This window comes from Paenibacillus ottowii (assembly GCF_006874425.1).
GTDB lineage: Bacteria > Bacillota > Bacilli > Paenibacillales > Paenibacillaceae > Paenibacillus > Paenibacillus ottowii.
This window is the reverse complement of record NZ_VIJZ01000011.1, coordinates 115,343-173,013: the sequence shown is the minus strand read 5'-3', so window position 1 is coordinate 173,013 and position 57,671 is coordinate 115,343. Positions and strand designations below refer to the sequence as shown.

Here is a 57,671-nt window from a genome sequence, read left to right as displayed (position 1 = left end):
GAGTATCCAAGAAGAAATTGCACAAAAAGTGCCTAATGCTTCGGTAACCTCATTGGATAAAATATCCGATCTGGTACTCCAGCTTCGGACCAAGCGTATCAATGCGGTTGTAATCGAAGATACCGTTGCTAAAGGATACACGCTAGACGGTACTGTAACACTTGCCAAGGCAGTACCTGAAGATGAAGGTGCAGAAACTGCTGTAGGTATCCGTAAGGGAAATACTGAATTGCTTGCCTCAGTAAATAAAACGTTGGCTCGCCTGAAAGCGGACGGGTCGATTGAGAAATTTTCTACAGAAGCGAGTGCACTGTCTGCCGACAGACAGGTTTCTTCGAATAGTATTGTAGATATATTTATGAAATATCGCAGTTTTTACGTTACGGGTATCGGCTACACTCTATTGCTGTCTGCGCTTGGAGTATTGTTTGGATTCATTATTGGTCTGATCATATCCTTGCTGAGGATGAGTGGAGTTCGTATTATCGAGTGGCTAGGAACCGCATATGTGGAGATCCTGCGCGGAACACCTATGCTGGTACAGCTCATGATCATTCATTATGGAGTTGCTTTGACGCTGGGTGTAAATTTTACGCCACTCCAGTCCGGTATAATTACATTGTCTCTGAATAGTTCGGCATATTTGGCTGAAATTTTCCGTGCGGGTATTCAGGCCGTAGACCGTGGACAGATGGAAGCTGCCCGCTCGCTCGGGATGGGCCGAGGCAAAGCAATGCGTCATGTCATTTTACCGCAAGCATTTAAATCTATATTACCTGCTATTGGTAATGAGTTCATTACCATCATTAAAGAATCATCTATTATTTCGACCATTGGGATGGTGGATATTATGTACCAAGCCCAAGTCATTAAGAATATCACCTATGAAGGATTAAGTCCGTTCGTAATCGCAGCCGCTATTTATTTTGTAATGACGTTCAGCTTATCCAAGCTGTTGGGTTTATGGGAAAGGAAGTTGAGAGCCAGTGATCACCGTTAAACAACTGCGTAAATCGTTTGGTAAAAATGAAATTTTAAAAGGTATTGATATAGATATCGCCAAAGGTGAAGTCGTCGTCATCATCGGCCCGAGTGGTTCAGGAAAAAGTACGTTTTTGCGTTGTTTGAATCTGTTGGAACAGCCAACAGAAGGGGAGATTTTGTTTGAGGGTGAGCCGATTACGGCCCGTGGTCATAACATTAATGCGACCCGGGAGAAAATGGGAATGGTTTTTCAGCATTTTAATCTGTTTCCGCACAAAACGATATTGCAGAATTTGACCCTTGCACCAACGCAGGTGAAAAAGCAGTCGGGGAAAGAAGCAGAGAAAATCGCGCTGGAACTCCTGCGAACCGTAGGTCTTGAGGATAAAAAGAACACCTACCCGAACCAGTTATCCGGCGGTCAAAAGCAACGTATTGCGATAGCACGTGCCTTGGCCATGCAGCCGCACGTAATGCTGTTTGATGAGCCTACTTCTGCTCTGGACCCTGAAATGGTTGGAGAGGTTCTAGATGTAATGAAGAAGCTCGCTGAAGGCGGCATGACGATGGTGATCGTCACACATGAAATGGGCTTTGCCCGTGAGGTAGGGGATCGGATCATCTTTATGGACAACGGGCAAATTATAGAGCAAGGCACGCCAGAGCAAGTTTTTGGTACACCAAGCCATGATCGTACTCGTTACTTTCTTGCTAAAGTACTGTAAGAAAATGCTTTTATAAAATATTGACATAGCCCTTCTCGTGACGATGGTTCACGGAGGGCTTTTCTTTTTTTGTCACCATATCTCCATATTTTCGTAACAAAAAACGGATTCTTAATGACAAAATTGTAATGAGTGTAGTATGATATTCAAGGTTCCCAACATTTTCATGCAGATAAGGTTACAAAATTGTGATATTATGCAGGAAGCCAAAACTTACCGAGGCAGCACTTATGATAATAAATACTCAGGTGCTGGACTCAAACTATGGGAAGTGCGGGGGATGTAACAACGGCCATTGTTCCAATACATCATAAAAAGTATGGAATATGACCTAGGGGTGAATTGCGCAAGCATAGGGCTTCTCCTGAGCCCGAATCCGACAGCTAACCTCGCAGGCACAACAGAGGAGGTACATATCTTTGAAACGCTTAAAACATATTGGAAAAGCTATGAAATTTGCGGTGCTTGCCGCAGCAATTGCAGGGCTGGCACAGACAGCTGGAGTAGCAGATGCTGCTTCGCTTCATATTGCTAAAGAAGGCGACACCTTCTTTTTGCTTGCTCAACGTTATGGAGTATCGGTAGATGAGTTGGCAAAGGCTAACCCGAATATTGCAGCCAACAACATATACGCAGGTCTGGAGATTAAAGTGCCAGACGAAAAAAGTGTAGAGGCGGCTTCGGATTCGAAGCCACAGCTTCTTACGGAAAAAGCAACCGCGAATGAGAAGCCAACAATTGAAGCATGGGGTAAGACATTCAATTATAGTAAAGTGGTTGATGTGAAAGCAACAGCATATTCTGCCGCCGCCGATGAAAACGGCAAATGGGGTGCAGTTGATTACTATGGTAATCCGCTTAAGCTAGGTACTATTGCGGTAGACCCGAAAGTCATTCCAATGGGAACCAAGGTGCTCGTTACAGGCTATTCCCATCCCGGCTTGCCGGATCATTCTTTTGTGGCCGTGGCCCGTGATCAGGGCAGCGCCATTACCGGGAAGCGGATTGATATCTTTATCCCTGGCAATAAATCATTCGTAAACGACTTCGGTTTTCAAGATGTGAAACTGTACGTCATTGATAAATAACATTCTGCCTAGATGTGTTTTGAATAACATAATAAATATTATGTAAACTTACTATTGTATCGTACAACATATAATTCGTAACTGGGACTATATTTTATCATGGCTGGTTGCTTATCGTAAAAAAAGGCTGTCTTACAAGCAGAAATATTCTGCTCGTCAAGACAGCCTTTTTACGTAGTTGGAGTTTATCGTCGAAGCTTAGCATACTTTTATTGTTGTTCCGATGTGTGAAGCAGCCGGGGGACTGTGACGAATTTGTAGCCCTTAGCTTTTAGAGAGTGGATTAGGCCCGGCAAGGCTTGGACAGTACCTTGCAAATTAGAACTTTGGCCTCCACCTGCATGCATTAAAATAATGGAACCAGGTCCGGTAGCCGGGATTACGTTACGTTGAATTTGTGTTTTGCTTAATCCCTTCCAGTCTAGAGAATCCACATTCCAATTGACAATCATGTATCCATGACGACGTGCCCACTGGATTTGAGGTTCCGTGATTTCACCGTAGGGCGGTCGTATCAACTTAGGTCGGAAGCCTGCGCTCGCTTCTAAAATGCGTTCTGTTTTTGTAATCTGGTAGCGGAATCGTTCGGGTGTGGCCTTCCTGAAATCCGGATGAGTATAGGAATGATTTCCTATAGCATGACCCTCACGGATGATACGGCGTATGATCCCCGGATGTTTTTCAGCACGATGACCGACGATAAAAAAAGTAGCTTTGATGCCGTTTGCGTGTAATACGTCCAAAACCTGCGGCGTATACCTTGAATCGGGCACATCATCAAAGGTTAAGGCAATTTGGCGGGTGTGCGGGCCGCACATTTTAAAAATGTCCGCATGCTTTTTTCGCAGCATCGCTAAGGTTGGAGCAGCTCGATCTTTTCTTGGATGTTCAGTAGTAGCGGCAGCAGCTTCCTTGGGATGGGGCGTTCCAATATAGGGAGGCGTGTCCGCGTATACGGGAAAACTTGAAAATGCTAGTAACAGCGCTAAACACGGCAAAGCTCTCCTGTACCGCATTTATATTCCCCCTTTCCGTGCAGTGATACCTAGTGGTGCTCTCAGCTATTATGTACCTGTCCTATCAAAATTATGCTGCTGATGGAGTGAAGCCCTACACAACTGAAGATTTCGTAAGTTTTAGTCATACAAAGGATTCGGTATACCGTGATAGCTGGTGTATAATGGGGAGGCTATCTATAATGATACAGACTGAGGGAAGGATGGATAAAAGTGACCGACTTGTTTACTCCTTATCAATTAAAGGGGCTTTCATTAAGAAATCGGATTGTCATGCCCCCCATGTGCCAATACAGCGTGGAGGCCAAGGACGGCAAACCGACGGAATGGCATTATGTCCATTATGTAAGTCGCGCGGTAGGAGGGACTGGGCTCATCATAGTGGAAATGACAGCAGTTCATCCGGATGGACGCATTACGGATCGTGATTTGGGCATTTGGAGTGACGAACATATTCCTGCATATCAAAAAATTATAGAGGAAGTCCACAAGCATGGTGCCAAAATCGCCATTCAATTAGGCCATGCTGGGCGCAAGGCCGAAGACGCCGAGTTACCTGTAGGTCCGTCCTCGATCCCCTTTAGTGAGCGCTTTAAAGAGCCGCACGCTTTGACGAGAGCAGAAGTCAAGGAACTGGTTCAGGCCTACAAAGAGGGGGCGCGCCGAGCGGTAGAAGCTGGATTTGACACGGTAGAGATTCATGGCGCTCACGGATATCTGATCCATCAATTTCATTCCCCTTTAACAAATACTAGAGAAGATGAGTATGGGCAGGATTTGTCACTGTTTGGTGTCGAGGTCATACATGCTGTTAAACAGGTGCTTCCTGCTGATATGCCTGTGCTAATGCGGATATCTGCCAAAGAATATGTACAAGACGGATATGATGTTGAATACATAGCAGCCATAGGGGAACGATATCGTGATGCGGGTGTGGACATTTTCCATATTTCTTCTGGTGGTGAGGGTCCGATTGGCTCTAGCGGAGGCCCGTCTGCGCGTGCTGGTTATCAGGTGGATTTGGCTCATACCATCCGTGAAAAGCTGAATGTGCCTGTCATTGCTGTCGGCTTATTGGATGATTATGAGGATGCCCGTCGAGTCGTTCAGCAGAATGAAGCTGATCTGGTAGCTATAGGGCGTGCTATGCTGCGTGATCCCTATTGGGCGCTGCATGCATCACGTGAGCTAAAAGTACAGGCGGATATTCCAGAGCCTTATTTACGCGGCTTTTAGATAATTTTGAAACCTCTTTGCAAAGCTTGCGTAAACATGTGTACAGAGCTTAAAATTTAAGCATTCAACTCTAGGAGGAACTTCACATGTCTATTTTCAAACGACTAAGAGATCTTACAATGTCCAACATTAACGCCATTATCGACAAGGCAGAAGATCCAGTAAAAATGACGGATCAATACATTCGTGATATGCAAGAGGATCTGGAAGACGCAGAGAAAGCGGTAGCTGCTCAAATTGCGATTGAAAAGAGATTCAAACAGCAATATGAAGAACAGGCAGCTTTGGTGAAAAAACGCGAAGAACAGGCTCACACGGCTGCAAAAGCACAAAATGTGGATCTTGCTCGCCGTGCATTGGAAGAAAAGAAATCTGCCGAGCAAAAAATGAACGAGTTCAAAGCTGGTTATGAGCAAAATAAAGCTGCAGCTGACAATCTGCGTGGTAAGCTGGATGAAATGCGTAGACAGCTTACAGAAATGAAAAACAAGCGTGAGACACTGGTTGCCCGTTATAACGCAGCTAAAGCACAGACTGAAATTAACAAAGCGATGAACGGTTTTAGCTCTGATACAGCAACAGCCGGATTGAAGCGTATGGAGGAAAAAATGCTGCAAGCAGAAGCACGTGCTGAAGCGAGCAACGAAATGGCTTCCAAGGAAAAATCGCTGGATGAAGAATTTAAAGAGCTGGATAAGAAAAGCGCGGTGGACGACGAACTTGCTGCTTTGCTGAAGCAATACGAAAACAAATAAGAACTTTTTTAAGTATTGCTGTTAGTGTAATCTCAGTAAGCGAAGGAGAAATGTTTTCTCCTTCGCTTTTCCCTGCCTAGGGGCGTAAATCAATATATGTAGTCAAGAAGATGTGGAGGATGGTAACAGATGCATTTTTTGGAAACGATGAAAGCGATGCTAGTATGGACGGGTGCGGGAGCTATTTTGCTGTTCGTATTAATGTATGTCGATTCTTTATTTACAAAGTATAAGGATTTTGCCGAAGTCAAAGCCGGAAATATGGCCGTAACGGTACGAATGATTATGAAGCTGATTGCACAAGGATATATTTTATCAGGTTCGATTGCTACAGCTAATAATTTACTTGAAGCGCTTGTGTATTCTGTGATTGCCTTTATTATCTTACTTGTTTTGGAAGTGATTGTGCGTCTGCTATTGCGGTATTGGGCTCAGTTTGATCTGGATAAAGGGACCCAGGAAGGTAAAATTGGTTTTGGCCTGTTTTCTGGAGCGTTGCATTTGGTTGGTGCCTTGATCATTACTGCATGCTTCTAGGCAAAGAAAGGAGAGCATAGGACCATGAGTGTATGGAAACGAATTTCGAATCTATTTGCCAAGCCTGAACCGCCGAAAGCGGAAGAAAGCATGCTTGACTTACATCCTGGGGATATTTGTGAGGTATCACTTGTCACCTATGAGGTGGTAGGTCGTGTACATAATCGTGCCCGGAATGCCGTTGTTTTGACGCTTCAGGATGGTAACCAAGTGAGTTATCTTCATATCGAGGAACGAGAAACACTGCAATTCGGACTATATCAGGCCATCGACGGCAGACTAGACAACCCGGAGGAAGTACCAACCATTTTAGAGCTGGATGATACAACTTATCATTTGGAAGAACAGTATTTTGGGAATGTTACCGTTATGGGTCGTGCTCCTTTCCGACAGGGTGGAGAGCAATATGTTTGGCAGTACCAGTCTGATGATTACCATCTATTGCGGGTAGAGTGGCAGGACGGTCGCTTTATGCTTTATGAAGGAGAAGAAGTGATTACCGGAGACGTCAAAGTTATTCGGGCAAGCTAGGAGAGGGTTACACATGAGCAAACGCACCTGGCATTATGCACTAAAGGTCATTGTGGCGCTGAGCTTGTTTATATCCGTGCTAAGCGGCTGCGGTGCGCCAAATGTAAAAGATACGTATCCGCTGGAATCCGTTAGTGGTAGTGGGAATTCGACCTCATACGTGTATCGGGCAGCAGGCAAAACAGTTCCCGAAGTAGCGGAGGAATTGAAAGAACAGCGTACACCGGAGCAAATATCACCTCAAAGCAATGAGCGGATGTTTCTGGTATATAGCGATGAGTGGTATCATTTGCAGCAAGATCCAGCTAAGAAGGAAGATACACTCATTGAAATTGATAGTAAAAAGTATGTCGAGCAAAATTACAGTTCCAGTTTTCTAAAAGGATACTTAACTGCAACCGTGCTGGATGCTCTGTTCGATTCATTGCGGGGGTCTGGCTCCTATCGAGGTTATTCGAGCAGAGATGTATACCGACCTTCACAAGGACAATATCATGCTCCAACAGCACAGGAGAAAAAAGCGATCCCGCCGATAACGGTGGAGCGAAAAGGTTCAGTTACCCGTAGAGGAAAAAATTCGGATTCAAGCGTCGGATCAAGTGGAAGCCTATTCGATAGAGGCTCCAGCAGTTCACCGAGCAGAGGCTCGATTTCACGTGACCGAGGCAGCAGTGGCGGTTCCAGTATATTTGATTCACCACGTAAATCGTATAGTAAGCCTAAAACACGCAGCGGATCAGGTAAAATTAGTCGGCGAAGTCGAAGGTAATGAGTTATGTTTGCGGAACTGTGGAACTGTGTTGCACAGTTCCTTTTTTTTTAACATTTACTAATGTAAATTGAATGGATGTTCCCTCACTTCGATTTTATAGTCGTCTACTTTGATCTGCGATCAGAGCTTATGTGCTCAATGCCATCCTCTTCAATGATGTTGCTTTTCTTGATATGGAGATGACTAGCTATCCTTTCTATAGCACCCATCCGTGGTTCAGAAAGTCCGCTCTCCCAAGCTGAAATTGCTTTATTGGTAACCCCAGCGATCTCAGCAAGCTCTTGTTGAGTTAATTGATATTTTATACGTAATTTTTTGAAATTGTCACTTAAAGCCACTTTAATCCCTCCACCCCAAATTAAGTAGATTATAACCTTGATATCGAAAAAAAACCAACATCATACATTGGCAAAAAACAATGTCACTCCTTTGAGGGGACTTTTTTTAGTACAAAAGGATGTAGAATTTGAAGAAAAAAGCTAAATGGAAAAAAATTTACCTCACACTGCACAATAATTACCAGTTTACTAGATTATTTCATTGCCACATCTATTAGTAAAATATACAATTACATCAGGCGAAATAGGAGGATGATGTAACTGTGTTATCTGCTCTTTTGTATATTTTACTTGGTTTTTTCGATGCTTTAGCGGCAGTTACTTTGGTCTTGAAGCTTTATATGCTTCCTGTGTGGGAAAATCGAAGAAAAATACTTATCTATGCAATTGGTATAGCTTTGTTTTCCTATCTCATGAGAGAGGTTATAGCCATGCCTAGATTAGATTTTCCGCTTCAGTATTTGTTAATGGTTCTCTTTTTAAGATTTGGTTTGGGGATCAAAACATATCTTGCAGCTTTTTCTGCTGGTTCTGGTCTAACAGCTTATATTAACCTACAGCTATTTGTATATATTTTTGCGAATTTTTTCGGAGTAGCACAACCTGATATTATTAATAATACTTCTGGCTCTTCCATTTACGTTATACAGCTAGCTTCTATTTTTACTGCGTACTTCATTTCTTTTGTCATGGGGAAATACAACTTTGGTTTCTCATTTATCATTCAGCCCCCACATGATTTTTTGAAAAGTGAAAATTACCTAACACCCCTTAATAAAATGTTCATTATAGGCTCCCTAATATCATTTGTCACTATTCTTGTTACTTTGTATATGCTCTATAAATCCAATACGATAGGACTACTTTCCATCTCATTGCTGACTTTTGGAATATCGTACTTCTTTTCAGAGAAAGGAGATTACGAGGATGCTAGAAACGCTATCGAGGCACATCGCATCAGAAATAAAGAAAGCTGATCCTGACGGACCTACAAGTGTAGAAGTGATGGAGTATGCGATTGGTATAAAAATTACCGAAATTTCGGCAGTACTAATGGTCGCAGTTATAGCCTGGATAACAGGGCATTTTTGGGGAGCATTACTTGCTCTGGCTACGATCATGTTTGTAAGAAGATTTTCAGGAGGGGTACACTTCAGCAACCTTACCCTTTGTGTCTGTTTTACAACGGCCGTATGTGTAACTATACCTTTTGTTTCCTTAAGTTTATCAACATTTTTGATAATTAATGCTTGTTCATTATTAGTGTTTGTAGTATATGCGCCCAATCATTTTATCTATATTAATAAGACCAAATATCACAAATATTATAAAACGATATGTATTTTGGTTTGCATATTAAATTTTTTTGTACAATCTCACATAATATGTTTATCTATAGTTATACAAGCATTCAGTATTCTTCCTTTATGGAAAGGAGGTGAGCGAAAATGGATAAGAAATTGGCGAGAGCTTTAAGTATAAGCCTTGGTAAATACGCTAACGAGTCTACTAAAAAAGAAAAAACAATATTTGGCGCTAAATCAGTACCAGCTGAGTTGAAGAAAACAGAAAAGAACTGAATTTAATGGAAGAGGGAAAGCGAATCCTAGCCACTCAATTGCTTGATGACAATTCACATGGAAATTGCTCTTTTTTTTGTGAGAATCACCTAGTTGCGATTGAATTGTGGAAGCCTAAAAGCAATTATCACATCCCGCTTTTTCATACTTCTCATGGAAGATTTACAGTTCCCACCACCCTCCATGAATGTTCCGTAGGCTTACCCACTTTTTGCAATTTGGACGGATCTAATTTGGTTAACATAACACAAGTGGACAAGATTGTTACGGGAGATTATGGAGGGGGGCAGGTTATTTTTAAAAATCAAGACATTAAAGAAAGTATAAATTCAGCAAATTTATCCCGGTGGAAACAAATATATGAGAATGCAATGAATGCCGATAGAGAAATTCGTTATATTTTCGGATCGGAAATTAAGGTAGTGGGTAAGGCAGCGGTGAGCGGTTTTTTTAAGGTAGGGAATATGCTTAGTGTGGATATGTGGGAGCCTAAAAAAAATTATTATGTACCGCGTTTCCACTCTGGAGATCGCTCTTATACAATCGGGCTAACGGCCCAGGCTTGTAGGGAAGCTTTTCCGTATCTATATCCAGCTTATAAAGACACCCTGATCAATTTAGAATTGGTTTGTGAGATTGAGTGTAACGCATTTGGAGGTTTGGTACGATTCGCAGGATCCGACTTCACTTGCTCTATGTCTCATAATAAACTTAAAGCACTTAAAAAATTGTGGAATTGACCCGTGAGAATTCAGGGGTCATTTTTGTTACCATATTTATATGAATAAGTCAATAATCAGTTAGACTAGGATAAGCCGGACAGTCTCGATTTAATTCGACATATTTCCCGTTTTTAATCATCTTCTATGTGATAAAATTTGATTATGAAAAAAATAACAATCTTTTAAATTAAGGTATAAACAATCTACATATAAGAAAGGGAGGGTGAAAACAGGATATATATTGTAAATGCCGGCATGTACAAAAGGCCCGAAGGAAATGCCTGTTTGTCAGGCAAGTTCCCACTCATATAAGTCCTCAGCCTTACACTCCAATATTCTAGAAATGAGGACTGCCGCCTCGAATGACATTTTGTCACGTCCCGCGATCCAGTTGGATATTTGTTGCCGCGAATATCCAGTTCGTCGGGCGAGCCAAGATTGAGTGCGTCCATGAGATTTGAGCTCCTCTTTCAAAAGGCATTTCCCCCGAGTAAGTTTTTGCACCTTACTTGCTCCTAACAGGGGAAAGTGTTTCGTTCAGAAGTATACAGGTAAATTAGTTTTTTATCAATTATATTGTGGAGTTGATTGGATGGTCGCAGATAAAAATGAAAATATCACTTGCACTAGCTCTTATACAATAAAGATGGCACGACTCGCTTCAGGATATGGTGAGTTAGTAGCCTGCAATATACTTGGTATGTCGATGAATGAATTAAAACATATAGAGGAAGATTCCTCTGATTTAACAATAGCTCGAGCGCAGCAAATGTCCTCGTTATATAATGTTCCAATAGATTCAATTTATTTCGGTAAAAATGATACAACCTAGAGAAATAACGTAATCTTTTGCAAAATCAAAAACTAAAATCTACCCAAAACAGCCGTGATATGTTATTCAGGCTGTTTTTTGGCGGATCGAGACTTGCCGTAATCCAAATAAACGCTGTCCGGATTTGCCAGATAACGGTTTTAGCGTTATAACAGAAAGAGGTATTTTTTTAAAGAACGGAGTGAGAACATGAATCAGACGCCATTAAACACAGAAAAATTCCAACGTAAAGCAGTTAAGGTGGAAGAGGCACAAAGCAGGATAGCTAGCTATGTTCACCAGGGAGAAAGGGAGGATGTAGGGCTGGAGCAAGCGCATGGTCGCTATCTGGCAATGGACTTGACTGCACCACATCCGTATCCCCGCTTTCGTCGCTCTGGTATGGACGGCTATGCCATTCTTGCCTCTGACACTGAAGTCTGTTCGACCGGTCAGGAAATCTGGCTACGCGTGATTGATGAAATTCCTTGTGGCACCGTATCGGATAAGCGGGTGGAGACGGGAATGGCAGCCCGAATCATGACAGGAGCACAACTACCTGAAGAGGCAGACACGGTGGTTATGCTGGAGGCCACACAGCTGCGTGAGGAAAATGGACAAGTATACGTTGGCTTGAAGAAACGTATGGAAGTTGGCAAAAATGTGACGCAAATTGGTCATGAGATTAAGGAAGGTCAGCTTTTGCTCAGTAAGGGAACTTACATCGGAGCAGGACACGTCTCGGTATTGGCTACTTTTGGTGTACATCGTGTGCCTGTTTATAGGAAGCCAAGGGTGGCCGTTTTCTCTACAGGCTCAGAATTGCTCGCAGTGGACGAGCCGTTACAACCAGGGAAAATTCGAAACAGTAATACATACATGCTGGCATCTCAAATTAAAGAGGCAGGAGGAGAGCCGTTCATTCTGCAAGCCATTCATGATGATTTGAACCTTGCCCGTGCTTCTGTCCGAGAAGCGATAGCAGCCTATGATATCGTGGTTACAAGTGGTGGAGTATCGGTGGGAGATTATGATATCATGGGTGATCTCGTACGACAGGAAGACGTAAATATGCTGTTCAACAAGGTTACGATGCGTCCAGGCAGTGTAACCACAGCCGCAGTAATAGACGGCAAGCTGTTATTTGCACTTTCAGGCAATCCCGGCGCATGTTTTGTGGGTTGTGAGCTGTTTGTAAGACCGACTATTCAAATGATGTTATCTTCGGCACATCCATATTTGCAAACCTGGACGGCAAAGCTGGGAGCAGATTATACGAAGGTAAATAACTACACTCGCTTTGTACGCAGTTCTCTAGAGATACGTGGCGGGCAAGTATATGCGATTCCTGCGCGAGCAGATGAATCCAGTGTCATGGTTACGATTAAGGACAGCGATTGTCTGATCGTAATTCCTCCCACAACAGAAGGCTTGCGCGAAGGTGAAGAGGTGAATGTACTTATGCTTCAAGGTGGACAGGTGACGTGAAAACAAAAAGTCCATTTGTATGTCAAATCGTCGGCTTCAAAAATACAGGAAAAACAACCTTCCTCGGAGGTTTAATTCGTTATATACAGCAGTCAGGACTACGTGTAGCAGTGATCAAGCATGATGGACATGAATTTGAGATGGATCATGAGGGAACAGATACGTACAAGCACCGACAGGCAGGCGCCGAAGGCGTAGCGATTGTCTCGGCAGGGAGAACAGCCATTTTAGAGGAACATAGTCGGCCTGTGATCGGACTCATCCGACATTTTCAGGCCTATGACTGTGTGTTGCTGGAAGGCTTCAAGCAGGAAAATTACCCGAAGCTGATCATGGTGAGGGAACAATCAGATGCCCGACTTGTTCAGGAGCTCGCAAATGTACAGGGAGTAGTCGTTTGGAAGAACCACATGGATTGGGCTCAGGGTTACTACTCAGATAAAAAAACGGTGCAAATATTTCCTGCCGATGCCAGCGATCCGGCAGGCCGCTGGCTACTCGAACAAATTCAGAGACACAGCGCAGGATTCCAGACAGAGCAGGGTTGAGAGAGCCATTAATCGGCTGAGTCAGTCCGAGTCTCTATGCGCCGTTCGATCGCCTGAGACATTGTTTTGTCAGTCAGGTGGGCATAGACTTCCGTTGTTTCTGTCGAAGCATGACCCAGCTGTTCTTTGGTTTTGTAAATATCATTTTGTAAATAATAGTCAGTAGCAAAGGAATGACGGAGCTTGTGAACGGTCAAATATGGCTTGCCAAACCGCTTGGCATACTTGATGATCATGGCTTGAATCGCTCTTTTAGTCATCCGTTTGCCCTCTGTACTGCCGTTGGGACGCGCGACAAAAAGAGCTTTTTCTTTTTTTGGAGCACGATAACGGGTATGTCTTAAGGATAAATAAAGTGTGAGATCATCTTTGGACTGCTCGCGGAAATAGACTGGCGTTTTAAAAGTTTCGTCGTTATTTCCTTTGCGGTACACATATAGTAATTTATTGTTGATATCGAGATCATCGATGTTCAAGTTGACGATTTCGGATACACGCAGTCCTGAATTCAGTATAAGACTTGCGATACAGGCATCCCGCTCCTTGTTTAATTCATAGGAGTACAGGGCTTGCTTGTTGTTAGCCAAATCTTGTCCGTAGCCTTCATAAATATAGCCGATAAATTCAAGCAGTTCATCCTCTTCCAGTATTTTTCCTTTGAGCTTAGCTGCTGTATCCTTGGGCTTATGTACACGTTTAATTTCGACTTTGGCCATAATATTGCGCTTGAGCAATGGATAAAAGTTTTCATCCTCAGCAATTTGACTCAAATAATGAAAGAGTGAACGCAAGGACGATAGCTTACGTGAAATGGTGATACGGGAATTGGAGCCTTCACTTTTAGTAGACAGGAACAAGCGAAAGCCTGTAATGCTATCCATATGAAGTGTCTCTAATTCTTCTAGCGTAACTTGGGCATTCGTGTCTCCAGCAGACAAGCCTTCCGAGCGAAGCCATGAAAAAAAAGCTTCGTAATCCCGCACATATTCCAGCAAAGTAGACGGGGAGAGGTCGGGAAGCTTGTAATCCATAAATTGCTGTACGTACCATGGCAGATCCGGCATCTTTTCATCCAGTTTGCGCCGGTCGATGATCTTTTGTATGTTCATAGGGTCCACCTCGTCCGGTCATAATATATGTATTTTAGCATATTTTGAACAGCACTGGATGGGAAGTCATGAAGTAAAGAATGAACTGAACCGCCAAGAGAGGTGAAAGCATGGGATTTAATATCAAATCAGAATTGAAGCTGTCCATAAAGAGTGTACCAGAGTCGCAGAAGGACATTATTGTGCAGCTCATGCAATTTTATTTATACGATTTCACAGACTATCTGCGAATTGATGTCACTGAGAAGGGAACATTTCCGGCTTATCCAGACCTGTATCAATACTGGACGAGTGGTGAACAAAAGCTGCCATTTCTGATTTGGAGACAGGATATTCCTGTGGGCTTTGCACTCGTTGACAGAATGTCTAGCAATCGAGAAGCTGACTATTACATGGCGGAGTTTTTCGTCCTTCGTCCTTATCGGCACAACGGTGTAGGCACCTGGGCGGCTCATGAGCTGTTTGGACGTTTTAACGGGCGGTGGAAGGTGACGCAGATGAGCACGAATAGACCAGCTCAATCCTTTTGGCGTAAGGTAATTGGAAGCTATACGAATGGTGATTATAGGGAGCAGACACATCCAGTACGAGGGAATGTAAGTCAGTTTTTCAATACATGAAAAATTCAAAATAGTAAACAGCGAAGAAAAAGAGCCGAGGAGAGTATTCTGTTGGCTTTTTTTGTTATCCATTCAATTCTTCTATCTATCCTAAATTGCTCCAATTAGAACCTAGATTGATTCTATAAAAACGTAGATATACAGTTGCTTGTATCGTTAGTTTAGGGTAAGGAGAAGTGGAACTGTATTCTACAGCCCATTCATGGTAAGATAAGGATGTAAGTATATAAATTCAATAGGAAAAGAGGGCAATATGTTAGAGAAATGGGTTCAAGAACTAAAAGATGGTGAACAAGAACTGATTGCGTGGAGAAGACATCTGCATCAGCATCCAGAGCTTTCTTTTGAGGAAACGAATACATCTGCATTTATTGCCGGTCAATTACGCTCTTTTGGTATTGAGGTCAGAACAAATGTCGGCGGTAACGGGGTGCTCGGTATTTTAGAGGGTGGCCAGCCAGGTAGAACGATTGCGTTTCGAGCTGATTTTGATGCACTTCCCATTCAGGATGAAAAGGAAGCGCCTTATAAATCGACCGTTCCTGGCGTTATGCATGCCTGTGGACATGATGGGCATACGGCTGCGCTGCTAGGTGTGGCACGAGTGTTAAGCCATCACCGTGAGACATTGAAGGGAAAACTTGTGTTTATTTTTCAACATGCCGAAGAAAAACCGCCTGGCGGAGCCAAATTCATGATTGAGGATGGCTGTCTGGATGGGGTTGAAGCAGTATATGGTATTCACCTTGCATCGGAGATCCCACTGGGCAAAATCGGATTAAAGAGCGGGCCGGCAATGGCCGCTGCTGATGCGTTTACAATTCAAATCAACGGCAAGGGCGGACATGGCGCCAGACCGCATCAGACAGTGGATTCCATCGTTATTGGAAGTCAAATTGTAAACGGATTGCAGCAGGTCGTGAGTCGCAGAGTGGACCCTATCGAATCAGCAGTACTAACGATTGGAGTATTTCAAGCAGGTACTGCCTTTAATGTAATTGCAGATAAGGCGAAAATTGCAGGGACTGTCCGTACGTTTAATAAGGAAGTGCGCAAGGAAGTCGAAAACGAAATTCGTAGTATTGTAAAAGGTCTGGCTGAGGCTTATCATGCAGGATACGAAATCGATTATTTGAATGGCTATCCTGCTCTGGTGAATGCAGAGGCTGAAACTGAACGTGTGCGTGAACTCGTTAGTAGAGTGTATGGAGCAGATGCTTTTTTGGATTTAAAACCGGCCATGGGAGCAGAGGATTTTGCCTATTATTTAGAGCAACGACCTGGAGCTTTTATTTATGTGGGCGCTCGCAATGAGGATGAACGAACGCATTTTGCTCATCACCATCCTCGCTTTGATTTTGATGAGCGGGCGTTGCTTATCTCAGGACATATTTTTTTGGCACTGGCGCTTGAATATTTGCAATAATAAGGATCTTTTAATGACTAACAATAGCATTCATGAAAGCTGGAACCGCGCATAGCGCGGTTTTTTGCTGTAAATTAAACTAGCTTGACACTTGTAAAGAATGCAAAATAAAGTGATTAATTCACTATATGAAAAATTCATAATAATAATTGTAAAAGGTATCAACTGTGAGTGAAAGATCTTTCTCATATTAGAAGTTATCAAGCAGGAGATCATATTACATTATCTAGATTTTTCACACAAGGAAATGAGAAAAAGATGACGAATCTAATGAGCAGACACATATGTAAGCGCTAACATCGGGGTGCTGTATATCTTTCAGATTACTGGAGGTGAGCTTAATAGAACCCATGTTCGATATGACTTACCCATTCAAATGATAACGGAGAAAAAGGAGGTTGAATTCATTGATTAAGGCGAAAAGCAGGTTAAGAATTGCATGTTTGGCGCTTGTAGTAGCGGGTGCTTCCTGGACAGGCATGACAGCACCCACCCATGCTGCTCCGAGTGACGATTATACTTGGAAAAGTGTCGTTACAGGCGGTGGAGGTGGTTTTGTACCTGGTATTATTTTTAACGAAACAGAAAAGGATCTGATCTATGCCCGTACAGATATTGGAGGAGCTTACCGCTGGAATCCTGCCAATGAAAGCTGGATTCCGCTGACGGATTCTGTGGGCTGGGAGGATTGGAACAAAAATGGTGTCGATGCACTCGCCACCGATCCTGTGGAGCCGAATCGTGTGTATATAGCTACAGGTACGTATACGAATTCCTGGGATAAACATGACGGGCAAATTATGCGCTCCACCGATAAAGGGAATACATGGCAGACTACAAAGCTTCCCTTTAAGGTAGGTGGCAATATGCCAGGACGCTCGATGGGTGAACGTCTGGCAATTGATCCGAATAAGAATAATATATTATTCTTCGGAGCTCGAAGTGGTAACGGACTATGGAGAAGCTCCGACTTTGGGGCCACCTGGAGCAAGGTGAGCAGTTTCCCGAATCCGGGGACGTATGTACAGGACCCCTCCAATGAATATACCAGTGACATTGTTGGTTTAGCCTGGATCACCTTTGACAAAAAAACAGGCTCCTCCAGTAAAGCAACTCAAACCATCTATGTGGGTGTTGCGGATAAAAAGCAAAGCGTCTACCGCAGTACAGATGGCGGGACAACCTGGTCCGCTATAGCGGGACAGCCTACAGGCTATTTGCCACATCACGGCGTGCTATCGTCAGATGACAATCTGTATATTTCATATAGTGATGGAGCTGGACCGTATGATGGAACCAAGGGTGAACTGTGGAAATTGAATACAGCTAGTGGACAATGGACAAACATTAGTCCCGTTGCCAGTAGCAGCGCGGACAATCATTTTGGGTATGGTGGACTGACGGTGGATGCCCAGAAGCCCGGTACTCTTTTGGTTGCAACCTTAAATGCCTGGTGGCCGGATGAAACGATTTACCGCAGTACGGATAGTGGGGCAACCTGGAGCCCTATTTGGGAATTTGATGGTTATCCGACTCGCAAGCTGAAGTACAATTTGGATATATCCGCTGCGCCTTGGCTGACTTTCAATACCAATCCTGCTCCGCCGGAAGTATCGCCCAAGCTGGGCTGGATGATTGGAGATCTGGAGATAGATCCATTTAATTCAGATCATATGCTGTATGGAACAGGAGCTACGATTTATGGCTCTAATAATCTAACTAATTGGGACAAGGGAGGGAAGCTGGATATTTCGGTAGCCGCTAAAGGAGTCGAGGAAACGGCGATTTTGGATCTGGTAAGCCCTCCTACTGGAGCTCCTCTGGTGAGTGCAGTAGGGGATGTCTCAGGATTCAGACATGATGATCTGTTCAAGGCTCCTGCTAAAATGCTGGATAATCCAACCTTTACAAGTAGTGAAAGCATTGATTATGCCGAGTTGAATCCTTCTTTTATGGCCCGGGTGGGTAAAGCGGACTATAAAAAAGATCCAAATGCCAAATCCATCGGATTATCCAATGATGGCGGAGCGAACTGGTACAAAGCGAATAGCGAGCCTTCAGGTACAGTAGGGGGAGGCAGTATCGCTGTAGCGGCAAATGGTAATGGATTGCTATGGAGTACATCGGACAAAGGTGTGTTTTATTCCAAAACCGGGGGCAACTCATGGACAGCAAGCACGGGGATTCCAGCCAATGCAAAAATCGCCTCTGACCGAGTAAATCCTAACAAATATTACGCGTTTTCTGCTGGAAGAATATATGTAAGTGTTGATGGAGGCGCATCCTTCACCGCATCCACAACTACTGGGTTACCAAGTGCAGGGAACGCAGATATTGGTGCTGTACGAGGAGTGGAAGGAGATGTATGGTTTGCCGGAGGCTCCGAGGACGGAGGGCCATATGGTTTATGGCATTCCAAGGATTCAGGTGTTACATTCACCAAGCTTGAAAATGTGCAGGAGGCGGATTTTGTAGGCTTTGGCAAAGCAGCACCCAATCGTACGAATGCAGCAGTGTTTATTGTCGGTAAAATGGACGGCACGCGTGGATTTTATCGTTCGGACGATGCTGGCGCAAACTGGGTGCGCATAAATGATGACAAGCATCAGTATGCTCGTGTGACTACAATTATTGGGGATCCTCGGGTTTACGGAAGGGCTTATCTGGGAACGAATGGGCGCGGCATTCTGGTGGCAGATCGTGTAGGGGGGGATCAGCCATCGACTGGGCAAGCAAGTATTACACCGACGGCTGCAACTTATGGAATGGATCACAGCAATAGCTATATTACTGTCAAACTTACACTTAACGGTAATACTCTAGATGCGATCAAGCAGGGGAGCATCACACTGAGCAAGGGTGAAGATTATACAGTCAATGAAGACACAGTCGTTCTCACCAACAAGTATTTATCTAAACTTCCTAAAGGAGAGACAACGCTCAACTTTCATTTTAGTACAGGCAATGATGCGTTGTTCACGATTACGGTGAAGGGGGATACGCCAAGTGAGCCGGGAACAGGTGAGGGCGTCCTGAAGGTGCAATCCTTTAATGGAAATGTATCTGCAACAAGTAATATGATCAGTTCCAAGTTTAAAATAACCAATACAGGAAGCTCGCCCGTTTCCCTAGCAGACGTAACATTGCGCTATTATTACACCATTAACGGGGAGAAATCACAGAACTTCTTTACGGATTGGTCAAGCATCGGTACAGAGAATGTGATTGCTAACTTCAGAACATTAACCAATGCGAAGCCAGGTGCAGATTCCTATGTAGAAATTGGTTTTAAGTCGGCAGCGAGTTCTTTAGAGCCTGGTCAAAGTGTCGAGCTACAAACGCGGATATCCAAAGCGGATTGGAGCAGTTATACACAAACTGATGATTATTCCTTTAATCCTACAGCAAGCAGCTTACAAGATTCTACTAAAATAACCGCTTACCTGTCTGGGATCAAGCAATGGGGAATTGAGCCCTAGATCCATCCTCATAAAAATAATCTTAAGTCAGCCGCTCTAATGAGCGAGTTGGCTTTATTTTTTGAGATCGAGTTCTCCTCAGTTTTTTCTGAAAATAAAGCAAGTTTTAGTTGAAAACAGAAAGAGTAGGGAGTTAAAGTTTTAAAAAAAAAGATTATTTCACTATATGAAAAATTCATAATAATGAAAAACTCCTTCTCGCATACCATCTCCAGAACACAAACACACCACCTTAAACAGAAAAAAGATATCAGTAGAACGTACGTTCTAGTTTTGTTTAAAAAGAAACGCTTATGTCCTTAAACACAAGCGCACAAATCTAATTCTTATATTGATCATAAACCTCAAGTAAGATGGCGGGATACTGAAATTAACAGTGTCATCGTAATGACATTCACAATCGTAGAAAGCAATACGGTCTGAGCCGCAAAATCGGTTTCATTTTTATACTCTTCTGCCAAAATACTTGTGTTAACGCCAGTAGGCATACCTGATGCAATGAGCAGTGCTTGAGCGGGAATTCCTTTCAGACCTAGGAAAAACACGAGCATAAAACCAACTATAGGACCCGCAATCAGGCGTAATACCATACTGATGTACACGGCTGTCCGGCGCAAATGGAAAGGGTACTGCACAATTTGCGCTCCCAAAGTAAGCAGAGCCACTGCGACCATCGAATGGCTAATATAATTTAAAGGCTCAGCGAGTAAATTAGGCAATGGACTGTGTAGTAGATTTAGAAGCAAGCCTAGCACAAGCGCATAGGGTACAGGCATTTTCAAAAAATTAATTAAAATTTTTCGTGTATTGGCCTTGCCATTTTGTACAACAAAGGTACCGTATGTGAATGTAACAAAGCTTTGAAAGGTCATAATCAGAGCCTGGACGGATATGGCTAGAGGATCGCCTTTAAACACCAACTGATTAATTGGCAGACCATAATTCCCTGAATTATCCAACATTACACTGTTTGTAAAAGCCCCACGCATGCCGGGGCTGTATTTCAGAGATCTGGCAACAATAGTGCTGATTACGTACAAAATAGCTATGTAAAGAGCATAAAAAAGTGAAACCTCACCCATGAGAATTAAAGAAATTTCAGAGTGATAAAGACCAGTAAACACAACTGCAGGGGTGATATAGTAAAAATTGATTTTAGCTAAGGTATACAAATCCAGCCGGAAAAAATATTGCATGATACAACCAAAACCAATTAGAACAAAAATAGGTAAAACAACGTCTAAAAGAATGGTGCCGAACATGTCTGTCTCCTCTTCTTTCTAGGATGCGAATGTAAAGATTAATCTATAAAATGCATGTGCATTTTCCATTATACTGTGGAAATAGATCCGAGCATAATAAAATTTATTGTAATGGATTAGCCAACAGCCTCTACTAATGCAACACTAGTTAAAAAGGACTTCATATTTAGCTTGTAGAAGCCGTTAATATATGTAGGTTACAAATCAACCTGGTCTTTAACTACAAGGAGGAATCGCATCATGAGAAACACATGGACAACTTTATTAGCTTGTATACTGGTCCTGGGACTGACAGCGGGAGTCGCTGAAGCCAAACAGGGGCATGGAAAGGATCATGAGAACAAACAGGAAGCAAAGATGTCTGACAAAGACCGGAATGAAAAGAGCAGTAAAAAAGAAAAACACGATGAAATCAAAAAGAATAGCCCTGTTGCAGTAACGGACGATACATACGTCGAGTCCAAAGATCATCATGATCGCAAGGGACACAACGGGTATAATGGTCTGCTTCATGCAGTAGAAAATACAAAAGATAAGCCGGCAGGAGCGGTTATTGCGAATCTGCTGCTTACCAAATATCCGGAACGTTTGACTCCGGAGCAGGTAACTGAACTTGAATTGATCCGCAATTCTGACAAAGCTTTAACCAAGGCTGCTGAGCTACTGGCTGAAAACGGAAATGTAACAGATGCCGTTTACATGCAGGAGGAGGCAGTATTGGCTGATGTGTCCAATCTGGAAAGCTATAAAAAGCTGGATGTATTCTCGAAGAAGGCTGGACGGTCATCAGGTATGAAGCTGTTTGTAAATGGTAAAAAGTACAATGCCGAACCGATTAACCGCAATGGTACCACACTTGTACCGTTCCGAACAGCTTCAGAGGCTTTGGATGCCAAGGTTTCCTGGGATCCGAAGGAAAAGGCAGTTACTGTCACTCGTAACGGTGTTTCCGTCAAATTATTCGTAAATAGTGCCAAAGCATATATTAACGGCCAGCCGTATTCTATCGAGCAGCCAGCATCCATAGAGGACGGAACCACAATGGTACCTGTAAGGGTAATCGGAGAGGCGCTAGGGGCGAATGTTAAATGGGAGCCTGAGAGTCAGTCCGTTGTTGTATATGAGCAGCCGACAACATCGGAAGCATTATAACGTACTGCCAACAAAAAAATGGTATATACAGAAAGGGCGCCTGACTGAATGTCAGGTCCTTTTTTTGTTTTGCTTTCCTATTTTGTGCCGAGCTATTCGCATTATATGCCGGTCATGTGTACAATTAAATTTTATATATCTAAGAAAAGGGAGTGTCATAGATGGATTTAGGATTAACGGGGAAAGCAGCCTTTGTTGCAGGTTCAAATAAAGGACTTGGCAAGGCAAGCGCACGTGAATTGGCACGTGAGGGTGCAAATGTTGTTATTTCACGACGAAATGAAGCAGAGCTTCAGCGGACGCAGGCTGAATTACAGGAAACAGCGAGTGGTCGCGTTGAATATGTAGTTTGTGATGTTACCAAGCCTGAACATATTTCCCAGGCTATCCGCCGTACAGTTGATTGGTTTGGCACCGTTGATATTTTGGTCAACAATGCGGGCGGTCCTCCCGCGGGCACCTTTGATGATTTTACAGATGAAGTATGGATGCAGGCCTTTGAGCAAAATTTACTTAGTCATATCCGGTTGATCCGTGAGGTGTTACCCTACATGAAAAAACAACAAAGCGGTAGAATTTTGAATATCGCCTCCTCATCCGTTAAGCAGCCGATTCCAGGCCTGATTATTTCCAACACACTACGCACCGGGGTCACTGGATTGGCGAAAACATTGTCAATGGAATTAGCCCCTTATAATATTCTGGTACATACTGTAGCACCAGGGAGAATTGCAACCGATCGCGTACGCAGCTTGGACGAGCATCGAGCTGAAAAATCTCATCAGACGACGGATCAAGTTCGCAAACAAGCAGAAGAGGACATTCCACTTGGAAGATACGGAGAGCCTGAAGAGTTTGGTAAAGTCATTGCTTTTCTGGCGTCGTCGGCTTCATCCTATTTGACTGGCAGCACCATTCTTGTGGACGGTGGCATGATTAAATCATTATAAAAAAGAAGCGTGCCGGCATCAGGTTTAAAATGGGTGGTGGCACGCTTCTTTTTTATAAGTTGTTTAGAGTGAAGTTGAATTCGCTGACTGATCAGCTCTCACGGCTTGGAAGCTCGCAACCCTCATCGGTACATACACCACCTGCATCCTGTTTGGACGAGCTGCCGCTGATCATAGTGAAAGGTGAACGTTCATCCCATGCTTTTTGAAGCGCATCGTGGAATACCTCCTCCGGCTGAGCACCAGAAACAGCGAATTTTCGATCAAATACAAAGAATGGCACACCCTGTACGCCTAACTTAGCACCTTCAGCTTCATCAGCTCTAACTTCATCTGTAAAGCGGTCACTGGCTAAAATAGCAGCGGCTTCGTTATGATCCAAACCAACCTCGGCTGCCAACGATGCCAGCACTTCACGGTCCCCAGTATGCTTGCCTTCCATAAAGACGGCCTGAAATAAACGCTCGCTTAGTTCCAGCATTTTGCCTTGTGTGTGGGCCCAATGCGTTAGACGGTGAGCATCAAGAGAGTTTGTCGGCACCATGGCATGAATATTGTACTCCAGGCCCGCAGAACGTGCGTTTTCGGTCATGCGATCATTCATGGCATGAGCCTCTTGCAGGCTGACACCATATTTTGTTGATAGTTCTTCATTAATCGTTTTACCACTATCTTTCACAGCGTTAGGGTTCAATTCAAAACTCTTGAATGTCAATTGAACTTCATCGCGGTGTGGGAACTGCTGTAGGACTTGCTCCAAGCGGCGTTTGCCAATATAGCAGAACGGACACATATAATCAGACCAAACTTCGATATTCATTAGGGAAATGCCTCCATGTATACATATTTTATTGAGCAACTGGGGTGAATCAACCTACTTTAGAGTAGTGAAAAGGTGAAACTTAATTAGTTACAAAAAGAATTATACGGCTAAAGTATTCGACTTGCAAATAATTAATACTTGTCAAAAAATAAATGCTGTGATATTTTATATCTGTAACCGGTTACACAAATGGAGTTGAGCCTACAATATGACAACAATTAAGCAGGTAGCTAGTTTTGCAGGTGTTTCTGTAGCGACCGTATCCAGAGTTATTAATGAAACTGGATATGTCCATGAGGATACACGGCGAAAGGTTGAAGCTGCGGTGAAGCAGCTAAATTACAAGCCTAATGAAGTTGCACGTTCTCTGTATAAAAAGAAATCCAGATTAATCGGTCTGCTGCTGCCGGATATTACAAACCCTTACTTTCCCTTGTTGGCTCGTGGGGTGGAGGATCGAATGCAGGAAAATGATTTTCGGATTATCTTCGGTAATAGTGATGAAGATCGCCAAAAAGAATTAGATTACATGGATACTTTTGTTCAGAATAATGTGGTTGGGGTTATTTCATCTACCAATGATCCTACTGCTGACTGTTACGCCAAACTGAAAATACCAGTCGTTTTTCTCGATCGGACTTCCAGTGATAGTCTCTCCGTTTATGCGGATGGAGCTCATGGCGGTCGCTTGGCTGCTCAGGCCATAGTTGCTCGTGGCAGCAGACGAATAACAGTCATACAGGGTCCTGCTCATATTCGTCCAGCACAAGATCGTTTCCGCGGGGCGGTGGAAGAGCTTCAGTATTCCGGTATTGCTTATCATGTCGTCGAGACAACGTCCTTTTCCTTCAAGGATGCTGAATCGTGGGCCAAAGAGCTGTTCAGCAAGTACCCGGATACCGACGGAGTTATTGCCAGTAACGACATTGTAGCTACCGCGGTGATGCATGAGGCACATCGATTAGGAAAAAAAATCCCTGATGATGTTCAAATTATCGGGTTTGATGATATACCATTAAGCAGCTTGCTATTTCCGCCATTATCAACGATCAGACAGCCTGCTTATGAAATGGGCTGGGAGGCGGCAGGTCTGCTCATTCAGTTGATTGAACAGGCGCAAGCGTCGAAATCAAGTGTACCTAATCTTCATACGAAAGTACTTACCTATTCAAGCATACAATTGCCCGTCAAATTTATCGAACGGGAAACGACGAGAAAGGTGGATTATAATGGCTAAAATTTCCGTTATCGGAAGCAGTTCGATGGACCTCGTAGTGACTTCGTCCAAGCGTCCCGGTGCTGGTGAAACCGTACTGGGAGAAAGCTTTAAAACAGTACCTGGAGGTAAAGGAGCCAATCAGGCAGTAGCCGCAGCACGACTCGGCGCGGATGTTACGATGATTGGACGTGTAGGGGATGACCATTTTGGACAACATATTTTACGCAATTTTGAAGAGAATCATGTTCATATTAGCCATGTGAAACCGGTTACACATATGGAAAGCGGTACAGCGCACATCACGCTGGCCGAGGGTGATAACAGTATTGTCGTGGTAAAAGCAGCAAATAACGAAGTTACGCCTACTTACGTGGAAGAAGCGCTTGAAGTCATTCGAAATTCGGATATTGTGTTAATCCAACAGGAAATACCGGCGGAGACCGTTGTCTATGTAAGCGAAATTTGTGCGAAGTATCAGGTCCCCTTGTTGCTGAATCCTGCTCCAGCTCGTGAGGTGGAAGAAAGCGTAATTGCCAATGCAACCTACATTACGCCAAACGAGCACGAAGCTGCCATCATGTTTAGGGATATGAGCCTTCAGGAAGCCTTGCGCAAATATCCGAATAAGTTGTTTGTAACGGAAGGCAGCAATGGTGTACGGTTTTTCGACGGAGAACAGGAAGTTGTAGTCCCCACTTACAAGGTAGAAGCCATTGACACAACAGGTGCAGGAGATACTTTCAACGCTGCTTTTGCGGTGGCGCTAGCTGAAGGAAAATCACTGGCAGACAGTGTGAAATTTGCTAATCGTGCTGCGTCCTTGTCCGTTACCAAATTTGGAGCACAAGGTGGAATGCCAACCCGTCGTGAAGTGGAGGAACAATTATAATGAAGAAACATGGAATCTTAAATAGTCATATCTCCAAAATACTAACGGATCTCGGCCACACCGACTTTATTGTCGTGGCTGATGCCGGCCTACCTGTTCCTGAAGGCGTTACCAAAATTGATTTGGCGCTGAAACTGGGAGTTCCGTCCTTTCAGGACGTTGTTGATGTTATTGCCGCAGACATGGTGATTGAAAAAGTAACCCTGGCCGAAGAAATCAAACAAGAAAATAAACCAGCATTCCAGTATATTATGAATACCTTTACAGAGGAGCAACTAGAGCATTCACAGATTCCTGAGCCGACTGCCGTCATTGAGTTTTGCTCGCATGAACAATTTAAGGAATTAACCCGGCAAGCCAAAGCTGTCATACGTACAGGAGAGGCTACGCCGTTTGCCAATTGTATTTTACAGGCAGGAGTTCATTTTGGGTAAATTAATGTGAATGAAAAAGGGGGGGACAGTATGCAGATTCAAATGAAAGGAATTCACAAAGCCTTTGGAGCCAATCAGGTACTGAGTGGTGTTGACTTTGATCTCCGTGAAGGAGAAGTACATGCTCTCATGGGTGAAAATGGTGCAGGTAAATCAACGCTAATGAATATTTTAATCGGACTGCATCGCCGAGATGAGGGAACGATCATTATTGACGGTCAGGAAACCTATTTTGCCAACCCTAAGGAAGCGGAGCAAAAAGGGATTGCTTTTATTCACCAGGAACTGAATGTATGGCCGGAGATGACGGTGTTGGAAAATCTGTTTATTGGCAAGGAGATGACTTCCAAGTGGGGATTGTTAGATAGCTCTAAAATGAAAGCGTTAGCAAACGAGCAATTTAGCAAGCTTTCAGTAAACCTTCCTTTAAATGGTGAAGCAGGCGAGTGCTCAGTGGGTCAACAGCAAATGATTGAAATAGCCAAGGCACTCATGACGGATGCTAAAGTGATCGTAATGGATGAACCAACAGCAGCCTTAACCGAACGGGAGATTCAAAAGCTGTTCGAGGTTATCAACTCCTTGAAAAAAGATGGTGTTTCAATTGTGTATATTTCCCATCGGATGGAGGAGATATTCACAATCTGTGATCGGATTACCATTATGCGTGATGGAAAAACCGTAGATACTCAAGCGATCCCTGACACGAGCTTTGATGAGGTCGTACGGAAAATGGTTGGTAGAGAGCTGACTGAACGCTACCCGGTAAGAACGCCTGCTTTGGGTGAAGTGGTGCTGGAGGTCAAAAATGCATCACACCAAGGTCTATTTGAAAATGTGAATTTTACTGTACGCTCTGGGGAAATTGTAGGTTTTTCAGGCTTAATGGGCTCGGGACGCACTGAGATCATGCGGTCGTTATTTGGACTAGATGCCTTGGACAGTGGTGAGATACACGTACGAGGGAAAAAGGTGTCTATTCGCAAGCCGGATGATGCGGTGAAACTAGGCATTGGCTTTATTACAGAAGACCGAAAAGATGAGGGCTTAGTGCGGGACTTTTCCATTCGGGAAAACATGGTGCTGACGAATCTGTTCAGTTTTACTTCAAAAGGATTTATTTCAGGCAAAAAAGAGCTGGATTTTGTTAACACATTAATTAAGCGCTTACAAATAAAAACGCAATCGGCTGAAGCAAGAGTTGGCAGTTTGTCAGGCGGCAACCAGCAAAAGGTGGTTATTGCCAAATGGGTGGGGATCGGTCCCAATGTGCTCATTCTGGACGAGCCGACAAGAGGCGTGGATGTGGGAGCTAAACGGGAAATCTACCAGTTGATGAACGAACTGACCGAACGTGGGGTCGCGATTATTATGGTATCCTCAGAACTTCCTGAGATACTCGGCATGAGTGATCGTATTGTCGTGGTGCACGAGGGAAAGATCAGCGGAGAGCTGAGCAGGGAAGAAGCCACACAAGAAAATATTATGACGCTAGCTACAGGAGGACAGTAATATGACAACTATGAATGAAGCAAAAGGTAGCAAAGGCATCCAAATATCACAAATCACACAGAAGCTTGGCCCGTTGTTGGGACTCATTATTTTGGTGATTATTGTATCGGCCTTAAATCCCAGCTTTTTGGAACCGCTTAATATTTTGAATCTGTTGCGCCAGGTTTCTATTAATGCATTGATTGCGTTTGGTATGACCTTCGTTATTCTTACAGGCGGAATAGACTTGTCCGTCGGCTCCATATTAGCACTATCCAGTGCGTTTGTCGCAAATATGATGCTGGCCGGCTTCGACCCCATTCTGGCAATTATCATTGGTTGTGCATTGGGTGGCGTAATGGGTATGGTCAACGGCTTGATGATTACCAAAGGTAAAATGGCTCCGTTTATTGCCACACTCGCAACTATGACTATTTTTAGAGGATTAACCCTGGTTTATACCAACGGTAACCCTATTACGGGACTTGGAGACAGTTTGGTGTTTCAATTGTTTGGTCGTGGCTACCAGTTTGGCATTCCGGTTCCGGCGATTACGATGCTCATTACCTTTGCTGTCCTGTGGATCATTTTGCATAAAACACCATTCGGACGCAAAACGTATGCCATCGGCGGTAATGAGAAAGCTTCGATTGTATCCGGTATTAAAGTACCACGTGTGAAAATTTGGATTTACTCTTTGGCTGGAATGCTGTCTGCATTGGCAGGTGCTATCTTGACCTCACGTTTGAACTCGGCACAGCCGACAGCGGGTACTTCTTATGAATTGGATGCCATTGCGGCTGTCGTACTAGGTGGAACTAGCCTTTCGGGAGGACGTGGACGAATTGTAGGTACATTAATTGGTGTGCTTATCATTGGTACCCTAAACAACGGCTTGAATTTGCTGGGGGTTAACTCTTTTTATCAAATGGTCGTAAAAGGGATCGTCATTGCTATTGCAGTATTGATTGACCGTAAAAAATCTGCATAATACACCTAATCTGCGTAGAAGGAGACACACAAATATGAAAAAGCTTACATTAATCATGACTGCCTTGCTGCTCCTGCTCATGACAGGGTGTTCCCTGGAGCCGCCCGAATGGGCGAAACCTAAAGCTGCTGCAAACCTGAAGGACATTAAAATCGGCTTGTCGATCTCAACGCTGAATAATCCATTTTTCGTTTCTCTCAAAGACGGAGTTGTGGCAGAGGCCAAAAAGCAAGGATTGCAGGTTATTGTGGTCGATGCACAAAATGATTCTGCAAAACAAAGTAATGACGTGGATGATCTGATCCAACAGGGAGTGAACGCGTTACTTATTAATCCGACAGATTCATCGGCGATCTCTACAGTGGTACAATCAGCAAATGCATTGCACATTCCGGTAATTACGCTGGACCGTTCTGCTGATAAAGGAGATGTCAAAGCACTCGTTGCTTCCGACAACGTCGAAGGAGGACGGATGGCAGCCAGATACGTAATTGATCAAGTCGGAAAAGGGGCCAAGGTCATTGAGCTGGAAGGCGTCCCAGGTGCATCGGCTACCCGCGAACGCGGGAAAGGCTTCCATGAAGTAGCTGATAAGGACCTGAAGGTCATTGCCAAGCAATCGGCTGATTTCGATCGGACCAAAGGTTTGAATGTAATGGAAAATCTACTGCAAGGTAACCCGGACGTTCAGGCTGTATTTGCCCACAATGATGAAATGGCATTGGGAGCGATTGAAGCGATTCAAAGCTCTGGTAAGAAAATTCCAGTCATTGGCTTTGACGGTAACGAGGATGCGCTTAAATCTATTAAGGAAGGTAAACTGACCGCCACCGTGGCTCAGCAACCTGAGCTGATTGGACAATTGGCAGTGCAAGCAGCCAAGGATGTACTTCAAGGTAAAACCGTTAAAAAATCCATTCCCGCCAAATTGGAGCTAGTAGATCAATCTAAATAAAAACGAGCACGTGAACCAATATATTAACTTTTGAACTGATGCAAAAATATGCATCAGTTCTTTTTTTGATGTTTTACGAGGGCGATATATACACATAAAAAGAAGTTTTTAATTTTTGTATTGTAAGAAGGGACGGTAAAAGATAGAATAACAATTGTATGATAATGAGAATCACTATCATTTCATAAATGCATGTAACTAAGGAGGACTAATATTTTGCAACAAAAGTACAGCTTAAAAATAGGAATCACGCTTGGTCTTGTCAGTTTTTTGATGCTTGTATTGGCTGCATGCGGAAGCACAGTTAGTAACAATCAGACCAATGAAAAGAGCGGAACGGATACGCTTAACGGGCAATCCCAAGCGGTTGCCATGCGCGAATATGTGGATGCCACTGGCCAAAAGATCAACATTCCTGCAAATCCACAGCGAGTCGTCACGACACAATACTTGGACGCGATGCTGGCTCTAGGTGTGAAGCCAGTAGGGGCTGCTTCTCATGTATTAGAAGGCGACTACTTAAAAGGTAAGATAGACGGGATTGCTGATATTGGGAACCCGACGAATGTGGAAAAGGTACTGGAGCTACAACCTGATCTAATCATAGCAACGGAAGATACCACGCCAGAAGTGAAAGAGCAGCTGGAGAAAATTGCCCCAACCGTGTCTGTTTCGTTTGGAGGTGGGGATGTATTTAAGCAACTGCAGGATGTCGCAGCCGTGCTGGGTAAAGACAAGGAAGCCGAGCAGTGGATCGCTAATTTCAACAAAAAGGCTGAAGAAAGCCGAAAGAAGCTGGCTGGAAAATTCAAAAAAGATGAAACGGTTACCATTTATATGACCTACGGTAAGAACGCGCTAAGAGTGTACGGAGCGCGAAATGTAGGACATGTCATCTACCGTTCACTGAAATTGAATCCTCCAGAGTACATACGTCAAAAGCTCGCAAAGGACCCGAAGTATAACTTTGTATACGATAGCATCTCGATGGAAAAGCTGCCTGAACTGTCAGGGGATCGTATTATTATGCTGGTTTACGATGAAGCGACTACGGATGGGATGTTGAAGGAAATTGAACAAAGTGCGCTGTGGAGAAATCTCCCGGCTGTCAAAAACCACAAAGTGTATTTCATCAAGGCTGATCCGTGGTTTACCTACTCACCACTGGCTATCGATCAATCACTGGATGAAGCTATCAAGATGCTTACCGCGGGTACTAAATAAATGAGTTCAATGAATAAGAAGGGAGAAGGGATATGCTTAGACGATTTTTCGAGTATTACCGTCCTTACCGGACGTTGTTTATCATTGATTTTACTTGCGCCATCCTAGCTGCTCTGCTGGAGTTGGCTTTTCCGCTTGCAGTCAATCGGGTAGTTGATGATTTGCTACCCAGCGGAAACTGGAAATGGATTTTATTTGCCTGTCTAGCTCTGCTTGGGATTTATGCTGTAAGCGCCGGATTGAATTATGTCGTTACCTATTGGGGACACAAACTGGGAATTAACATTGAATCAGACATGCGTAAAAAGCTGTTTGATCGAGTACAAAAGCAATCCTTTCGCTTTTTTGATAATAACAAAACAGGGCACCTGGTCTCGCGCATGACCAACGATCTGATGGATATCGGAGAAATTGCCCACCACGGACCTGAGGATTTGTTCATTGCACTGATGACTCTGGGCGGGGCTTTCGGTATTATGCTCAGCATTAACTGGAAATTAGCTGTGCTGACATTTATTATTGTTCCATTGATGATTTACCTGTCTTTGTATTTTAGCCGCAAAATGAATGCAGCTTTCCATCGTATGTTTTCTGATATTGCGGATTACAACGCCCGGATTGAAAATAACGTTAGCGGTATCCGCGTTGTTCAGGCATTTTCTAACGAAGCACATGAAATGGAGCGTTTTGCTGAGAATAATGGACGGTTTCGTAAAACAAAGCTAATCGCTTATCGCATAATGGCATGGAATTCTTCAATCAGCTTTATTCTGATGAAGCTGGTCTCATTGTTTGTGCTTGTATGTGGAACATGGTTTGTTATAGAGGGACAGATGTCCTATGGAGAATTTATCGCATTTGTAATGCTGTCTAATGTGTTTCTCGCACCTATCAAACAAATTAACTCTGTTATTGAAACGTATCCTAAAGGAATCGCCGGCTTCCGCCGCTACCTGGATTTGCTGGAAAGTGAATCTGACGTAGAGGATCTGTCAGGCGCGAAGACCGTTAAGCACCTCAACGGAGATATTCAATTTGAAGGTGTAACATTTGGCTATGAAAATAAAGACAAGGTACTACGTGGAGTAGACCTATCCATACATGCGGGAGAAACCGTAGCGCTTGTGGGTCCTTCTGGAGCAGGTAAAACGACACTTTGCAGCTTGCTGCCCCGCTTTTATGATGTCGAGGAAGGCAGAATTACGATTGACGGTATGGATATCCGCGAAATGAAGCTGGATTCGCTGCGATCCATGATTGGTATTGTACAGCAGGATGTATTCCTCTTTGATGGAACGATTCGTGAAAATATCGCTTACGGGAAACTTGATGCTTCAAAAAATGAAATCTGGGATGCAGCCCGTCGAGCCCAAATTGAAGATCTTGTTCGATCGTATCCAGAAGGGCTGGATACGATGATCGGTGAGCGAGGCGTAAAGCTGTCCGGTGGTCAAAAGCAACGTTTATCCATTGCCCGAATGTTTCTGAAAAATCCGCCCGTTCTTATTTTGGATGAAGCGACATCGGCATTGGATACAGAGACAGAAGCTGCAATTCAGCAGGCCCTGACAGAGCTATCTCAAGGTCGCACGACACTCGTGATTGCACATCGTCTGGCAACGATCAAAAATGCTGATCGCATTATTGTTGTTGCAGATCAAGGGATTGCCGAGCAAGGAAAACATGAAGAATTAATGGCCGTAAAAGGTGCGTATAGCCGTCTGCACCAAGCTCAGTATGGAACGTAAGCGACGACTAGCACTAGGAATTAAACCCGTGGGAAGTGTGAAATACTATCTGGATAATCCGTTCTCGAAGGGTTTTGTACAGGGTATTGAAAGTATGGGAAATCGTGGTAGTGTATCCATTGGAAAAGTATTGGCTTTACAGCCGGATATGATTCTGATTGCTTCCAAAGATGCTTCGGATTATGAGAAATACAGTAAAATTGCTCCAACCCTAGTTATTCCTTATGGAACGTACAAGAATGTGCATGAGGAACTGACAGCATTTGGTGAGCTGCTGGGAAAAGAGCAGGAAGCCAAAACGTGGCTTGCCCAATAATATCAGCGATTGCAAGCTGCACGTGACAAATTAAAGGGGATTGTTCAACCTGGAGATACTTTCACGGTGATGGAAGCTTCGGAAGTTATTAATCAATATGCTGTCTCTTACACTTTCCTGACGGTTAACAAGGATTTGAGCAGATATGATCGTCCAGCGGATAAAGAGAATGTCTCATAGAAGTAACTGCTTCAGTATGTTGGCAGCCCTTTGGTAGTTATGCCGAAGGGCTTTATTTTTTACAACATAGCAGAGCAATTAGAGAATCGTCGGAATTTTGTTATTGAAGCCGTTGCCGCATTAATTTACAATAGTGAAGATGATGCTTGATAATAATTCTCATTATCAAGCATCATCTTCACTACAGGTTTTCGTGATAGTCTACATACTATTCAACAGTAAGGGTGAACCACAGTTATGAAATTATCAGAATCTTCGGATAGTCCTGCTCAAAGTAATCAAAACCAGCCCCGGGCTCCATTCCACTCGCGGCCGTGGGCGGCTTCGCTTATCCTGACAGCCGGATTAGCACTGTTAGCATTCGGCATTGCTCTGTCCTTATCATTTGGTGCAGCCCCCATCAGACTGGAAGAGGTCTGGAACGCCGTCTTTCATTTTAATCCTGAGCTGCAAAGCCATCAAATTATATGGGAAATTCGTCTACCTCGTATTCTGGGTGGTGTGTTAATCGGAGTTTGTTTTGCCGTAGCAGGAGCCATTATGCAGGGGATGACCCGCAATCCGCTTGCGGACTCTGGCTTGCTTGGGTTAAATTCAGGTGCCAGCTTGGCGATGGCCATTTGCTTTGCTCTTTTTCCGGGTACTTCCTTTTTGAAATTAATGTTGTATTCTTTTGTGGGTGCAGCGTTGGCGGTTGGGATGGTTTACGGTACAAGCGCTATATCCAAATCAGGTATTACGCCAGTTCGTCTTGTGTTGGCAGGTGCAGCTGTCACGGCGTTGCTGTCTGCCTTAGGAGATACGATCAGTTTATACTTTAATGTGGGACAGGATTTGGCCTTTTGGTACGCTGGAGGACTTAGTGGGACCAAGTGGGTTCAGCTAGGCATTGTCGTTCCGTGGGTTGTGGCAGCTTTTATCGGTGCTCTCATGCTATCACGCTCTATTACGTTGCTTAGTCTAGGCGATGAAATTGCATTGAGTCTTGGTCAGCGAACTGGGCTGGTTAAGGTTGCAGGGATGATTCTCGTATTGATTCTTGCAGGCGCCGCAGTATCGTTGGTGGGTTCTATAGGTTTCGTAGGGTTGATTATCCCCCATATCACGCGCAAATTGGTTGGGGTGGATTATCGCTGGATTATTCCTTGTTCGGCTATTATGGGAGCCTTACTTATCGTGTTTGCCGATCTGGCGGCCCGTATGATTAACGCACCTGAGGAAACACCAGTGGGCGTACTTATTGCCTTAATTGGTGTTCCATTCTTCCTTTATCTGGCACGCAAAGAAAGGAGGGCACTGTAAGATGAGTAACGTTGCAAATGGGGCTATTGCCAACGCAAGTCACCGTAAAAAAATCCATGATTGGATCGTTGTTATCATTTTGCTTGTATTGCTCATTGCTGCATTCACTGTAAGCGCGAATACGGGAACGATCCGGCTATCGCCAATGGAGCTTTTTAAAACCTTGTTCGGACAAGGGACTCCACAGCAGGATTTAATTCTCTTTGAATTCCGGTTGCCGCGAATGGTTATTTCCATTCTGATCGGTGCAGGCTTGGCTGTTTCCGGTTGCATTATGCAGGGAGTATCACGCAACAGTCTGGCGGATCCTGGTATTCTGGGGATTAATGCAGGCGCCGGGCTGATGGTTATGCTGTTTGTATTGCTTTTCCCATCGATGCAAACTATGAATTCATTATTTTTACTTCCCGCTCTTGCACTCATCGGATCGGGAGCGGCTGCTATTTTGATCTATGCTCTTTCTTATAAGAAAGGCGAAGGCATTTCTCCGACAAGGCTATTGCTGAGCGGAATTGGGGTAGCGGCGGGCATTAGTGCTGCCATGATCATGATGACTCTCAAATTGACACCTGAGAGCTACACATTTGTAGCCAATTGGTTAGCAGGAAGCATATGGGGTTCTAACTGGAAATTCGTCATGGCTCTGCTGCCTTGGCTGCTTGTATTGCTTCCTTTTGCATACTATAAAGCGAATGTGATGAATGTACTTAATCTAGGGGATCAGACGGCATCCGGGTTAGGTACACCTATCGAAAAGGAACGTATTCTCCTCCTGGCTGCTGCGGTTGGACTGGCCAGTTCAAGTGTGTCGGTTAGTGGCGGAATCGGTTTTGTAGGATTGGTGGCTCCGCATTTGGCAAGAAAGCTGGTAGGGCCAAAGCATAAAATGCTGCTGATAACCTGTGCTTTAGTCGGAGCACTCTTGGTGCTCGTTGCAGATACGATCACACGATCCTTACCTTTACAGAAAGAAATTCCGACGGGCTTGATTGTAGCCATCATAGGTGCGCCATACTTCTTATATTTGCTGAGTCGCTCCAAGGGATAACATAAAAAATAACCTTCTACACCACTGAGGCAGTGGGGCTGAAGGTTATTTTTTTATTTGATGTAGCAGCCTTTCATCTTAACGGGAAGCATTCAAGGCATGAGAGGTTTGATGCAGCTCTCTGATCATTTTATGCAACGTGTAATTTTCCTGCCGTGTTACGCCGTGTTGATTTTCCTGAACCAGCAGTTGATGGATGTTTCGTTTTAAAATTTCACTTCGACGTTCCAGCATTTCGGTACTCATAAATAAATGAACACTCCCTTTGTCATGAATAAATCTACATTTTAGAAATAAGCATAGACTGAAAATAAGGTTGCCTTTCGACTTATTTAAGTATAGCGTGCTGGATGATCAAGGGAAAACGGAATGAGATAGCAAAATACTTATCCTCATCATCCATACCGTGTCGACAGCTACTCACCCCATGAGTTCTTAGATATACTTCCTTATGCTGGCGATAACAGGAGATTAGGAACAATTAGCTTCATGTATATGGAATCACTTATTAGTTGGACAGCTTGGACAATGAGGAAGAGTTGCTTTTACCATCATTATTTGTATTGCGGATATACTGGGCGAACGGCTACTTGCTCAGGATCATGCCCGAAGAACAGAAAATTCGGCTTGATCTCCTGCACAATCTGCTGAATGCGGGCGATTGACTTGCGTGCCTGTTCACGGTTAAAGCCGTCAAACGGTACGTCGTTTGTGTAATTCTCCTGTGTGTAGGCAACATCAATCGTCAGCATGACCGGACCCGATTCCTTTGTTGTGACCAGTGCGGATTGATGACCCGGCGAATGACCTGGAGTATAGAGCAGTTGCAAGCCTGGCACCAGTTCATGATCCCCTTGGAGCAGTCGGTAATTTAAGTCTGTCTGTACGCATTCCGGTGGCGCATACGCGAGATTACCAATCGCAGCATCTGCTTCGGTCTGCTGTACATATATTGGTGTATTCGGAAAATGCGGATTGCCTCCAGCATGATCCATATGCATATGGGAGATTACGATGGCATAGATATCCTCCGGTTGATAGCCGATCCGATCCAGTACTGCTACGATCCTATCATCTGCTGTCATATGGGGGATGAAGCGCCCTTCAAACGGTGTACCTTTAAAATAATTCGGATTATCAATAAACGAATCCGGCATGCCAGTATCAATGAGAATCGGACCATGATCCGTCTCCAACAAATACGACCAGATTTGCAGGCGCACCAGTTCACCAGGCTGTGCATGATGGTTGAGTGAGGAGCGATCAATATCAAGCTGACCGACCGGTAACCAATACAATTTGTTGATCATACAATCATCCTCCAATCTTGGTTTACATAATAAATATTATGTAATTATGTTCATTCTTTTGAAAATTAATTTTTTATAGTTTAAATGATAAGGCATACAGGCGTCTAGCAGGAATTTACCATCAGGCAGGTCAGTTCGTGCTGTAATATAACCGGATGAGCAAAAAAAGAATAAGTATACGCCGGTCGTTGAGGAGATTCAAAAAAACTGCATGTTGGAGATCAAGCAGATGCTAGAGATTCAAGGTTGCTTGCTATTTAGAGTGAATACCAGGCTGGACAAGAGGGGAGAGCTTTATTTATACTTAAAAAGAGCTCAAAAAACTGCGTATAATATAAATTATACGCAGTTAAGGTTTAAAACGACTTTTAGATGCTCTCCTGCATAAGATGTCGATTGGATTGTCGATAAAAATCAGACGAAATTGATAATTTTACAGCATATTTCGAAATTTGAACGGAAATGGAGGTAAGCGGAATGAAGAAAGATATGCAACGAATAGAGCTAGATACGATAGAAGAAATTGATGAAGTGTATGCTGAAGAACTGGAAGCTTTTTTGATTTGGATGAAGGATGCGGGGTATACGATACATACGCAAAAAAATTACATGGGGGATGTAAAACAGTTTTTACGTACGTTGCGAGATAAACCACTTGACCAGGTGAAAAAGATTCATGTGATGTCGTATTTGTCCAAAGCGCGGGAGGGGGGCGCCGGAGATAGTACACGGAACCGGAAGCATGCAGCGGTGAACAGTTTTTTTAGAGCACTACAGGAATTTGAATTATGCAGCGCAAATCCGGCAGCGGGGATCAAAAAAGCCAAAACTGAAAAGAACCGTATGCCAGTCTATCTCGATGAAAAGGATATTCAGCCGTTTTTGCTTGCGGTCGAAGGAAAATATGCAAATCGTAATATGGCTATCTTTCTGCTCATGGTCTACATGGGATTGCGGGTGGGGGAGGTTCATTCGTTGAATGTCTCAGATTACAGCCGAGAAAGACGCACATTAGATGTGTTTGGTAAAGGGCGTAAGTGGCGTACCCTGCCAGTACCGGCGGCCGTTTGTGATTTTGTAGAGCATGCATTGGAGGAAAGATTGACGCCGTGGAGAAGTAAAGAGGACGCGATGTTCGTATCCCAAAAGGGTCGCCGTCTGGCCGTGCGCTCTATCCAACAGATTGCTACAGAAACGTTCGAACGATTCCAGCAAGATAAGGGCATAGAGCGTCGGGAGGCTTATTCCAGTCATAAGCTAAGACATACATTTGCCACGATGCTATTGCGCAAGGGAGCAGATCTGCGTACAGTACAGGAGCTGCTGGGGCATTCATCCATTCAGACCACCACGGTATATACACATGTCACTGATCGGGAAAAAGAAAAAGCAATGGATAAACTGGATATTCAGATACCTATAACGGGATTGTAAGTATATTCCATGATTATATTGTATAGTTTATTTGGATTTAGTTTACATAATTATTGTTACGTAACCAACTAAAAAAATTGAATCTGACTTGTAAATTAAATCCATGATATTACATTCTTAATATTATGAATTTGTAATCTTTAGCATAAGCTTTGTCTTGATTTTTACAGCTTTGTTTATTTAATGCCCAGCATACTCTGGTCTTGACAAAGGTAATATTTTGCTACAAAATTAGTGGGACCACTTCGTAAAGTATCTTTATAAAGTAGTCCCACTAATTTTGTAAAAGAAGGAGCACAGTATGGGAAAAGCAAACACAAATTTAATTAAAGAAATAAATCTGAATCTGGTTCGGAAAGTATTAAAGCAGATCGGCAAGGCCACAAAACCTCAACTAGCTGCCTTGACTGATTTAAGTGTGGTTACTATCAATACGCTTATGCAGGAATTGCTTAATAATGGAGAGATTTTTGAAGATGAGATTGTCCCTTCCAACGGTGGTAGACATGCATTAACCTATCGTTTTAATTATGAGTATAGTCTGGCACTGATTATACATATTAATGAAAAACAAGGAATGGATGTAGTATCGACCACGGTCGTTAATTTAAACGAGGACGCTCTCATGAAAGAAGAACATCCCTTTCAAATTTTTGATGATGCACAATTTTATTCCACGATTCAAGGCATCATTTCGCTTTATCCTTCTATTAAGGTTATTGGTATTGGAATCCCGGGACAATCGGTTGATGGAGAGATTACAGTCAGCAGTCATGAAAGGTTGAATGGAATCCGGTTGGCAGAGGATGTGCAGAGCAAATTTGGTTTGCCCGTTATGGTGGAGAATGATGTAAATGCGGCTGTGTGTGGATACGTTTACAGAGAACAGAAAGATGAAGATCAATGTGTGCTAGCTATCTATTTTCCTGAAAATTCTCCACCAGGGATGGGGATTTATTTACGCAATGGAGTTTTAAAGGGCAAACATGGATTGGCTGGTGAAATCAAATTCCTACCGTCTGTAGTGTGGGATGAAAACAAGGGAAGAGAAGTTTTTTTCAATAGTATATGTGAAATAATTCAAACATTACAATCTATATTTGATCCTGATCAAATTGTGATCTATAGAGAGAATATAGAAGAAGATTCTTTTTTTCGTTTTTTGGAAACCTACAAAGCTAAGCATGAGATGCCTTTGTATCCTGACATTGTTCTCTCCGATTTATTTTATGAGGATTTTAAAACAGGGTTGAGAGAGTTAACCCTAAAAGAATTAGAGCGTCCTATAATTGTTTTTAAATAACGACATCTATCGTTTGAGCAGAGGAGGAGAAACATGATGGCAACCTGGTTTCTGATTATTATTTATCTAGCGTTTATTAGCTTGGGAATCCCGGATTCCCTGTTTGGGGCAGCATGGCCTGTGATGTGGCCGGAACTCGGGGCTGATTTTGGGTCTGCCGGAATAGTCTCCATGGTCGTGGCAGGCGGAACCATTGTATCAAGTCTAGCCAGTGGAACTATCATTGAAAAAATAGGTACAGGCAAGATCACTCTAATGAGCTGCTTTTTGACTGCAGGAGCGTTACTCGGGTTTTCTTTTGCACCTTCATTGTTCTGGCTCGTACTCTTAGCAATTCCCCTTGGCCTCGGCGGGGGAGCTGTAGATGCAGCACTCAATCAATATGTGGCTACTCATTATAAAGCACATCATATGAGTTGGCTGCATTGTTTTTGGGGTGTTGGAGCTACGATGGGACCAATCATTATGTCTTTCTACATTTCGAACCACAATTCATGGAGAAGTGGCTATACAGCCGTATCCATGATTCAGTGGGGACTTGTTATTATTTTGCTTATTACACTGCCATTATGGAAACGTGTAAACGCGATACAAGATTCGATTATTTCTGAAGCTCAATCAGACTACTCACAGATGGATCACAATATCGCACAAGTTGAGAACACACCCAAACAAAATCTAATTCGAATGAAAGGAGTTAAGAACACACTCGTTGCTTTTTTGTTTTATTGTGGGGTAGAAGCCACGGTAGGCTTATGGGGAGCCAGCTTTTTGGTAGGGGCTAGAAACATCCTTGCTGAAACTGCTGCTGGTTGGGTATCTTTGTATTACGGTGGAATCACGGTAGGCAGGCTGATTACGGGGTTTGTAACTTTAAAAATAAATAATCGTATCTTAATCCGGATTGGCCAACTTACTGCTGTTGCAGGCGGACTCATTTTGCTGCTTCCGTTGCCTGTTGCCTTTTTATTACCCGGTTTTATCCTTATTGGATTAGGGCTTGCACCCATTTACCCTGGACTTCTTCATGAAACGCCAACACGTTTCGGTAAGGAAAACTCCGCCAAACTCATGGGTTATCAGATGGCAGTTGCTTATACAGGAACAACATTGCTCCCTCCCATTGTTGGGCTGATAGCATCTCAGGTAAGTATTCATTTTTTTCCGGTTGCAGTCCTTGTTTTCCTTCTTTTTATGCTGCTCAGTTCAGAACAAGTGAATCGTATACTGAAAAAGAGAATTTTGAAGGTTTAAGACAAATTACAACTTGACTTGAAACGCGTTTCATCAGCTAAAGTAAGTGTATACCCTAAAAGAGAAAGGAGAGCCCTCTATGATCTCACTCATTTTATTATGTTTAGTTATATGGTGTGGTGCTTACTGCTGCTTAGCATTATCAAGACAGCCTATGGAAGTAAAACCTTACCGCTCTATCGATGATTTTTTTGAGTAGCTTTGTAACCACTTAATAAAGGTACTTTTTTTACTATCTTTATTAATGTCTTTAATTAAATGTTTTATGAAGTGGTCGGAGCTGTATCGAGCTGCTTAAATAGATTAGATGTTGTATAAAAGTACAGATACGACATAAGGGAGTGCGACAATGTGGGGATTGAAGGTGTCTTATGCATTGCCATTTTATGCATTACGTATTTCATAATCAGTAGTTTGGCTCATTCTTCTTTTGTTCAAAAGCTTGCAGCACGATTGTTTGAGGATTTTTATAGAGACTATGATGTTGACCCTTGGAAAGAAAATAAAAAGTCATAAATGTGACCTGACAGGCAGGGAGCTTTAGCAATTAAGGGAGGCTTATTTATGTTTAAACTGGTAGTAAGTGATTTGGATGGTACTTTTCTGAACAATAGTGGTACGTTTGATATTGAATTATTTAATCAGGTGTATAAAGAGATGCAAGAAAATAATATCTCCTTTGTTGCTTGTACAGGTAAGCAATGTGAAAGAGTCGAAGAATTGTTTGGTGAGCATGGAAAAGGGATCTGGATTTTGGGGGACAGTGCGACTCGCATTAAAAAGGATGGAGTCGTTGTAAAAGAGTTTACAATTGAACGTAATATAGCATTACAAGCGATCAATCAAATTGAAGCTTTTGCTAATGATTTTATTATCATAGCATGTACAACAGAAGGAGCTTATGTTCATTCTCATATTCAAGAAGAGTATTATAAAATTGTGAAGGGCTCTTATAAGGAAGTTAGGAAGATTGATTCGTTTGATCAAATAAATAGCAACTTTCTAAAAATAACTGTTTACGATCCATCCGGGAGAAGTTCCTTGTTAAGAAAACATGTTGAAGAGGCACTGCTAGATCAAATTTATATTGTAGATTCTGAAGCAAATTGGCTGGATATCACAGCGCTTCATACTCATAAAGGGGAGACGGTAAAAAAACTCCAAGAGATATTGGGTGTTACTGAGGATGAAACCATGTCTTTTGGAGATGGTGAAAATGATGTGGAGCTTATGAGTATTGCCAAATACAGTTTTGCTGTAAAAAATGCCTGTGAGAACACTAAAAATGCAGCAAGTTTTATTACCAAATCCAATGAAGAGAATGGTGTGTTATTAACAATAAAGAAAATGATGGATTTACAAAAGCATTAATGGTGCTATTTACAACTACATGCAGTCAGACTATCTGAAGTATAAGACAAAATAAAAGCAAAAGAGCGTGCCTTTAGCTTAAGACACGCCTTTTTGTATTCACCAAGTTTACATAATATAGATTATGTTTATTTCATACATATAACATTCCGAAGCATGTATTTCTCATGAAGAACCTGCACATGCGTTTACTTTTCATTTTCCGGAGGACATTCAATGATTAGCCCCTGAACATGCTTGCGCGCGAGAAGCTTCCGTTTTTTACGATTTTCCTTGGTTTCGAAAACAATATCCAAATCATAGTCGTCTGGATACAATTCTGTGGCAGCGATGTGAAGGACGAGCCTCTTTTTGTTTATGATCTGCTTCTGTCCTTGAATCAAAATCCCTACATTGCCTCGCTCATCCTCGGTTTTATATACAATTCCGGTTCGATCCAGGTAGCCGACATACACACTATCTCCCAGGACAAATGGTTTGGAATGGAGAGGGAGTTCTTGTTTCCTCTGTTTTGCGATTTTTTGGTCTGTAGACGCTTTTTCAAGGGAGGTTTTATCTACATCATCAGACTTTTTATCCTCAAAAGGAGGAGGAATAACATGCGATTTTTGTGAATTCTGCGCCGTCCTTCCAGCAGAAATGGCTTCAGATCGCTCGATAATACGAGTCCACATGCCTAGCTTTAGAGCAATTTGGTACGCATAGCTTTCCCCTGCCTCCCCGATGCGAAGTCGGTACAAGGGTTGCAACGTTTCGGTATCAAACTCCATACGAGCATTTTGAAATCCGGGTGTGTTTTCAGCAAAATGCTTGATTTCGCTAAAGTGGGTGGTAGCCACTACCGTCGCCCGGCGACGATGAAATTCCTCCAATAGTGCGATTGATAGGCCCACACCTTCTCCCGGATCGGTACCAGAGGCCATTTCGTCGATTAGGATCAGAGTAGAGCTGCCTGCTGTTTCCAAAATGTCAATCATGTTGCGGATATGTGCAGAAAAGGTGCTCAAAGCATGCTCAATACTTTGGCCATCCCCAATGTCTACCACAATGTCTTCGAATACAGCCATGCGGCTACCTTGCAGAACAGGTACCAGCAGGGCGGATTGCACCATGAGTGTTAACAAACCGACACTTTTAAGGGCCATCGTTTTCCCGCCTGTATTCGGTCCGGTAATAATAAGTGATGAATAACCCTCACCAATTGAGAAGTCTAGCGGCACCATCGTATGAGCCATCAACGGGTGACGTGCACCATGAAGATTTATAATCCCGTCTTCGTTAAGCTCGACAGAGACCGCATCCAGAGTCAATGCGTATTTGGCTTTAGCCAATAAAAAATCCAGTGCACCTACCGTCTCTGTATTAATGCTTAGCTCCCGGCTGTATGACTCAGCCATTGCGGTCAGGTCTCCCAGTACTTTCATTTCTTCTTTGGATTCTTCTGCCATGTTTGCGCTCTGTTCGAATTGCAGATTTACGATCTCTGCAGGTTCAACATAGACGGTTTGGCCGCTTCCTGATTCATCCAGTACATTGCCTTTCACCTGTTTACGGAATTCTTTTTTGATCGGAAGCACGTAACGGCCATTGCGTTGACTGATCATATTGTCTTGCATGATGGATCGGTGCCGGCTGGTGAGAGAGTCCAGTTTTCTCTTTATGCGTTCTTCAGTAACTGCAATTTTTTTGCGAATTTTAGCTAGTTCTTTACTAGCGTGATCCGTCACTCGACCCGAATAAATGCATCTCTCGATTTCGGATAGGAATGTCTCCATGCCATACATGGATGAGGTATAAGCACTGACAGTTGGAGCAACATCCGCTTTGGCATGCATATATTTCATCAACTGCATGCAACTTCTAATGAATTGAGCCAAATGGGAAAAATCATGCTCGCTGAACATATAGCCGGTTCCTAAGAGGTGAAGTATGTGCTCCATTCCTTCCAACGAAGGAACAGGTACGCTAGCTCCGTGACGAATGAGCTGTAAAGCTTCGCTCGTTTCGCTAAGACGAATTCGGATGGTACGGATATCTGTAATTGGCTGCATGGTAGCGGCATGATGCTTACCCAGGTACGAAAAGGCACATTCAGATACTCTTGTTTTAATCTGATCATATTCCAAACGCAGCATTGTAGTTTCATTCATGAATAAATCTCTCCTTTTTAGTTGTGTTTAGCAGGACTTTCAACAAACTTTTCTGGAAAATAAAAAAGGGCGGAGAATGAACAAACGTTCATTCTCCGCCCTTTAAGGGAGAGGGAATGTATCATCAAATAAGCCTATAATCCAGCATATGCTTTTTCCATTTCTGCGTTTTAATCCATAGGCCAACCAACATATCAGCTAATTGGCTTATAAATAGGAAAACGTGTAAAAGGAGTTAACGAAGCTGGAAACAAAAAAACCGTGCTGAACACAGCACGGAATAAGGCCTAAATGAAAATAATCCCTAAGGCGATTTATGATATCCGCATGTTCTTAACTAATACCAGGGTAAAAACTCAGCAAGAAACAAACCTGTCCCAGAAGGGAACAAGCACCTGAGGGTCTTCCCTGAATATGCAATTGCTTAGTTAAGAACGTTCACCGACATTAAAATCTCTCCCTTAATTGAAGATATATCCATAATATACGATCAGACAGGTATTGAAGTCAAGGTCGATTTGTTTATTTTGAATTTAAGAAGCCGCCCGGTGTATGGCATGTCATATGTCCCGGGCGGTTTCTTATGGTTTTATTTAGAATCAGCGGATGTCACAGCTTGTACAGATTGTCTGTCACGAAGCAGTGGTAACAACAGCATCGCTCCAACTAAAAATAAAGCGGCACTCACCGTATATACAGTGATCAGGGAGGATGCGCTTTTGAGTGTTCCGCCGATGCTCATCCCAACGACCATCATCCCGGAAAATAGGGGAGAGAGGGCACCGCCGACGCGACCGATAAAAGCAGCTTCGGCATTTTTCATCATCATCGTGTTGATACCAATATGGATGCACGGATAAAATAGTCCGCTGAATACTTGTAATGCCATTGTCAACACAATATTGTGCGACCATCCGACTCCAAAGGTGGTCAGTGTGCTGATCAAAAGTCCGGTCACCAGCAGCAATTGCGGCTGTACTTTTTTGGCAATCCCCATAATCAGGCCACCTCCCACGAGCATAGCTGCTCCGTTAGCCATTAATGGCCATTGTAGGAATTCCTTGTTTTGCCCAAGATTCTCAATGGCGACAAAAATCATTAATGGTTGAATAAGTCCGACCGCCAGCCCAATTACGGTAAATGTTCCGCCAAGCGTGCGAAGTGTGCGGTTATTCCATACATAACGTATTCCTTCTTTAAGCTCTTGAATGAAATGAGTTGGTTGATCGGTTATCTCAAGCACTTGTTCGTCTTGTGGAATACGAGTCAAAACAAGCGCCGAGATGAGAAACAATATCCCGGTTATAGACAATGAAACGAAGATTCCATAGTGTTGATAAATAAATGTGCCGATTACAGGACCGATAACCATAAACAATGCCATAAGAGACTGAAAAAGGGCCATCACTCCCTGGAGCTGCTCTGGGGCAACATGCTGCTTAAATATTTTCATCGCAGACGGCTGAGAAAATTGGGATAGAATCGCCGAAAAGAAAGTGGATAGCAAAAGCACCTGCCATGATCCGTACCATAATGCGAGCAACACGATAAAAATAGATGCGGCCGACAGCAGATCGCAACTAACCATTGTCCGTTTAGGCCGCCAACGATCCGCGAACGTGCCTCCAATGATGGCAAACAGAAAGATAGGCGCAAATTCAGCAACCGAAATGAGTGACACGTATTTGGGATCATTATGAGTCAGATCTGTTACATACAACAGTATGGCAAAGTTTCGCACCCAGATGCCCAAATTGAGCAGTGCATTGGAGGCGATAATGGTCCTTATATATGGATTTTTAAACAACAACAATCTCTCCTTTTCTGTTTTCAGGGCATCACCCTTAATGTCTGTGTTTTTATAAACAAAATTATAGTTTGTCTATATAACACTAGATAATATAATAAAAGTACTGCTATTTAGTCAAATGTTTTTTTAAAATCATAGACGAAGCAAAGCAGGGAGAAGGAAGTGGTTAGGTTTACATAATATTTGTTATGTAAAATTTAGGCGAGTCTTTATCTATCAGAATCTGAATCCCGATGTACCTTTTAAAATCATAGTGATATAATTACGCGTACATGCCTGAAAAGGAGCGTATAAAACGTAAATGAACTTTCAAGTGGACTTTTTATCTTTTTTTGTTATTCAGGTAGATGGGAAAGAAGGACAAGGCGGTAAGTCCTACAAGCATTATGCTACAATGGATGACTATGATTACGACGAGAGTGATGTCAAAAAATTTCTGGATGGGGAATTTGCTCGTATAAGTAAGCGAAAGGTTGAAAAAAACCCCAGCACAGAGCAGGCACCGACCAAAATCGGCCGCTTTATCGTCGAACCGGAACATGAACTAAGCAGTAATCCGAATTTCAATATGTTTGCCCGACTACGTGCAGCTGAAGATAAGGAAGATTTTAAAAATGCATGTGATGACCTGGTGCGAATGTATCTGGATACAAGCGCGGTAAGAGGTGGAGCACTGATCATAGTACAGGCCACATTGAATACCCACTCTGACGACCCGTTTATTTTTGTACTCAAATGTGATTTTGAACCTAAAATTGCACGGATTACTGAAAGTAGCCTGGTCAGTGAAGTCGAAATGGCCATTTCAGCCCGGAATATGAAATCCATCATGTATCCTTACATGCTGGAGGAGGGGATGAACGATGAATGGGAGCTTAAAATCCACCAGTCTTCGCATGCACGGTATTTTGAAGACTTTCTAAAATTTGTTACTTATGAGCAATCCATGCCGGAAATCGTTAATGAGCATGTCATGGGCTTTGTTCAGAACTATGTAGAAACCAAATGGCCGGATGCATCTAATGAAGAAAGACAGCAGGAAGAGCGAGATCTGGAGCTATGGGCGGCCAGCGAAAAGCGAGATTTGCAAGGGAAGTGGGACCCCCTTCAGGTCGTAGAAGCAGCGCAGCATATTGTCGAGCTAAAACCGGAAATTGAAGTTCGTTTCAAACTGGATGACACGGTTGTACGTGGGTTACTATCCGATTTTGGTGCCAAGCTGCATATCACGAAACTTCATGATAGATATGCACTTATTATTGAAGGTGACGCATTTACGTTTGAAAAGGGATTTTCACCGATTGAGCTACTTCAACCTGAATCCTTTGAAACGGTGGCTGAGCGGCTCAAAGAGAAACGGCAATATGAGAATGAGGGTATGGATGGCGATACGCCCCCTTGGTAATTAGTTGCGATACCAAGGCGACAAACGGAATTATATGATAATAAACAGGCCTCACAACGGATGCACCCGCTGTGAGGCCTCTTTTTGTATAGCTATAATGTTTCTTGGCTTACATATGCACTTTGCTAATCTGGTCTTTCAGCTTGTCCGCAGATTGAATGAACCTTGCACGTTCCTCGTCATTGAGCGGAAGATCCAAAATTTCACGTACTCCATTGTGATCCACGATACTAGGTACACCTAAATAAACATCAGATACACCGTTATAATCTTCCAGCAGAGTGGACACATTAAGTACAGATCCCTCATCCCCAAGGATAGCAGCTACGATGCGGTCGAGAGCCAGTCCGATGGCATAAGATGTTGCGCCTTTGGCATCTATAATTTCATAGGCAGCATTTTTGGTATTTTCAAAAATTTCATTTTTCGTTTCTTCACCTAGTTCCAGAGGTGTTCCAGCAACGTTAGCTGTACTCCATACAGGCAATTCGGAGTCACCGTGTTCACCAATAATATGAGCGTGGATACTTCGTGGGTCAATACCCTTTTCCTTCCCGATCAGATAGCGGAACCGTGCGCTATCCAGTAATGTACCCGATCCAATAACTCTGCTTGAAGGCCAACCACTGCGTTTCCAAGAGATGTAGGAGAGAATGTCAACCGGGTTGGTTGCAATTAGCAAAATACCATGGTTATTGACCTTGACAATATTATCAATAATACTTTCGAATATTTCGGCATTACGCTTCAGCAGATCGATGCGTGTCTCACCAGGTTTTTGTGAAGCGCCTGCTGTAACGATAATGATATCTGCATCACGGCAGTCTTCATAATCACCCGCCCACACTTTAACGCCACCGAGAAAAGGAAGGCCATGATTCATATCGAGCATTTCCCCCTTTGCCTTTTTGACGTTGACATCAATAAAGACAAGTTCTGACATGCGTTGGCGCAGCAGCAGGGTGTAACCAGTTGTTGTGCCAACCGCTCCCATGCCGACAATAGCTACTCTACTTCGTTTGTAAGGTTTTAAGCTCATTAAATCCTCATCTCCTTCTCGGGTTGTATACCTTTTCATTTTGGGATATTACTTTAAAATTTATGTTTCTGACTTAGTGTACCGTATATAATTACCCGCAGTAAAGAAATATGACATTTTTCCTTGACTTCAAAGGCTAGCTCGCTAATAATTAATCGAACGATAGGAACATGCACTAAAGCGTTGCAGCATCGATATTGACGTAAGAAATTATGGAAAGAGGATTAGTAATATGGACTTATTTCGAAAAAAGACAGACTTGCTCCCGCATGAGGAAAGCGGATCTACAGGTCGCTTAAAGAGAACCATGGGACCTTTTGATCTCACCATGCTGGGAGTAGGATGCATCATCGGAACAGGGATTTTTGTTATTACTGGCAAGGCAGCAGCAGAAAATGCAGGTCCCGGCTTGATGCTATCTTTTGTTATTGCAGGGATTGCCTGTGTACTGGCGGCCTTGTGCTATGCAGAGCTTTCCTCTACAGTTCCCGCGGCAGGGAGCGCTTATGCATATAGTTATATTGTATTTGGAGAAGTTCTGGCCTGGGTACTGGGTTGGGACTTGATTCTGGAATATGGAGTGGCGGCCGCCTCTGTGAGTAGTGGCTGGTCTGCTTACTTTCAAGGCTTACTGGCCGGATTTGATATACATTTACCGTTAGCTTTAACCGCAGCCTTTGATTCGACCAAGGGGACCGTTATTGATCTGCCAGCCGTATGCATCATCATGCTTATCACACTATTGCTAAGTCTCGGAGCCAAGGAAACGGTTCGGTTCAACTTTATAATGGTTTGTGTCAAAGTTGGGGTTGTACTGTTGTTTATTGGGATTGGAATCTTTTATGTTAAGCCTGCTAACTGGACACCATTTTTGCCTTATGGATTTTCCGGTGTTTTGAGTGCTGCGGCAATCGTATTTTTCGCTTATCTGGGATTCGATGCTATCTCAACTGCAGCCGAAGAAGTACGCAATCCGCAGCGGAACATGCCCATCGGCATTATCGCCTCTCTGGCGATTTGCACAATACTGTATATTGCTGTTTCCGTTGTACTAACGGGAATGGTACCTTATACGCAGTTGGGCGTTAGCGACCCGGTTGCGTTTGCTCTTCGCTTTATTCATCAGGATTTTGTAGCAGGATTAATTTCACTCGGTGCGATTGCGGGAATGACGACTGTTTTACTGGTGCTGTTGTATGGTCAAACGCGATTAATTTTTTCGATGTCACGCGATGGTCTTTTACCCGTTTTTTTATCTAAGGTAAATACCAAAACTCAAACACCGATTCGAAGCACTTGGTTGGTGGGCAGCATTATTGCATTGGCTAGCGGATTGTTCCCGTTGCACGCACTGACCAATCTGACGAGTATTGGGACCCTGTTCGCTTTTGCTGTAGTTTCCGTTGGGGTCATTGTTCTGCGTAAGACACGCCCGGATTTGAAAAGAGGGTTTACCGTACCATGGGTTCCGTTACTCCCACTTTTGAGTGCTTTAGTTTGTATCGGTCTGATGATTCAGCTTCATATCAGCACCTGGATCGGATTTATTGTGTGGCTACTACTCGGATTACTGATTTATTTCTTCTATGGGTATCACAAAAGTTTGTTGAACCGTAAATCCTGATCACTTTTATCTTAGTTTAAAATAAGCCGGTATCCTGCACTTTTGTGAAGGAGCCGTTTTTTTTTGTCATTGCGCGAAAAGTGTCACATAGGGTCGTTTATGGTATAATTCTGTTTCAGATAAGCTTTTGGCACGTGATTACCGCATGCCATCGAGGGAGGACTTTGATATGAAACTGCGCTGGCGTGCGCTCTTGGGAGGAGCAGTGCTATTGACGGGCATCTTGCTAACGGCCTGTTCTACTGAAACCCCAAAAACTGTAACTAAACCTCCGATTGAGGAACCAGATGACCAGGGACAGACGATAACTATTAATCCGCCGATAACCCCAAAGGCAGGGGATCCAAACGCAAAATATGTGGTACAGACACGAATTGCGGATTTCCATTTAATCGATAACAATAAAGGGTTGGTTTGGGGAGTTACCCGTAATGAGCTTCGGCTTTATGATACTCATGATGGTGGGAAAACGTGGAATAATATTTCCCCCTCCGAAAACGTCCAATTTCAAGATAAGCTTGAATATGGCAAGGATATCAGTTTCACAGATTCCCGTCACGGTTGGGTCGTCCGTCAAAATCTGGACCAAACTGCAACGGTCATTCTAAGAACAGCGGATGGAGGGCAGAGCTGGGATGTATCAGCACTACCTAGCGGAGCCCATGTAAGCTCGATACAATATGTAAATCCTACCACAGGCTGGATCATGGCTTATACCAAATTGAATGAGCATTATGAACAAAAAATGCTGTATCACACCACGGACGGAGGAGCTACGTGGAATAAAGTTGCGCAGAGCTCTGGTATGACATCCAACAAATCAGGCTCAGGTTTACCCGATCAAGGCAGTATGGCAGGGATGAGCTTTTCTCCCGACAATCAGGGTTTTGTGGCGATCAATATGGACAGCAAGGTGAAGTTGTATAAAACTACGAATCAAGGGAAAACGTGGACTCCAGTTGCTAACCGCATGCAGGGTTGCCCTCAGGCCAAGGCAGAAGCTCAGCAGTCTCTTGAAGGCAACAGTTCCTCATTTTGGATTCCGGTTCTCTGCTATGGGGATAAAGGTGTAAAATATAGTGGACTGTTTACGAATAATACAGGAACACAATGGAACGATGTGTCTTTAGGTCTGAGTAGTAATAGTAGTTCTATAACTCCTGGGCGTACCTTTCTAAGTGGTAAGGAAGGATGGGTCCTAACCGATAACGGAATGAGCCGTACAATGGATGGAGGGAAGACGTGGATCAGTCTCAAAGGCAATAAGGTGCTGCCTTCGAAGCTAAAAGACTATCCGCGATCAGTCAAGCTGCGTTTTGCTTCTTCATCGGTAGGTTGGCTGCTTTTGGAACGACTCGACGACAAGAAATCACTGCTTTTAAAAACAACAGACGGCGGTGTAAACTGGAAAATTTTATAATCACGAAAAACGTAATTGCCCTGGGAAATACCCTAGGGCGTTTTATTTTTAAAAAAATTTAAATTTTATATGATAATATGTGAAAAAAATCACAAACCAACAAATGAGCCACTGTTATACTAAACCTGTAAACAACGATAGGAGTGATAATCATGAGAGCGAATCAGGATCATATGTTAACCCAATACTACCTTCAATTTTGTTACACTTGTCAGGATGCCTACGGTTGCACGACTGAAGAGGACTGCAAGCATTGCGCAGAGCGTTACGCCGAAGAAGAATATGAAGTTCTGGATGAAACACAACGTTATCTCCAACTTGTACATGTGTAAATCGATGAGCTATTCTGATATCGCCATATCTTGAGCCTCCCGGATTATTCCGTGGAGGCTCTTGGCGTTCTTAAGGGTTGCTATCAAATTTGGGCGGTAACATACATATACTGTTACCGAAGGCTAAAGGTAGGTCAGGATGCCCGGTGGTTTCTCTGTGGAATGCCTGGCGGAGAGGAGTGCGGTGCATGGGATTTGAGTCATTATGGATGTTCGATTGGCTGGGTACGGTATTGCCCGTATTTTTCGTAGTTGTGTTGGGTATTGTCGTGTTGTCTGCGAGCAGGGAAGTCATGGAATGGAGCAGGAACAAACGACAGCCTGTATTGACGGTGGGTTCCCGAATTACGGCCAGAAGGACACATCTCCAGCAAAGGCGCCAGGAGGAACAAGGGACTCGAACGTATACCTTTTATTATGTAACCTTTGAGGTGGAGAGTGGCGACAGAATGGAGTTCAAGGTATCTGGGGAAGAATACGGTCAATGTGCTGAAGGGGATGAGGGACGGCTTACTTTTCAAGGTACAAGGTATATCGGGTTTCAGCGTCTTAATCGCTATAGTTTGGAGCAGGTAAAAATGTAGAATTCAGTCAAAATGTTCATGGTCATTTAACAGCCTTCTGCGAGGAACCAGGGTAGGGGGCTGTGCATGTTTCTTGTACGGCATATTTTGGTACATATATACTAAAACAGAGTAGTGCAGAGGAGGAATGAGTCGTGTCATTTGAAGGACAAGTTGTTATAGTAACAGGAGCAGCGCATGGCATCGGTAAAGAGGTCGCTTTTGCCTACGCTGCTCAGGGGGCCAGAGTCGTGTTTGCTGACCACAATGAGGAAGAAGGCGCCGCAGCTGCAGCTGCAGCCCGGAACGAAGGCCATCAGGCCATTTTTATTCCTTGTGATGTGCGCAAGGAAGAAGATCTTGTAGCGCTAATCCGTGCCACAGAAGAAGAATACGGTACGATTCATACGTTGATTAACAATGCAGGCGTGTCCAGATGGAAATCTCCATATGAGCTAACTGTAGTAGAATGGGACGACATTCTGAATACAAACGTACGCAGCTGTTTTATTGCAACAAGAGAAGCAGCTAAGGTAATGAAGCGAAACACAGAAGGTGGCTCAGTGGTTAATATGGCCTCTACACGAGCTTTCATGTCAGAGCCGGACACGGAAGCCTACGCGGCATCCAAAGGAGCCATAGCCGCCCTAACACATGCGATGGCCATATCGCTAGGAAAAGATCGGATTCGGGTCAATTGTATCAGTCCAGGATGGATTGAAACGGGGAGTTACGAGCAATTGCGTGCGGAAGACCATCAACAGCATCCAGCAGGGCGAGTAGGAACCCCTAAAGACATTGCGCGAGCCTGTCTATATTTGACACAACCCGGCAATGATTTTGTAACAGGCACGAATCTAGTGGTTGATGGTGGCATGATGCGTAAGATGATTTATGAGCCTTGATCAAAGCCTAAAAGAGTAGTCCCAGTGTTGGGGCTATTTTTTATTTTTTGGACTGTCACTTATTGGGCATTTGTACCATAGGATAGGGTATGTGATTGAGAAGCAAGGAGGTGACGCGGTGGCTGTAATCAAGACCAGCACAGAAGATGTAAGGACCCTTGCCCGGCTGATGCGGGCTGAGGCTGAAGGTGAAGGCGAGATGGGGATGCTCATGGTTGGCAATGTCGGTGTGAACCGAATTTTAGCCAATTGCCTGGATTTCCAAGGGATACGCCTCATGAATGACATGGTGTTTCAAAGTCCCGGAGGTTTTGAAGCTACTCAGAAGGGGTATTTTTATCAGAGAGCTCGTGATCGGGACGTTCGACTTGCCCAGCGTGTAATCAATGGTGAAAAAATACGTCCGGCATCCAATGCATTGTGGTTTTTCAGACCGGCTGGAGAATGTCCGGATACCTGGTATAACCAGACCAATACCGGTCGCTTTAAAGCCCACTGCTTTTTTAGCCCGACTGAAGAGGACTGCCCTAATGTATATTAGGCACCTTTCAGAATGGCTCGAAAATTTAAAATTAAATTAAAACCATTTTAGGAGGAATTTACATGATTTCACAGCAAGCTTACCGTCCCGTACCCTATGCTTCCGGCAATGGATATCCCGAATGGCCAAGAGGGATGGCTCCAGTCCAAACCATGCAGCCTATGACTGGCTTTCCACCTTCAGTAAGCAGTGGGAGTCCTATGACACCAACGGGTACGGTAGTGCAGGTTCAGACTCCGCAATACGAGCAATCATACATCGAGAATATTTTGCGCTTGAACTTGGGCAAAACGGGAACTTTTTATATGACCTATGAAAATAACCGTGAATGGAATGCGAAAATATTCAAGGGTATTCTAGAAGCAGCTGGTCGGGATCACATTATTATTAGTGATCCGGCAACAGGCAAACGGACTATTTTACTGATGTTAAACCTGGATTATGCAACTTTTGATGAGCCATTATTGTACCAATATCCCGGCGTCATCGGGAACCCGGGATCATCCCCGGTTCGCTGATGCCTTCATATATATGAGTCTACATCCTCTGCCAGACGGCAGGGGATGTATTTTGTTTATATTCTTTCTCAAATATAGTTGCTTTCTTGGTGGTAAGAGGCGAAAACGAGAGCTTTCCGACCTAAATGATAGAGGAGTTGATTTTTCTGACATGGCTTGTGGTTTGACTGTATAGAGTATAGTTATATAATTAAATATAAGCTGATGAATGATTGAATCATTTATGCGGAATATGGCTTAGGGAAGCCGGAAGGGGTGAATGTGTTGGGAAGTTGACGCTGCTTATGATGTGTTATCGTTCTGTCTATGATGAAACTATCCGAAGGAGGTGCGCCTGTCTGCCGTAATGACGGCTGATGGGGAGCATATTGAGTGACCCTTTACCGAGTATGTTTAACTTATTTATTGTTTTTGCATTAGTATTATTAAATGGTTTTTTTGTATCTGCGGAATTTGCCATGGTGAAGGTCAGAGGCAGCCGTATAGAAACCTTGGTGGAGGCGGGCAATAAAAAGGCCGTATATGCCGCCAATATGATACACAATTTGGACGCTTATTTGTCTGCCTGCCAATTGGGCATTACCCTAGCATCATTAGGACTGGGATGGATCGGAGAGCCGGCCATCGCACATTTGATTGAACCTGTATTTACAGCCGCTGGCTTGGGAGCAGTATATGTGCACGGTACTGCCGTGGTCATTGCATTTATTGTCATTACGATTTTGCATATTGTGTTGGGTGAATTGGCACCCAAAACGATAGCTATTCGTAAAGCTGAAACTATTACGCTGTATTCAGCCATGCTGATGACTTGGTTTTACAAGTTGATGTATCCATTCATATGGGCGTTGAATGGAATGGCGAACAGCCTGCTGCGTTTATTCCGTCTGGAGCCGGTATCCGAATACGACGATTCCGCGCATACAGGGGATGAAATACGCATTCTGATGAAAGAAAGCAATAAGAGCGGACTAATTGATAATACGGAATTGGCGCTTGTTGATAATATATTTGATTTTGCCGACACGACCGCCAGGGAAATCATGATTCCGCGCACGGAGATGATCTGTTTATACAGTAATGAGTCCACAGAAGAAAATCTCGCGATTGCAACGGAAAGCATGAGAACCCGTTATCCAATTTGTGCCGAAGATAAGGACCATATTATCGGCTTTATCCATATTAAAGATCTTCTACGTGCGAACACGCTCGATACTCGTACGATGATTCGACCGATCCTTGCTGTTCCGGAATCAACGCAAATTAGTGATCTGCTCAAACGCATGCAACGTAGCAAAACGCAAATTGCAATTTTGATTGATGAATACGGTGGCACATCGGGTATGGTAACGCTGGAAGATATTATGGAAGAAATCGTTGGTGAAATTCAGGATGAGTTCGATCAGGAACGTCCGAGTTGTGAGCGGATTAATGACGATGAATTTTCGATTGACGGTATGTTATTAATTGATGAAGTGAACGATCGCTTTGGACTGGATCTAGATCATGAGGATTATGATACAGTAGGAGGCTGGCTATACTCACATGTTGAGGTTATTCCTCCACAGCCTGGCCAGTCTGTAGTGTTTGAAGGATGTATGTTCATTGTAGAAGAAGTTGAAAACAAGCGGATTTCACGTATCCGGCTAATTAAACAGCCTATCGTCGTGGAGGAAGCAGGAGTCTCTTAACGGAAAAATTATGGAAAGCGGCCTTCAATCATGTGGGGTCGCTTTTTAATTTGTCTTCTTTACATTAAGAATATGAATTGATATGATATTCGTATTATTGTCAACCTGATAGAATGTTACTAAGTTGACAATGGAGTGGGTTTCTTTAAGCTGAAAATCTCGACTGGTTACATGATCATTGAACTAAGGGAGGCTAAAACATGAATTTATTCAATCAAGATGTAGATAAGGGTGTAGATTGGGGATTGCTGGCAAAAAAAGCGATCCGTTTCAGCAATCTGACGCTGGAAGAAGGCATGGCTGTACTGGAAGCGGACGATGTGGAATTATTACCGATTATGCAAGCTGCATTTCAGGTGCGGCATCATTTTTATGGAAAAAAAGTAAAGCTCAATATGATCATGAACGCCAAAAGTGGTCTGTGCCCAGAGGATTGTGGTTACTGCTCTCAATCCATCGTTTCCACAGCACCTGTCAGCAAGTATAGTATGCTGGACAAGGAATCACTTTTGGCTGGGGCGAGGGAAGCCATAGCACGAAAAGCAGGGACATATTGCATTGTAGCCTCTGGCAAAGGTCCGACAGATCGAGAACTGGATCAGGTAATTGATGCTGTGCAAGAAATTACTCGTACCATGCCGCTCAAGATTTGCGCTTGCTTGGGGATTCTAAAGGGAGATCAAGCACAGCGATTGGCAGATGCAGGGGTACACCGTTATAATCACAATTTAAATACAAGCAAGGCCAACTATCCCTCGATTACGACCACACATACATATGACCAACGCATCGAAACTGTGAAAATGGCTCAATCATACGGAATGTCTCCATGCTCTGGCGTGATTATCGGTATGGGAGAGACGAATGAGGAAATCGTTCAAATGGCTTATGCCTTAAGAGAATTGGATGCCGACTCAATTCCGATTAATTTCCTGAATCCAATCCCCGGAACTCCTTTGGAAGAAGCACAGCGGGTCTCGCCGATCCAAGCTTTGAAGGTGTTAGCACTGTTTCGGTTCATCTGTCCATCCAAGGAAATACGCGTCGCAGGTGGACGGGAATTGAATTTACGCTCATTACAACCACTATCTCTGTATGCAGCAAATTCGATCTTTGTAGGAGATTATTTAACGACAGAAGGCCAAGAAATTACCGCTGATCATCAAATGATAGAAGATCTTGGCTTTGAAATTGAGATGTGTGCCCTTTCAGCCGTATAATAGAGATGGTATAAACTTGGAAGGGAGAGTTG

General features: G+C 43.5%; 57 protein-coding genes and 1 riboswitch (1 of these 58 cut by a window edge). Of the genes, 46 read left to right on the top strand and 11 right to left on the bottom strand.

Annotated elements, in window-relative coordinates:
* The 3 genes from FKV70_RS22250 to FKV70_RS22240 form a co-directional block, all read left to right on the top strand.
* On the top strand, positions 1 to 1,000 hold the 3' portion of the coding sequence (locus FKV70_RS22250) for an ABC transporter substrate-binding protein/permease (protein ID WP_064796531.1). It extends 464 nt beyond the left edge of the window; only the last 1,000 of its 1,464 coding nucleotides appear in the window; its start codon lies off the left edge, out of view; the stop codon is at positions 998 to 1,000.
* Complete coding sequence (locus FKV70_RS22245; RefSeq protein WP_142614540.1) at positions 987 to 1,709, top strand: amino acid ABC transporter ATP-binding protein; 723 nt, start codon at positions 987 to 989, stop codon at positions 1,707 to 1,709. Before FKV70_RS22250 ends, FKV70_RS22245 begins: the two co-directional genes overlap by 14 nt.
* A gap of 239 nt (positions 1,710 to 1,948) precedes the next feature.
* Positions 1,949 to 2,122, top strand: a riboswitch (cyclic di-AMP (ydaO/yuaA leader).
* 6 nt (positions 2,123 to 2,128) lie between these two features.
* Positions 2,129 to 2,797 carry a 3D domain-containing protein gene (locus tag FKV70_RS22240; protein ID WP_142614538.1) on the top strand — a complete coding sequence of 223 codons (669 nt, stop codon included), beginning with the start codon at positions 2,129 to 2,131 and terminating at the stop codon, positions 2,795 to 2,797.
* Positions 2,798 to 3,006: 209 nt separating this feature from the next.
* On the opposite strand, the gene FKV70_RS22235 is transcribed toward FKV70_RS22240, so the two are convergent.
* Positions 3,007 to 3,813, bottom strand: coding sequence for a polysaccharide deacetylase family protein (locus tag FKV70_RS22235; RefSeq protein ID WP_142614536.1), 807 nt, complete (start codon positions 3,811 to 3,813; stop codon positions 3,007 to 3,009).
* A 213-nt stretch (positions 3,814 to 4,026) separates the two neighbouring features.
* On the opposite strand from FKV70_RS22235, the gene FKV70_RS22230 reads away from it, so the two are divergent.
* The 5 genes from FKV70_RS22230 to FKV70_RS22210 all read left to right on the top strand — a co-directional run bounded on the left by FKV70_RS22230 (position 4,027) and on the right by FKV70_RS22210 (position 7,641).
* Positions 4,027 to 5,049 (top strand): NADH:flavin oxidoreductase/NADH oxidase, encoded by a 1,023-nt coding sequence (locus tag FKV70_RS22230; RefSeq protein ID WP_142614534.1) that lies wholly within the window; start codon positions 4,027 to 4,029, stop codon positions 5,047 to 5,049.
* 86 nt (positions 5,050 to 5,135) lie between these two features.
* Positions 5,136 to 5,804, top strand: a complete 669-nt coding sequence (locus FKV70_RS22225) for a PspA/IM30 family protein (RefSeq protein WP_063210614.1) — start codon at positions 5,136 to 5,138, stop codon at positions 5,802 to 5,804.
* Between the two features lie 129 nt (positions 5,805 to 5,933).
* Positions 5,934 to 6,341, top strand: a complete 408-nt coding sequence (locus tag FKV70_RS22220; protein ID WP_013371429.1) for a DUF350 domain-containing protein — start codon at positions 5,934 to 5,936, stop codon at positions 6,339 to 6,341.
* A 24-nt stretch (positions 6,342 to 6,365) separates the two neighbouring features.
* Entirely contained in the window at positions 6,366 to 6,872 is a 507-nt protein-coding gene (locus tag FKV70_RS22215) for a DUF4178 domain-containing protein (RefSeq protein ID WP_142614532.1), read from the top strand.
* Between the two features lie 13 nt (positions 6,873 to 6,885).
* Positions 6,886 to 7,641 carry a DUF4247 domain-containing protein gene (locus tag FKV70_RS22210; RefSeq protein WP_063210610.1) on the top strand — a complete coding sequence of 252 codons (756 nt, stop codon included), beginning with the start codon at positions 6,886 to 6,888 and terminating at the stop codon, positions 7,639 to 7,641.
* Positions 7,642 to 7,748: 107 nt separating this feature from the next.
* On the opposite strand, the gene FKV70_RS22205 is transcribed toward FKV70_RS22210, so the two are convergent.
* Positions 7,749 to 7,982, bottom strand: coding sequence for a helix-turn-helix transcriptional regulator (locus FKV70_RS22205; RefSeq protein ID WP_064796536.1), 234 nt, complete (start codon positions 7,980 to 7,982; stop codon positions 7,749 to 7,751).
* Between the two features lie 263 nt (positions 7,983 to 8,245).
* Between FKV70_RS22205 and FKV70_RS22200 the strand changes: the two genes are divergently transcribed.
* Genes FKV70_RS22200 through FKV70_RS22190 form a run of 4 tightly spaced genes read left to right on the top strand, consistent with a single transcriptional unit; the run spans position 8,246 to position 10,302 of the window.
* Positions 8,246 to 8,959, top strand: coding sequence for a hypothetical protein (locus tag FKV70_RS22200; protein WP_063210606.1), 714 nt, complete (start codon positions 8,246 to 8,248; stop codon positions 8,957 to 8,959).
* Complete coding sequence (locus FKV70_RS22195) at positions 8,910 to 9,458, top strand: accessory gene regulator ArgB-like protein (RefSeq protein ID WP_142614530.1); 549 nt, start codon at positions 8,910 to 8,912, stop codon at positions 9,456 to 9,458. The genes FKV70_RS22200 and FKV70_RS22195 overlap by 50 nt, the downstream gene beginning before the upstream one ends.
* Positions 9,431 to 9,562, top strand: coding sequence for a hypothetical protein (locus tag FKV70_RS26975; protein WP_262348612.1), 132 nt, complete (start codon positions 9,431 to 9,433; stop codon positions 9,560 to 9,562). Before FKV70_RS22195 ends, FKV70_RS26975 begins: the two co-directional genes overlap by 28 nt.
* 5 nt (positions 9,563 to 9,567) lie before the next feature.
* Positions 9,568 to 10,302: a hypothetical protein gene (locus tag FKV70_RS22190; RefSeq protein WP_142614528.1), complete on the top strand. Its 735-nt coding sequence runs from the start codon at positions 9,568 to 9,570 to the stop codon at positions 10,300 to 10,302.
* Positions 10,303 to 10,572: 270 nt separating this feature from the next.
* Here the strand turns inward: FKV70_RS22190 and FKV70_RS22185 are convergent, their stop codons facing one another.
* A complete protein-coding gene (locus FKV70_RS22185; protein ID WP_016820733.1) occupies positions 10,573 to 10,788 on the bottom strand; it encodes a helix-turn-helix transcriptional regulator in 216 nt (71 codons plus the stop codon).
* Between the two features lie 88 nt (positions 10,789 to 10,876).
* On the opposite strand from FKV70_RS22185, the gene FKV70_RS22180 reads away from it, so the two are divergent.
* The 3 genes from FKV70_RS22180 (at position 10,877) to mobB (ending at position 13,131) form a co-directional block, all read left to right on the top strand.
* A complete protein-coding gene (locus FKV70_RS22180) occupies positions 10,877 to 11,116 on the top strand; it encodes an XRE family transcriptional regulator (RefSeq protein ID WP_063210602.1) in 240 nt (79 codons plus the stop codon).
* A 189-nt stretch (positions 11,117 to 11,305) separates the two neighbouring features.
* A complete protein-coding gene (locus tag FKV70_RS22175) occupies positions 11,306 to 12,583 on the top strand; it encodes a molybdopterin molybdotransferase MoeA (RefSeq protein WP_142614526.1) in 1,278 nt (425 codons plus the stop codon).
* A complete protein-coding gene (gene mobB, locus FKV70_RS22170; RefSeq protein ID WP_142614524.1) occupies positions 12,580 to 13,131 on the top strand; it encodes a molybdopterin-guanine dinucleotide biosynthesis protein B in 552 nt (183 codons plus the stop codon). Before FKV70_RS22175 ends, mobB begins: the two co-directional genes overlap by 4 nt.
* Before the next feature lie 8 nt (positions 13,132 to 13,139).
* On the opposite strand, the gene xerS is transcribed toward mobB, so the two are convergent.
* A complete protein-coding gene (gene xerS / locus FKV70_RS22165) occupies positions 13,140 to 14,240 on the bottom strand; it encodes a tyrosine recombinase XerS (protein ID WP_142614522.1) in 1,101 nt (366 codons plus the stop codon).
* A gap of 110 nt (positions 14,241 to 14,350) precedes the next feature.
* Between xerS and FKV70_RS22160 the strand changes: the two genes are divergently transcribed.
* The 3 genes from FKV70_RS22160 (at position 14,351) to FKV70_RS22150 (ending at position 19,765) form a co-directional block, all read left to right on the top strand.
* On the top strand, positions 14,351 to 14,860 hold the full coding sequence (locus FKV70_RS22160; RefSeq protein WP_063210595.1) for a GNAT family N-acetyltransferase: 510 nt from the start codon (positions 14,351 to 14,353) through the stop codon (positions 14,858 to 14,860).
* 253 nt (positions 14,861 to 15,113) lie between these two features.
* The gene (locus FKV70_RS22155; RefSeq protein ID WP_142614520.1) at positions 15,114 to 16,286 is read left to right on the top strand and encodes a M20 metallopeptidase family protein; all 1,173 of its coding nucleotides are present in this window, start codon (positions 15,114 to 15,116) and stop codon (positions 16,284 to 16,286) included.
* A 407-nt stretch (positions 16,287 to 16,693) separates the two neighbouring features.
* Entirely contained in the window at positions 16,694 to 19,765 is a 3,072-nt protein-coding gene (locus FKV70_RS22150; protein ID WP_142614518.1) for a cellulose binding domain-containing protein, read from the top strand.
* Between the two features lie 344 nt (positions 19,766 to 20,109).
* On the opposite strand, the gene FKV70_RS22145 is transcribed toward FKV70_RS22150, so the two are convergent.
* Complete coding sequence (locus FKV70_RS22145; protein WP_142614515.1) at positions 20,110 to 21,027, bottom strand: AEC family transporter; 918 nt, start codon at positions 21,025 to 21,027, stop codon at positions 20,110 to 20,112.
* Between the two features lie 240 nt (positions 21,028 to 21,267).
* On the opposite strand from FKV70_RS22145, the gene FKV70_RS22140 reads away from it, so the two are divergent.
* On the top strand, positions 21,268 to 22,179 hold the full coding sequence (locus FKV70_RS22140; protein WP_142614513.1) for a copper amine oxidase N-terminal domain-containing protein: 912 nt from the start codon (positions 21,268 to 21,270) through the stop codon (positions 22,177 to 22,179).
* Positions 22,180 to 22,340: 161 nt separating this feature from the next.
* Entirely contained in the window at positions 22,341 to 23,129 is a 789-nt protein-coding gene (locus FKV70_RS22135; RefSeq protein WP_142614511.1) for an SDR family oxidoreductase, read from the top strand.
* Positions 23,130 to 23,220: 91 nt separating this feature from the next.
* Here FKV70_RS22135 and FKV70_RS22130 read toward each other — a convergent pair whose 3' ends face one another.
* Positions 23,221 to 23,949 (bottom strand): DsbA family oxidoreductase, encoded by a 729-nt coding sequence (locus tag FKV70_RS22130; protein WP_142614509.1) that lies wholly within the window; start codon positions 23,947 to 23,949, stop codon positions 23,221 to 23,223.
* 211 nt (positions 23,950 to 24,160) lie between these two features.
* Between FKV70_RS22130 and FKV70_RS22125 the strand changes: the two genes are divergently transcribed.
* From FKV70_RS22125 to FKV70_RS22075, 11 genes are all read left to right on the top strand, one after another.
* Positions 24,161 to 25,189: a LacI family DNA-binding transcriptional regulator gene (locus tag FKV70_RS22125; protein ID WP_142614506.1), complete on the top strand. Its 1,029-nt coding sequence runs from the start codon at positions 24,161 to 24,163 to the stop codon at positions 25,187 to 25,189.
* Entirely contained in the window at positions 25,182 to 26,060 is an 879-nt protein-coding gene (gene rbsK, locus FKV70_RS22120; RefSeq protein ID WP_142614504.1) for a ribokinase, read from the top strand. Before FKV70_RS22125 ends, rbsK begins: the two co-directional genes overlap by 8 nt.
* Positions 26,060 to 26,494: a D-ribose pyranase gene (gene rbsD, locus FKV70_RS22115; protein WP_142614501.1), complete on the top strand. Its 435-nt coding sequence runs from the start codon at positions 26,060 to 26,062 to the stop codon at positions 26,492 to 26,494. The genes rbsK and rbsD overlap by 1 nt, the downstream gene beginning before the upstream one ends.
* Positions 26,495 to 26,524: 30 nt before the next feature.
* Positions 26,525 to 28,006: a sugar ABC transporter ATP-binding protein gene (locus FKV70_RS22110; RefSeq protein ID WP_142614499.1), complete on the top strand. Its 1,482-nt coding sequence runs from the start codon at positions 26,525 to 26,527 to the stop codon at positions 28,004 to 28,006.
* Between the two features lies 1 nt (position 28,007).
* Positions 28,008 to 28,976 carry a ribose ABC transporter permease RbsC gene (gene rbsC / locus FKV70_RS22105; protein WP_063210572.1) on the top strand — a complete coding sequence of 323 codons (969 nt, stop codon included), beginning with the start codon at positions 28,008 to 28,010 and terminating at the stop codon, positions 28,974 to 28,976.
* A 34-nt stretch (positions 28,977 to 29,010) separates the two neighbouring features.
* Positions 29,011 to 29,931, top strand: a complete 921-nt coding sequence (gene rbsB / locus FKV70_RS22100) for a ribose ABC transporter substrate-binding protein RbsB (protein ID WP_063210570.1) — start codon at positions 29,011 to 29,013, stop codon at positions 29,929 to 29,931.
* A gap of 216 nt (positions 29,932 to 30,147) precedes the next feature.
* The gene (locus FKV70_RS22095) at positions 30,148 to 31,155 is read left to right on the top strand and encodes an ABC transporter substrate-binding protein (protein WP_142614498.1); all 1,008 of its coding nucleotides are present in this window, start codon (positions 30,148 to 30,150) and stop codon (positions 31,153 to 31,155) included.
* Between the two features lie 32 nt (positions 31,156 to 31,187).
* On the top strand, positions 31,188 to 32,903 hold the full coding sequence (locus FKV70_RS22090; RefSeq protein WP_142614496.1) for an ABC transporter ATP-binding protein: 1,716 nt from the start codon (positions 31,188 to 31,190) through the stop codon (positions 32,901 to 32,903).
* Between the two features lie 28 nt (positions 32,904 to 32,931).
* A complete protein-coding gene (locus tag FKV70_RS26760) occupies positions 32,932 to 33,219 on the top strand; it encodes an ABC transporter substrate-binding protein (protein WP_244310809.1) in 288 nt (95 codons plus the stop codon).
* 417 nt (positions 33,220 to 33,636) lie between these two features.
* On the top strand, positions 33,637 to 34,701 hold the full coding sequence (locus FKV70_RS22080; protein WP_142614494.1) for a FecCD family ABC transporter permease: 1,065 nt from the start codon (positions 33,637 to 33,639) through the stop codon (positions 34,699 to 34,701).
* Position 34,702: 1 nt separating this feature from the next.
* The gene (locus tag FKV70_RS22075; RefSeq protein ID WP_142614492.1) at positions 34,703 to 35,749 is read left to right on the top strand and encodes a FecCD family ABC transporter permease; all 1,047 of its coding nucleotides are present in this window, start codon (positions 34,703 to 34,705) and stop codon (positions 35,747 to 35,749) included.
* A 78-nt stretch (positions 35,750 to 35,827) separates the two neighbouring features.
* Here the strand turns inward: FKV70_RS22075 and FKV70_RS26205 are convergent, their stop codons facing one another.
* Positions 35,828 to 35,995 (bottom strand): hypothetical protein, encoded by a 168-nt coding sequence (locus FKV70_RS26205; RefSeq protein WP_167669746.1) that lies wholly within the window; start codon positions 35,993 to 35,995, stop codon positions 35,828 to 35,830.
* 308 nt (positions 35,996 to 36,303) lie between these two features.
* Complete coding sequence (gene aiiA / locus FKV70_RS22070) at positions 36,304 to 37,059, bottom strand: quorum-quenching N-acyl homoserine lactonase AiiA (RefSeq protein ID WP_142614490.1); 756 nt, start codon at positions 37,057 to 37,059, stop codon at positions 36,304 to 36,306.
* A gap of 477 nt (positions 37,060 to 37,536) precedes the next feature.
* On the opposite strand from aiiA, the gene FKV70_RS22065 reads away from it, so the two are divergent.
* From FKV70_RS22065 to FKV70_RS22050, 5 genes are all read left to right on the top strand, one after another.
* Positions 37,537 to 38,493, top strand: coding sequence for a tyrosine-type recombinase/integrase (locus FKV70_RS22065; RefSeq protein WP_142614488.1), 957 nt, complete (start codon positions 37,537 to 37,539; stop codon positions 38,491 to 38,493).
* A gap of 301 nt (positions 38,494 to 38,794) precedes the next feature.
* The gene (locus FKV70_RS22060) at positions 38,795 to 39,796 is read left to right on the top strand and encodes an ROK family protein (RefSeq protein WP_064797089.1); all 1,002 of its coding nucleotides are present in this window, start codon (positions 38,795 to 38,797) and stop codon (positions 39,794 to 39,796) included.
* Between the two features lie 33 nt (positions 39,797 to 39,829).
* On the top strand, positions 39,830 to 41,050 hold the full coding sequence (locus FKV70_RS22055) for an MFS transporter (RefSeq protein WP_142614486.1): 1,221 nt from the start codon (positions 39,830 to 39,832) through the stop codon (positions 41,048 to 41,050).
* Positions 41,051 to 41,401: 351 nt separating this feature from the next.
* Positions 41,402 to 41,566, top strand: a complete 165-nt coding sequence (locus FKV70_RS26200; protein WP_167669745.1) for a hypothetical protein — start codon at positions 41,402 to 41,404, stop codon at positions 41,564 to 41,566.
* A gap of 48 nt (positions 41,567 to 41,614) precedes the next feature.
* Positions 41,615 to 42,421 (top strand): HAD-IIB family hydrolase, encoded by an 807-nt coding sequence (locus FKV70_RS22050; RefSeq protein WP_142614485.1) that lies wholly within the window; start codon positions 41,615 to 41,617, stop codon positions 42,419 to 42,421.
* Positions 42,422 to 42,609: 188 nt separating this feature from the next.
* On the opposite strand, the gene FKV70_RS22045 is transcribed toward FKV70_RS22050, so the two are convergent.
* Both FKV70_RS22045 and FKV70_RS22040 read right to left on the bottom strand, forming a co-directional pair.
* Positions 42,610 to 44,571 carry an endonuclease MutS2 gene (locus tag FKV70_RS22045; protein WP_142614483.1) on the bottom strand — a complete coding sequence of 654 codons (1,962 nt, stop codon included), beginning with the start codon at positions 44,569 to 44,571 and terminating at the stop codon, positions 42,610 to 42,612.
* 589 nt (positions 44,572 to 45,160) lie between these two features.
* Positions 45,161 to 46,378, bottom strand: coding sequence for an MFS transporter (locus FKV70_RS22040; RefSeq protein ID WP_142614482.1), 1,218 nt, complete (start codon positions 46,376 to 46,378; stop codon positions 45,161 to 45,163).
* A gap of 304 nt (positions 46,379 to 46,682) precedes the next feature.
* Between FKV70_RS22040 and FKV70_RS22035 the strand changes: the two genes are divergently transcribed.
* Positions 46,683 to 47,786 (top strand): DUF3900 domain-containing protein, encoded by a 1,104-nt coding sequence (locus tag FKV70_RS22035; protein WP_142614480.1) that lies wholly within the window; start codon positions 46,683 to 46,685, stop codon positions 47,784 to 47,786.
* A gap of 109 nt (positions 47,787 to 47,895) precedes the next feature.
* Here the strand turns inward: FKV70_RS22035 and FKV70_RS22030 are convergent, their stop codons facing one another.
* On the bottom strand, positions 47,896 to 48,825 hold the full coding sequence (locus tag FKV70_RS22030) for an L-lactate dehydrogenase (RefSeq protein ID WP_063210541.1): 930 nt from the start codon (positions 48,823 to 48,825) through the stop codon (positions 47,896 to 47,898).
* Positions 48,826 to 49,057: 232 nt separating this feature from the next.
* Here FKV70_RS22030 and bcaP point away from each other — a divergent pair, with 232 nt between their 5' ends.
* The 9 genes from bcaP (at position 49,058) to bioB (ending at position 57,639) form a co-directional block, all read left to right on the top strand.
* Positions 49,058 to 50,449: a branched-chain amino acid transporter BcaP gene (gene bcaP, locus FKV70_RS22025; protein ID WP_142614477.1), complete on the top strand. Its 1,392-nt coding sequence runs from the start codon at positions 49,058 to 49,060 to the stop codon at positions 50,447 to 50,449.
* 169 nt (positions 50,450 to 50,618) lie between these two features.
* Positions 50,619 to 51,869 (top strand): YCF48-related protein, encoded by a 1,251-nt coding sequence (locus FKV70_RS22020; protein WP_142614475.1) that lies wholly within the window; start codon positions 50,619 to 50,621, stop codon positions 51,867 to 51,869.
* Positions 51,870 to 52,021: 152 nt separating this feature from the next.
* Entirely contained in the window at positions 52,022 to 52,201 is a 180-nt protein-coding gene (locus FKV70_RS22015) for a hypothetical protein (protein WP_142614473.1), read from the top strand.
* A gap of 188 nt (positions 52,202 to 52,389) precedes the next feature.
* The gene (locus tag FKV70_RS22010) at positions 52,390 to 52,785 is read left to right on the top strand and encodes a DUF2500 domain-containing protein (RefSeq protein WP_142614471.1); all 396 of its coding nucleotides are present in this window, start codon (positions 52,390 to 52,392) and stop codon (positions 52,783 to 52,785) included.
* 134 nt (positions 52,786 to 52,919) lie between these two features.
* On the top strand, positions 52,920 to 53,669 hold the full coding sequence (locus tag FKV70_RS22005) for an SDR family NAD(P)-dependent oxidoreductase (RefSeq protein WP_142614470.1): 750 nt from the start codon (positions 52,920 to 52,922) through the stop codon (positions 53,667 to 53,669).
* A 118-nt stretch (positions 53,670 to 53,787) separates the two neighbouring features.
* On the top strand, positions 53,788 to 54,210 hold the full coding sequence (locus FKV70_RS22000) for a cell wall hydrolase (protein WP_063210533.1): 423 nt from the start codon (positions 53,788 to 53,790) through the stop codon (positions 54,208 to 54,210).
* Between the two features lie 62 nt (positions 54,211 to 54,272).
* Positions 54,273 to 54,728 (top strand): spore coat protein GerQ, encoded by a 456-nt coding sequence (gene gerQ / locus FKV70_RS21995; protein WP_142614467.1) that lies wholly within the window; start codon positions 54,273 to 54,275, stop codon positions 54,726 to 54,728.
* A gap of 389 nt (positions 54,729 to 55,117) precedes the next feature.
* Entirely contained in the window at positions 55,118 to 56,419 is a 1,302-nt protein-coding gene (locus tag FKV70_RS21990) for a hemolysin family protein (RefSeq protein ID WP_196771876.1), read from the top strand.
* Positions 56,420 to 56,619: 200 nt separating this feature from the next.
* Entirely contained in the window at positions 56,620 to 57,639 is a 1,020-nt protein-coding gene (gene bioB, locus FKV70_RS21985; RefSeq protein ID WP_142614465.1) for a biotin synthase BioB, read from the top strand.
* Positions 57,640 to 57,671 lie beyond the last annotated feature (32 nt).

Coding starts and splice junctions, on each gene's coding strand:
- FKV70_RS22075 (WP_142614492.1), top strand. CDS start 34,703: ATGAGTAACGTTGCAAATGGGGCTATTGCCAACGCAAGTCACCGTAAA.
- FKV70_RS22090 (WP_142614496.1), top strand. CDS start 31,188: ATGCTTAGACGATTTTTCGAGTATTACCGTCCTTACCGGACGTTGTTT.
- FKV70_RS22175 (WP_142614526.1), top strand. CDS start 11,306: ATGAATCAGACGCCATTAAACACAGAAAAATTCCAACGTAAAGCAGTT.
- bcaP (WP_142614477.1), top strand. CDS start 49,058: ATGGACTTATTTCGAAAAAAGACAGACTTGCTCCCGCATGAGGAAAGC.
- FKV70_RS22225 (WP_063210614.1), top strand. CDS start 5,136: ATGTCTATTTTCAAACGACTAAGAGATCTTACAATGTCCAACATTAAC.
- FKV70_RS22110 (WP_142614499.1), top strand. CDS start 26,525: ATGCAGATTCAAATGAAAGGAATTCACAAAGCCTTTGGAGCCAATCAG.
- rbsB (WP_063210570.1), top strand. CDS start 29,011: ATGAAAAAGCTTACATTAATCATGACTGCCTTGCTGCTCCTGCTCATG.
- bioB (WP_142614465.1), top strand. CDS start 56,620: ATGAATTTATTCAATCAAGATGTAGATAAGGGTGTAGATTGGGGATTG.
- rbsD (WP_142614501.1), top strand. CDS start 26,060: ATGAAGAAACATGGAATCTTAAATAGTCATATCTCCAAAATACTAACG.
- rbsK (WP_142614504.1), top strand. CDS start 25,182: ATGGCTAAAATTTCCGTTATCGGAAGCAGTTCGATGGACCTCGTAGTG.
- FKV70_RS22210 (WP_063210610.1), top strand. CDS start 6,886: ATGAGCAAACGCACCTGGCATTATGCACTAAAGGTCATTGTGGCGCTG.
- FKV70_RS22140 (WP_142614513.1), top strand. CDS start 21,268: ATGAGAAACACATGGACAACTTTATTAGCTTGTATACTGGTCCTGGGA.
- xerS (WP_142614522.1), bottom strand. CDS start 14,240: ATGAACATACAAAAGATCATCGACCGGCGCAAACTGGATGAAAAGATG.
- FKV70_RS22055 (WP_142614486.1), top strand. CDS start 39,830: ATGATGGCAACCTGGTTTCTGATTATTATTTATCTAGCGTTTATTAGC.
- FKV70_RS22045 (WP_142614483.1), bottom strand. CDS start 44,571: ATGAATGAAACTACAATGCTGCGTTTGGAATATGATCAGATTAAAACA.
- FKV70_RS22145 (WP_142614515.1), bottom strand. CDS start 21,027: ATGTTCGGCACCATTCTTTTAGACGTTGTTTTACCTATTTTTGTTCTA.
- FKV70_RS22180 (WP_063210602.1), top strand. CDS start 10,877: ATGGTCGCAGATAAAAATGAAAATATCACTTGCACTAGCTCTTATACA.
- FKV70_RS22220 (WP_013371429.1), top strand. CDS start 5,934: ATGCATTTTTTGGAAACGATGAAAGCGATGCTAGTATGGACGGGTGCG.
- FKV70_RS22030 (WP_063210541.1), bottom strand. CDS start 48,825: ATGAGCTTAAAACCTTACAAACGAAGTAGAGTAGCTATTGTCGGCATG.
- aiiA (WP_142614490.1), bottom strand. CDS start 37,059: ATGATCAACAAATTGTATTGGTTACCGGTCGGTCAGCTTGATATTGAT.
- FKV70_RS22015 (WP_142614473.1), top strand. CDS start 52,022: ATGAGAGCGAATCAGGATCATATGTTAACCCAATACTACCTTCAATTT.
- gerQ (WP_142614467.1), top strand. CDS start 54,273: ATGATTTCACAGCAAGCTTACCGTCCCGTACCCTATGCTTCCGGCAAT.
- FKV70_RS22050 (WP_142614485.1), top strand. CDS start 41,615: ATGTTTAAACTGGTAGTAAGTGATTTGGATGGTACTTTTCTGAACAAT.
- FKV70_RS21990 (WP_196771876.1), top strand. CDS start 55,118: ATGTTTAACTTATTTATTGTTTTTGCATTAGTATTATTAAATGGTTTT.
- FKV70_RS22020 (WP_142614475.1), top strand. CDS start 50,619: ATGAAACTGCGCTGGCGTGCGCTCTTGGGAGGAGCAGTGCTATTGACG.
- FKV70_RS22135 (WP_142614511.1), top strand. CDS start 22,341: ATGGATTTAGGATTAACGGGGAAAGCAGCCTTTGTTGCAGGTTCAAAT.
- FKV70_RS22035 (WP_142614480.1), top strand. CDS start 46,683: ATGAACTTTCAAGTGGACTTTTTATCTTTTTTTGTTATTCAGGTAGAT.
- FKV70_RS22065 (WP_142614488.1), top strand. CDS start 37,537: ATGAAGAAAGATATGCAACGAATAGAGCTAGATACGATAGAAGAAATT.
- FKV70_RS22235 (WP_142614536.1), bottom strand. CDS start 3,813: ATGCGGTACAGGAGAGCTTTGCCGTGTTTAGCGCTGTTACTAGCATTT.
- rbsC (WP_063210572.1), top strand. CDS start 28,008: ATGACAACTATGAATGAAGCAAAAGGTAGCAAAGGCATCCAAATATCA.
- FKV70_RS22155 (WP_142614520.1), top strand. CDS start 15,114: ATGTTAGAGAAATGGGTTCAAGAACTAAAAGATGGTGAACAAGAACTG.
- FKV70_RS22130 (WP_142614509.1), bottom strand. CDS start 23,949: ATGAATATCGAAGTTTGGTCTGATTATATGTGTCCGTTCTGCTATATT.
- FKV70_RS26975 (WP_262348612.1), top strand. CDS start 9,431: ATGGATAAGAAATTGGCGAGAGCTTTAAGTATAAGCCTTGGTAAATAC.
- FKV70_RS22160 (WP_063210595.1), top strand. CDS start 14,351: ATGGGATTTAATATCAAATCAGAATTGAAGCTGTCCATAAAGAGTGTA.
- FKV70_RS22215 (WP_142614532.1), top strand. CDS start 6,366: ATGAGTGTATGGAAACGAATTTCGAATCTATTTGCCAAGCCTGAACCG.
- FKV70_RS26205 (WP_167669746.1), bottom strand. CDS start 35,995: ATGAGTACCGAAATGCTGGAACGTCGAAGTGAAATTTTAAAACGAAAC.
- FKV70_RS22060 (WP_064797089.1), top strand. CDS start 38,795: ATGGGAAAAGCAAACACAAATTTAATTAAAGAAATAAATCTGAATCTG.
- FKV70_RS22010 (WP_142614471.1), top strand. CDS start 52,390: ATGGGATTTGAGTCATTATGGATGTTCGATTGGCTGGGTACGGTATTG.
- FKV70_RS22195 (WP_142614530.1), top strand. CDS start 8,910: ATGCTAGAAACGCTATCGAGGCACATCGCATCAGAAATAAAGAAAGCT.
- FKV70_RS22080 (WP_142614494.1), top strand. CDS start 33,637: ATGAAATTATCAGAATCTTCGGATAGTCCTGCTCAAAGTAATCAAAAC.
- FKV70_RS22125 (WP_142614506.1), top strand. CDS start 24,161: ATGACAACAATTAAGCAGGTAGCTAGTTTTGCAGGTGTTTCTGTAGCG.
- FKV70_RS22190 (WP_142614528.1), top strand. CDS start 9,568: ATGGAAGAGGGAAAGCGAATCCTAGCCACTCAATTGCTTGATGACAAT.